Origin of the sequence: Paenibacillus sp. FSL W8-1187 (assembly GCF_037965485.1) — a bacterium.
In the GTDB taxonomy this organism is placed as follows: domain Bacteria; phylum Bacillota; class Bacilli; order Paenibacillales; family Paenibacillaceae; genus Paenibacillus_O; species Paenibacillus_O pasadenensis.
Genome location: NZ_CP150181.1, coordinates 1,588,098 through 1,644,820, shown reverse-complemented (window position 1 = coordinate 1,644,820; position 56,723 = coordinate 1,588,098). Strand labels below are relative to the sequence as shown.

54 protein-coding genes and 1 pseudogene (1 of these 55 only partly in view) are annotated in these 56,723 nt (G+C 62.9%); 7 read left to right on the top strand and 48 right to left on the bottom strand.

The window, feature by feature from the left end:
- Positions 1–16: 16 nt before the first annotated feature.
- The 21 genes from perR to NYE40_RS06990 all read right to left on the bottom strand — a co-directional run bounded on the left by perR (position 17) and on the right by NYE40_RS06990 (position 17,862).
- Entirely contained in the window at positions 17–454 is a 438-nt protein-coding gene (gene perR / locus NYE40_RS07090; protein ID WP_028600555.1) for a peroxide-responsive transcriptional repressor PerR, read from the bottom strand.
- A gap of 103 nt (positions 455–557) precedes the next feature.
- Positions 558–2,546 (bottom strand): DUF4097 family beta strand repeat-containing protein, encoded by a 1,989-nt coding sequence (locus NYE40_RS07085; RefSeq protein WP_339279677.1) that lies wholly within the window; start codon positions 2,544–2,546, stop codon positions 558–560.
- Positions 2,543–3,268 carry an MgtC/SapB family protein gene (locus NYE40_RS07080; protein ID WP_339279676.1) on the bottom strand — a complete coding sequence of 242 codons (726 nt, stop codon included), beginning with the start codon at positions 3,266–3,268 and terminating at the stop codon, positions 2,543–2,545. The genes NYE40_RS07085 and NYE40_RS07080 overlap by 4 nt, the downstream gene beginning before the upstream one ends.
- 217 nt (positions 3,269–3,485) lie before the next feature.
- Positions 3,486–4,928: an Asp-tRNA(Asn)/Glu-tRNA(Gln) amidotransferase subunit GatB gene (gatB, locus tag NYE40_RS07075; protein WP_028600558.1), complete on the bottom strand. Its 1,443-nt coding sequence runs from the start codon at positions 4,926–4,928 to the stop codon at positions 3,486–3,488.
- A gap of 41 nt (positions 4,929–4,969) precedes the next feature.
- Positions 4,970–6,418: an Asp-tRNA(Asn)/Glu-tRNA(Gln) amidotransferase subunit GatA gene (gene gatA, locus NYE40_RS07070; RefSeq protein WP_339279675.1), complete on the bottom strand. Its 1,449-nt coding sequence runs from the start codon at positions 6,416–6,418 to the stop codon at positions 4,970–4,972.
- Positions 6,419–6,446: 28 nt separating this feature from the next.
- Entirely contained in the window at positions 6,447–6,734 is a 288-nt protein-coding gene (gene gatC, locus NYE40_RS07065; protein ID WP_028600560.1) for an Asp-tRNA(Asn)/Glu-tRNA(Gln) amidotransferase subunit GatC, read from the bottom strand.
- A gap of 277 nt (positions 6,735–7,011) precedes the next feature.
- Complete coding sequence (locus NYE40_RS07060; protein ID WP_339279673.1) at positions 7,012–7,719, bottom strand: metal-dependent hydrolase; 708 nt, start codon at positions 7,717–7,719, stop codon at positions 7,012–7,014.
- Between the two features lie 64 nt (positions 7,720–7,783).
- Positions 7,784–8,167, bottom strand: coding sequence for an ATPase (locus tag NYE40_RS07055; RefSeq protein ID WP_339279672.1), 384 nt, complete (start codon positions 8,165–8,167; stop codon positions 7,784–7,786).
- A gap of 80 nt (positions 8,168–8,247) precedes the next feature.
- On the bottom strand, positions 8,248–8,733 hold the full coding sequence (locus NYE40_RS07050) for a hypothetical protein (protein ID WP_339279671.1): 486 nt from the start codon (positions 8,731–8,733) through the stop codon (positions 8,248–8,250).
- 30 nt (positions 8,734–8,763) lie between these two features.
- Positions 8,764–9,189, bottom strand: a complete 426-nt coding sequence (locus tag NYE40_RS07045; RefSeq protein WP_101808757.1) for a hypothetical protein — start codon at positions 9,187–9,189, stop codon at positions 8,764–8,766.
- Positions 9,186–9,332, bottom strand: coding sequence for a hypothetical protein (locus NYE40_RS07040; RefSeq protein ID WP_156876722.1), 147 nt, complete (start codon positions 9,330–9,332; stop codon positions 9,186–9,188). The genes NYE40_RS07045 and NYE40_RS07040 overlap by 4 nt, the downstream gene beginning before the upstream one ends.
- A gap of 19 nt (positions 9,333–9,351) precedes the next feature.
- Positions 9,352–9,501, bottom strand: a complete 150-nt coding sequence (locus NYE40_RS07035; RefSeq protein WP_180968469.1) for a hypothetical protein — start codon at positions 9,499–9,501, stop codon at positions 9,352–9,354.
- 22 nt (positions 9,502–9,523) lie between these two features.
- Complete coding sequence (locus tag NYE40_RS07030) at positions 9,524–10,426, bottom strand: hypothetical protein (protein WP_339279670.1); 903 nt, start codon at positions 10,424–10,426, stop codon at positions 9,524–9,526.
- 12 nt (positions 10,427–10,438) lie between these two features.
- Complete coding sequence (locus NYE40_RS07025) at positions 10,439–11,380, bottom strand: hypothetical protein (RefSeq protein ID WP_339279669.1); 942 nt, start codon at positions 11,378–11,380, stop codon at positions 10,439–10,441.
- Positions 11,373–12,779 carry an ATPase, T2SS/T4P/T4SS family gene (locus tag NYE40_RS07020; protein WP_339279667.1) on the bottom strand — a complete coding sequence of 469 codons (1,407 nt, stop codon included), beginning with the start codon at positions 12,777–12,779 and terminating at the stop codon, positions 11,373–11,375. Before NYE40_RS07020 ends, NYE40_RS07025 begins: the two co-directional genes overlap by 8 nt.
- Complete coding sequence (locus NYE40_RS07015) at positions 12,776–13,612, bottom strand: hypothetical protein (protein WP_028600567.1); 837 nt, start codon at positions 13,610–13,612, stop codon at positions 12,776–12,778. Before NYE40_RS07015 ends, NYE40_RS07020 begins: the two co-directional genes overlap by 4 nt.
- Entirely contained in the window at positions 13,609–14,334 is a 726-nt protein-coding gene (locus tag NYE40_RS07010) for an SAF domain-containing protein (protein WP_028600568.1), read from the bottom strand. Before NYE40_RS07010 ends, NYE40_RS07015 begins: the two co-directional genes overlap by 4 nt.
- A gap of 226 nt (positions 14,335–14,560) precedes the next feature.
- On the bottom strand, positions 14,561–14,911 hold the full coding sequence (locus NYE40_RS07005) for a type II toxin-antitoxin system PemK/MazF family toxin (protein ID WP_028600569.1): 351 nt from the start codon (positions 14,909–14,911) through the stop codon (positions 14,561–14,563).
- Between the two features lie 3 nt (positions 14,912–14,914).
- Complete coding sequence (locus NYE40_RS07000; protein WP_028600570.1) at positions 14,915–15,196, bottom strand: ribbon-helix-helix protein, CopG family; 282 nt, start codon at positions 15,194–15,196, stop codon at positions 14,915–14,917.
- A gap of 182 nt (positions 15,197–15,378) precedes the next feature.
- Positions 15,379–16,569: an alanine racemase gene (gene alr, locus NYE40_RS06995; RefSeq protein ID WP_028600571.1), complete on the bottom strand. Its 1,191-nt coding sequence runs from the start codon at positions 16,567–16,569 to the stop codon at positions 15,379–15,381.
- A 162-nt stretch (positions 16,570–16,731) separates the two neighbouring features.
- Complete coding sequence (locus tag NYE40_RS06990) at positions 16,732–17,862, bottom strand: outer membrane lipoprotein carrier protein LolA (protein ID WP_028600572.1); 1,131 nt, start codon at positions 17,860–17,862, stop codon at positions 16,732–16,734.
- Positions 17,863–18,353: 491 nt separating this feature from the next.
- Here NYE40_RS06990 and NYE40_RS06985 point away from each other — a divergent pair, with 491 nt between their 5' ends.
- The 3 genes from NYE40_RS06985 to NYE40_RS06975 all read left to right on the top strand — a co-directional run bounded on the left by NYE40_RS06985 (position 18,354) and on the right by NYE40_RS06975 (position 21,585).
- Complete coding sequence (locus NYE40_RS06985; protein ID WP_028600573.1) at positions 18,354–19,712, top strand: extracellular solute-binding protein; 1,359 nt, start codon at positions 18,354–18,356, stop codon at positions 19,710–19,712.
- Positions 19,713–19,827: 115 nt separating this feature from the next.
- Positions 19,828–20,685, top strand: coding sequence for a sugar ABC transporter permease (locus NYE40_RS06980; protein WP_028600574.1), 858 nt, complete (start codon positions 19,828–19,830; stop codon positions 20,683–20,685).
- A 21-nt stretch (positions 20,686–20,706) separates the two neighbouring features.
- The gene (locus tag NYE40_RS06975) at positions 20,707–21,585 is read left to right on the top strand and encodes a carbohydrate ABC transporter permease (protein WP_052333620.1); all 879 of its coding nucleotides are present in this window, start codon (positions 20,707–20,709) and stop codon (positions 21,583–21,585) included.
- 182 nt (positions 21,586–21,767) lie between these two features.
- Here the strand turns inward: NYE40_RS06975 and NYE40_RS06970 are convergent, their stop codons facing one another.
- From NYE40_RS06970 to NYE40_RS06915, 12 genes are all read right to left on the bottom strand, one after another.
- Complete coding sequence (locus NYE40_RS06970; RefSeq protein ID WP_101808753.1) at positions 21,768–21,977, bottom strand: Arc family DNA-binding protein; 210 nt, start codon at positions 21,975–21,977, stop codon at positions 21,768–21,770.
- A gap of 11 nt (positions 21,978–21,988) precedes the next feature.
- Positions 21,989–22,858, bottom strand: a complete 870-nt coding sequence (locus NYE40_RS06965) for an SPFH domain-containing protein (RefSeq protein WP_153783123.1) — start codon at positions 22,856–22,858, stop codon at positions 21,989–21,991.
- Between the two features lie 240 nt (positions 22,859–23,098).
- Positions 23,099–23,629 carry a hypothetical protein gene (locus NYE40_RS06960; protein ID WP_028600578.1) on the bottom strand — a complete coding sequence of 177 codons (531 nt, stop codon included), beginning with the start codon at positions 23,627–23,629 and terminating at the stop codon, positions 23,099–23,101.
- A gap of 126 nt (positions 23,630–23,755) precedes the next feature.
- On the bottom strand, positions 23,756–24,100 hold the full coding sequence (locus tag NYE40_RS06955) for a hypothetical protein (protein ID WP_127464457.1): 345 nt from the start codon (positions 24,098–24,100) through the stop codon (positions 23,756–23,758).
- Positions 24,101–24,209: 109 nt separating this feature from the next.
- The gene (locus tag NYE40_RS06950; protein WP_339279665.1) at positions 24,210–25,151 is read right to left on the bottom strand and encodes a magnesium transporter CorA family protein; all 942 of its coding nucleotides are present in this window, start codon (positions 25,149–25,151) and stop codon (positions 24,210–24,212) included.
- 118 nt (positions 25,152–25,269) lie between these two features.
- A complete protein-coding gene (locus NYE40_RS06945; RefSeq protein WP_028600580.1) occupies positions 25,270–26,598 on the bottom strand; it encodes a TrkH family potassium uptake protein in 1,329 nt (442 codons plus the stop codon).
- Positions 26,599–26,691: 93 nt separating this feature from the next.
- Positions 26,692–28,944: a response regulator gene (locus NYE40_RS06940; RefSeq protein ID WP_153783121.1), complete on the bottom strand. Its 2,253-nt coding sequence runs from the start codon at positions 28,942–28,944 to the stop codon at positions 26,692–26,694.
- Between the two features lie 27 nt (positions 28,945–28,971).
- Positions 28,972–29,820 (bottom strand): protein-glutamate O-methyltransferase CheR, encoded by an 849-nt coding sequence (locus NYE40_RS06935; RefSeq protein ID WP_101808751.1) that lies wholly within the window; start codon positions 29,818–29,820, stop codon positions 28,972–28,974.
- Complete coding sequence (locus tag NYE40_RS06930) at positions 29,813–33,517, bottom strand: response regulator (protein WP_323744192.1); 3,705 nt, start codon at positions 33,515–33,517, stop codon at positions 29,813–29,815. Before NYE40_RS06930 ends, NYE40_RS06935 begins: the two co-directional genes overlap by 8 nt.
- 260 nt (positions 33,518–33,777) lie before the next feature.
- Complete coding sequence (locus NYE40_RS06925) at positions 33,778–34,377, bottom strand: hypothetical protein (protein ID WP_153783120.1); 600 nt, start codon at positions 34,375–34,377, stop codon at positions 33,778–33,780.
- A 116-nt stretch (positions 34,378–34,493) separates the two neighbouring features.
- A complete protein-coding gene (locus tag NYE40_RS06920) occupies positions 34,494–35,513 on the bottom strand; it encodes a GTP-binding protein (protein ID WP_339279663.1) in 1,020 nt (339 codons plus the stop codon).
- Between the two features lie 290 nt (positions 35,514–35,803).
- A complete protein-coding gene (locus NYE40_RS06915) occupies positions 35,804–36,130 on the bottom strand; it encodes a general stress protein (RefSeq protein WP_028600585.1) in 327 nt (108 codons plus the stop codon).
- 268 nt (positions 36,131–36,398) lie between these two features.
- On the opposite strand from NYE40_RS06915, the gene NYE40_RS06910 reads away from it, so the two are divergent.
- Positions 36,399–37,571 carry a glucose-1-phosphate adenylyltransferase gene (locus NYE40_RS06910; RefSeq protein WP_228551334.1) on the top strand — a complete coding sequence of 391 codons (1,173 nt, stop codon included), beginning with the start codon at positions 36,399–36,401 and terminating at the stop codon, positions 37,569–37,571.
- Between the two features lie 412 nt (positions 37,572–37,983).
- Here the strand turns inward: NYE40_RS06910 and cysK are convergent, their stop codons facing one another.
- The 11 genes from cysK to NYE40_RS06855 form a co-directional block, all read right to left on the bottom strand.
- Complete coding sequence (gene cysK, locus NYE40_RS06905) at positions 37,984–38,913, bottom strand: cysteine synthase A (protein ID WP_028600587.1); 930 nt, start codon at positions 38,911–38,913, stop codon at positions 37,984–37,986.
- A 123-nt stretch (positions 38,914–39,036) separates the two neighbouring features.
- Complete coding sequence (locus tag NYE40_RS06900; protein WP_153783119.1) at positions 39,037–41,652, bottom strand: rhamnogalacturonan lyase; 2,616 nt, start codon at positions 41,650–41,652, stop codon at positions 39,037–39,039.
- A gap of 297 nt (positions 41,653–41,949) precedes the next feature.
- Positions 41,950–43,578 (bottom strand): chaperonin GroEL, encoded by a 1,629-nt coding sequence (gene groL / locus NYE40_RS06895; RefSeq protein ID WP_028600588.1) that lies wholly within the window; start codon positions 43,576–43,578, stop codon positions 41,950–41,952.
- 84 nt (positions 43,579–43,662) lie between these two features.
- Complete coding sequence (groES, locus tag NYE40_RS06890) at positions 43,663–43,944, bottom strand: co-chaperone GroES (RefSeq protein ID WP_028600589.1); 282 nt, start codon at positions 43,942–43,944, stop codon at positions 43,663–43,665.
- Between the two features lie 189 nt (positions 43,945–44,133).
- Positions 44,134–44,409: a hypothetical protein gene (locus NYE40_RS06885; RefSeq protein ID WP_043111998.1), complete on the bottom strand. Its 276-nt coding sequence runs from the start codon at positions 44,407–44,409 to the stop codon at positions 44,134–44,136.
- A gap of 272 nt (positions 44,410–44,681) precedes the next feature.
- Positions 44,682–45,500 (bottom strand): twin-arginine translocase subunit TatC, encoded by an 819-nt coding sequence (tatC, locus tag NYE40_RS06880; protein ID WP_228551332.1) that lies wholly within the window; start codon positions 45,498–45,500, stop codon positions 44,682–44,684.
- A gap of 123 nt (positions 45,501–45,623) precedes the next feature.
- Positions 45,624–45,881 (bottom strand): twin-arginine translocase TatA/TatE family subunit, encoded by a 258-nt coding sequence (locus NYE40_RS06875; RefSeq protein ID WP_028600592.1) that lies wholly within the window; start codon positions 45,879–45,881, stop codon positions 45,624–45,626.
- Between the two features lie 63 nt (positions 45,882–45,944).
- Complete coding sequence (locus tag NYE40_RS06870; protein ID WP_028600593.1) at positions 45,945–46,958, bottom strand: molybdopterin-binding protein; 1,014 nt, start codon at positions 46,956–46,958, stop codon at positions 45,945–45,947.
- Entirely contained in the window at positions 46,955–47,449 is a 495-nt protein-coding gene (locus NYE40_RS06865) for a MogA/MoaB family molybdenum cofactor biosynthesis protein (RefSeq protein ID WP_028600594.1), read from the bottom strand. Before NYE40_RS06865 ends, NYE40_RS06870 begins: the two co-directional genes overlap by 4 nt.
- 18 nt (positions 47,450–47,467) lie before the next feature.
- Positions 47,468–47,977 (bottom strand): cyclic pyranopterin monophosphate synthase MoaC, encoded by a 510-nt coding sequence (moaC, locus tag NYE40_RS06860; RefSeq protein ID WP_028600595.1) that lies wholly within the window; start codon positions 47,975–47,977, stop codon positions 47,468–47,470.
- Positions 47,974–48,606, bottom strand: a complete 633-nt coding sequence (locus tag NYE40_RS06855) for a 5-formyltetrahydrofolate cyclo-ligase (protein WP_052333624.1) — start codon at positions 48,604–48,606, stop codon at positions 47,974–47,976. Before NYE40_RS06855 ends, moaC begins: the two co-directional genes overlap by 4 nt.
- A 141-nt stretch (positions 48,607–48,747) precedes the next feature.
- On the opposite strand from NYE40_RS06855, the gene abc-f reads away from it, so the two are divergent.
- From abc-f to NYE40_RS06840, 3 genes are all read left to right on the top strand, one after another.
- Entirely contained in the window at positions 48,748–50,688 is a 1,941-nt protein-coding gene (gene abc-f / locus NYE40_RS06850) for an ABC-F type ribosomal protection protein (RefSeq protein WP_028600596.1), read from the top strand.
- 1,184 nt (positions 50,689–51,872) lie between these two features.
- Positions 51,873–52,304: a hypothetical protein gene (locus NYE40_RS06845; RefSeq protein ID WP_339279656.1), complete on the top strand. Its 432-nt coding sequence runs from the start codon at positions 51,873–51,875 to the stop codon at positions 52,302–52,304.
- Entirely contained in the window at positions 52,301–53,377 is a 1,077-nt protein-coding gene (locus NYE40_RS06840) for a phosphodiester glycosidase family protein (protein ID WP_028600598.1), read from the top strand. Before NYE40_RS06845 ends, NYE40_RS06840 begins: the two co-directional genes overlap by 4 nt.
- A 381-nt stretch (positions 53,378–53,758) precedes the next feature.
- Here NYE40_RS06840 and tsaD read toward each other — a convergent pair whose 3' ends face one another.
- The 4 genes and pseudogenes from tsaD to tsaE form a co-directional block, all read right to left on the bottom strand.
- On the bottom strand, positions 53,759–54,808 hold the full coding sequence (tsaD, locus tag NYE40_RS06835) for a tRNA (adenosine(37)-N6)-threonylcarbamoyltransferase complex transferase subunit TsaD (protein ID WP_043112000.1): 1,050 nt from the start codon (positions 54,806–54,808) through the stop codon (positions 53,759–53,761).
- Complete coding sequence (gene rimI, locus NYE40_RS06830; RefSeq protein WP_052333625.1) at positions 54,805–55,332, bottom strand: ribosomal protein S18-alanine N-acetyltransferase; 528 nt, start codon at positions 55,330–55,332, stop codon at positions 54,805–54,807. The genes tsaD and rimI overlap by 4 nt, the downstream gene beginning before the upstream one ends.
- Complete coding sequence (tsaB, locus tag NYE40_RS06825) at positions 55,319–56,323, bottom strand: tRNA (adenosine(37)-N6)-threonylcarbamoyltransferase complex dimerization subunit type 1 TsaB (protein ID WP_255309817.1); 1,005 nt, start codon at positions 56,321–56,323, stop codon at positions 55,319–55,321. Before tsaB ends, rimI begins: the two co-directional genes overlap by 14 nt.
- Positions 56,324–56,723 (bottom strand): annotated as a pseudogene (gene tsaE / locus NYE40_RS06820) (tRNA (adenosine(37)-N6)-threonylcarbamoyltransferase complex ATPase subunit type 1 TsaE) (its annotated part continues 53 nt past the right edge of the window); the annotation flags it as partial. It abuts the gene before it with no gap.

Here is a 56,723-nt window from a genome sequence, read left to right as displayed (position 1 = left end):
GCTTCTCCAGGCTCGATTACGAGTGCGGCACGGCAGCCCGACAGGACGTGCATACGCCGTAGATCTCCATGCGATGACCTTCGACGCGGAATCCGGTCTCCCGCGAAGCGGCGCGCTCGACTTCCATCAGCGGCGGATAGTCGAAGTCGACGATCTCGCCGCAGACCTTGCAGATGGCATGATAATGATCCGACAGATTCGCATCGAAACGGCTTGAGTCGTCTCCGTAAGTCAGCTCCCGCACGAGGCCCGCCTCCACGAACAGCCGGAGGTTGTTGTAGATCGTCGCGACGCTCATGCTCGGGAAATCGGGTGACAAAGCTTTATAGATCTCATCCGCGGTAGGATGAGTCATCGAGTTCATCAGAAACCCAAGTATCGCGTGACGCTGCGGGGTCATGCGGACGCCGCTGGATTTAAGCTGCTCTAGGGCTTGTTCTACGCTGGCTCCCATTCCCGATCACGCCTTCCTTATAGTCTTAATTACTTTGTAGTAGTTCTATTGTACGCGCGGATTTCCCGTTTTGTCAACGAAACCGGCGCTCACGCAGCTGGAACTATTCGGGCATGGACGGGTAGGCGTAGATGGAGATGTCGCTGTTCGCATCCACGCGAATCCGATGGAGGCCGAGTCCGATGATGCCTTCGACCCGCTTCTTCGTCACCTGGAGCGGCAGCTCCGAGCGGATCTCGCCGAACGTGACCGCGCCGTCCATGACAAAGGAGGATGACGTCGGCAGCGACAGCATGACCTCGCCGATCGAGCTGTCGATGTCCCAGCCCCCGCCGACGGACGAGCTGCGGATGCGGATCTCGCCGTTCAGCGTGTCGGCCTGAAGGCTGCCCGCCACCTCCTCGACCCGGATAAATCCGTTTTTCGTCTCGAGGATGGTCGACTCCCCCACGATGTCGCCCACTTCAAGATTGCCGTTGCTCGTGTAGGCATTGATCGAGCCGCTGATGCGCGAAGCCTGGATGCTGCCGTCGCGGGCGGATAGGGCGGCATCGCCGAAGATCCGTTCCGCTGCGATATTGCCGCTGGTCGTGTCGGCCTCGACCTTGCCTCGAAGATCGCGCAGCTCGATGGAGCCGTTCCGGTTTTTGATCGTCCATCCTCCCTCGGCGGTCAGGCCGGACATCGACACGTTGCCGTTGCCGGCATGGAGCAGCACCTTGACCGCCTGAGGTCCGGGAGTCGGCGAAGCCGACGGGCTTGGCGGCAAGGACGCTTCGGGCGTCGCCGCGGCGGACGGAGGCTCGCTCGGCCCGGCTGCCGTCATGCCGGAAACCGGCTCCAGGGACGCGCTGCCGCCGGCCGAAGGCAATGGAGCAGCAGCGGCGATGGACGGGCCAGGGGATGAAAGCCCTGCCGGCAAGGACGGCAGCGGCAGCAGAGGGAGCGGTTCCGGCTCGTCGATCCGGAACGAAGCCTCAAGATCGGCCGGCAACGTCACGATCAGATTGTAGCGGGGCAGCCGGGAGCCGTTCGCTCCGTAAGGCATGCCTTGGGCGGCGATTTCCAGCTTGTCTTCCGAGCTGACTTTCAGCTTCGACTTCTGGCGGACGTAATCTGCTTCCTGGGAATCCTCCGTATCCACCCATAGCTCGGCCTCGACGGTCACCAGACGGCTGTCCGGACTCGAGCGGACCGTCACATCGCCGTTCGGATTGTCGAGGATGACGCTCGTCACCTGCTCCTCGAGCGTCAGGACGATCGGCTCCTCCTCGTAGCGGAAGCCTTTTTCCTCCGACAGGTTTTCCAGGCTCGTCCGGCCGGCATACTGGTCGAGCCAGCGGAACGGCAGGCCCCCGTACTGGGTGACGGCATAGGCCGATCCGATGAGCAGCACAGCGGCCGCGGCCGCTCCAGCGCCGACGGACAGCCGGCGGCCGGGACGATGCTTTTCGAGCAGCTGGAACGCCAGCATCTCGATGCCGGCAAGCACGAACAGCATCGGCCACCAGTCGGAGAGCAGGCCGATGTCGTTGCGCTCGCGGACCTGATCCCACAGAAGGATCGCTCCGCAAGCCGCAAGCAGCAGGATGGAGCTGAGCCTTCCGAAGCGGAACTGCTCCGGCCGCCTTCGCAGCGACAGCCAGGCCGCCAGAGCGAGCAGCACCGCTCCGGAGGCCATGTCGCCGATCCAGTCGAGCCGCGGCTGGACCGCCTCGGTCGGGCGAATCAGAAACAACAGCAGCAAGCCGCCCGCCACCAGCACGAGGCTATGCCGCAAGGAAAACGGACCAGCGTCGCTTCTCTTGCCCGCGGGCGCAAGCTTGATTCGGGAATGGATTTCGAGCGAATCGAAGACGCTATAGAAATACAAAGCCGGCAGGGCGTAGCCGAGATAGAGCAGCAGCAGCGCGCGGCTCCCGCTCGTCGAATCCGAAAAGCGGATCAGCGCCGCCAAATCAAGCAGCACGACGAGCAGCAGCAGCAGGCCGCGGCCGTACCAGCCCAAATACAGATGGCCGCCGCCCGGAAGCAAGGCGGCATAGAGGCCGGTCAGCCAACGATTTTTTCGGTTGCGGGCTTCGGCGCTCATTCGGCACTCACGGCATGCACGCCCTCCAGGCATTTGATTTTTTCCAACAGCGGAATCAGCTTATCCTGCTTCGGAAACGTAATATGCAGCAGGAGCATGACCCGCGGCCGCTCCAGCTCCCGGTCTCCGTACTCCTGCAGCGACAGCTTGCGCATGACGATGCCCTGCTCCGCGAGCAAGGCGCTCACGGCCTGCAGCAGCGCTTCCTTTTCGTCGGCCAGCACCTTCAGATGATGCTCGCGCTTGCCGCCGCTGAATTTTTTTTCGAGCTTGTTGAGCACCACGAGCACGAGCAGCACGAGCACGGTCGTCGCGACCGCCGGCAGAAGGAAGCCCGCGCCGACCGACAAGCCGATGGCGGATACGACCCAGAGCGAAGCCGCCGTCGTCAAGCCGGTGATCGACTTGCCCGTAAACAGGATTGTCCCGGCGCCCAGGAACCCGATACCGGTAATGACCTGCGCGGCCAGGCGCGCGGGATCAAGCCGAACGTTCGTCTCGTTGACGAACTGGGCGAAGCCGTATATGGACAACAGCATCAAGAGGCAGGAGCCGAGACAGACGAGGATGTTGGTGCGGAAGCCGGCGGCGTGGTTGGACTGCTCCCGTTCGAACCCGACGAGGCCGCCGAGCAGCACCGCGATGAACAGCCTCAGCAGCAGCTCCCATTCGTTGATATACCACGGACTGTCCGAAGTGATCGAGTGTAGCGCGTTGTTCATGCCATTCCTCCCATGAATGCCGAATGTCCGTGCGCCGCGGGCATAACCGCCGACGCTTCTCATTGTATGCGCGGGCTTTAATTCTTTGCCGGGCATGGGGCATGTTGTATTTTACCCTGAATAGAGCGGATTGCCGCTTCTTTTTTAAATGAACAAAGCCGCCCTCCCGAATCGAGAGGACGGCTGCTGCCGGATATCCGGATGGATGCCGACGAATTCAGGCGTTGAGGACGTCGACGAGCAGCTTGTTGACGAGTCCGGGATTCGCCTTGCCTCGCGACTCCTTCATCACTTGGCCGACGAGGAAGCCGATCGCCTTTTCCTTGCCGGCTCGGTAATCCTCGACCGATTGCGGATTGGCGGCGACGATCTTCTCGACGATCGCCTTGATCGCGCCTTCGTCGCTGATCTGCACGAGTCCTTGCTCCTCGACGATCTGCTGCGGGCGCTTGCCGCTTTCGAGCATTTCCTTGAAGACGGTCTTGGCGATCTTGCCGCTGATCGTGCCCTTTTCCAGCAAGCCGATCATCTCGCCGAGGCCCTGGCCGGTGATGCGGACGGCCTCGATCTCCTTCCCGGTCTGGTTCAGGTAGCCGAGCAGGTCGCCCATGATCCAGTTGGAGACGGCCTTGGCGTCCTTGGTGTAGGACAAGCTCTCCTCGAAGAAGTCGGCCAGCTTTTTGGAAGCGGTGATGACGCCGGCATCGTAGGCGGGCAGGCCGTACTCCGCCGTATAGCGGGCTTGGCGAGCGTCTGGCAGCTCCGGGATGGAGGCGCGCACGCGCTCCTTCCACTCGCTGTCGATGTGCAGCCGCACGAGATCGGGGTCCGGGAAGTAGCGGTAGTCATGCGACTCTTCCTTGCCTCGCATCGAGAAGGTCTTGCCCTGGCTGTCGTCCCAGCGGCGCGTCTCCTGCACGACCGTACCGCCGGCGTCGAGGATATCGGCCTGGCGGAGCTGCTCGTACTCAAGGCCGCGCTGCACGCCGCGGAACGAGTTCATGTTTTTAAGCTCGGCGCGAATGCCGAACTTCTCCTGGCCCCAAGGGCGCAGGCTGATGTTGGCGTCGCAGCGGAGGCTGCCTTCCTCCATCTTGACGTCGGATACGTCGCAGTACTGCATGATGGCGCGGAGCTTCTCCAGGTAAGCCTTGGCTTCCTCCGGCGTGCGCAAATCCGGCTCGGACACGATCTCCACAAGCGGCGTGCCGACGCGGTTAAAGTCGACGAGCGAGGCATAGCCGCCCTCGACATGGGTCAGCTTGCCCGCGTCCTCCTCCAGATGAAGGCGGGTGATGCCGATGCGCTTCGTCTTGCCGTCGACCTCGATGTCGATCCAGCCGTTCTCGCCGATCGGCTGGTCAAACTGGGAAATCTGATACGCCTTGGGCGAATCGGGATAGAAATAGTTCTTGCGGTCGAACTTGCTGACGTCGGCGATCGTGCAGTTCAGCGCCATCGCGGCCTTCATTGCGTAGTCGACCGCCTGGCGGTTGAGCACCGGCAGCACGCCGGGATGCCCCAGGCAGATCGGACAGGTATGGGTATTCGGCGGGGCGCCGAAGGAAGTCGAGCAGCCGCAGAAGATCTTGCTGGCGGTATGAAGCTCGACATGCACTTCAAGCCCGATGACCGTCTCGTACGATTGGTAGTGAGTCATGGCTTAGCTCCTCCTGCTTGCTTGATGCTTGATGCGGCGCCCTACAGCTGCGGGCGCGCCTTGTGGTGGTCCGTATGCTGCTCATAGGCATGGGCGGCGCGCAGCACGGTCGATTCGTCGAACGGCTTGCCGATGAGCTGCAGGCCGACCGGGAGGCCGTCCGCGAAGCCGCATGGCACGCTGATGGCCGGAACGCCGGCGAGGCTGACCGGAATCGTCACGATGTCGTTGAGGTACATCGTCAACGGATCGCCGATCTGCTCGCCGATGCGGAACGCCGTCGTCGGCGCGGTCGGTCCGACGAGCAGGTCGTATTTTTCGAACGCCTGGTCGAAGTCGCGCTTGATGAGCGTGCGGACCTTTTGCGCCTTGAGGTAATAGGCGTCGTAATAGCCGGAGCTCAGCGCGTACGTGCCGAGCATGATGCGGCGCTTGACCTCCTGGCCGAAGCCTTGGCTGCGCGACTTGCGGTACAAGTCGATCAGGTTGTCCGGATCGTCCGCGCGCACGCCGTAGCGCACGCCGTCGAAGCGGGCCAGGTTGGAGGAAGCCTCGGAGGAGGCGAGCAGATAATAGGTCGCGACCGCATATTCAGTATGCGGCAGGGAAACTTCCTCCCAGGTCGCGCCGAGATCCTCAAGCACGCGCAGCGCGGCCAGCACCGCTTCCTTGACCTTCGGATCGATGCCCTCGCCCATGTACTCCTTCGGCACACCGATGCGCATGCCCTTGACATCCCCGCTGAGCGAGCCGACATAGTCGGGGATGGAGACGTCGGCCGACGTGGAGTCCATGCGGTCGTGGCCGGCGATTGCCTGCAGCACATAAGCCGCGTCCTCGACGTTTTTGGTGATCGGCCCGATCGCGTCGAGCGAGGAGGCGAACGCCACCAGGCCGAAGCGGGAGACGAGGCCGTACGTCGGCTTAAGGCCGACGACGCCGCAGTAGGAGGCCGGCTGCCGGATCGAGCCGCCGGTGTCGGAGCCGAGCGCGAAGTAGACCTGGCCCGCCACCACCGCCGCCGCGGAGCCGCCGCTCGAGCCGCCCGGCACATAGTCCGTGTTCCACGGGTTGCGCACGGGACGGAAGCTGGAGTTCTCGTTGGAGCCGCCCATCGCGAACTCGTCCATGTTGAGCTTGCCGATCGTCACCGCTCCGGCATCCTGAAGCTTGCCGGAGACGGTCGCATCGTAGATCGGATCATAATTGGAAAGAAACTGGCTCGCGCATGTCGTGCGCAGCCCCTTGGTGACGATGTTGTCCTTGATGCCCGCAGGCAGCGCATGCAGCAGTCCCTTGGCCGCGCCGGCCTGATCGAGCTCGGCCGCGCGGGCGCGCGCCGCCTCCTCGTTCAGCGTCAGGAACGCGCCGATCCGCTCGTCGGTCTCGGCGATCCGCGCATAGGCCGCCTCGGTAAGCTCGGCCGCGGACAGCTTGCCGGCGGCGAGCTCGTTATGTAGATCCTGTAGTCTTTGATCGAATAAAGCCAACCGATGTTCCTCCCTTCGCCGCTAGCGGCTATTCCAGTACGGCAGGCACCTTGAACTGCCCGTCCTCGTCGTCCGGCGCGTTGCGCAGCGCAGTCTCGTTGGAGACGGACTCGCGCACCACGTCCTCGCGCATCACGTTCGTGACCGGAAGCACATGGCTCGTCGGCTCGATGCCTTCCGTATCCAGCTCGTCCAGTTTTTCTGCGTACTTCAAAATGGCGCTGAGCTGGCTGGCGAACTGTTCCTTCTCTTCCCCGCTCAGCTCCAGCCGCGCCAGATTCGCGACATGCTCGACCGTCTTCGCGTCGATGCTCATCGTTCTTTTCCCCCTTGCCTAGCAAGATGACTGATGCCTGACACCATTCCCCGTATTATACCTTGAGTCCGACAACATTCTCAATGCGCAGCGCTAAACGAATGCGGCAACGCGCACGAAAAAACCGCCGGACCGAAGGTCCGGCGGCCGATGCCGCGTGGAAGGCGCTATCCGCTATTCCGCACGAAGCTTGCCGGTCTGAATTCGACCAGCAGCAAGCCTGCAAAAGTTCATGAACCCGCTCGCTTGCCCGGATTGGGCTCGAAGCGATCTCCGATCACTTCAGCCCAGCCAGGTCGAGCTTGCCGCCTGGCGAGACGACCTGGCCTTTGAGCCCCAGCTCGCCGAGCCGCGCGACGAACGCATCCGCATCCTGGCGGATCGGCGGGAACGTGTCGTAATGGATCGGCACGACAAGCTTGGCTCCGTACCACTCGGCGGCTTGCAGCGCATCCTCCGGTCCCATCGTATAATGGCCTCCGATCGGGATGAACGCGACATCCGGCTGGTAGCGGCGGCCGATGAGCGCCATGTCGGAGAACAGGCAGGTGTCCCCCGCATGCAGGAACGTAAGGCCGCCGGCCTCGACGACGAATCCGGCCGGCATGCCGCCGTATACGATGCGCTGCTCGTCCTCGATCACGATGCCCGAGCTGTGGAACGCCTGCACCATCGTCGCCTTGGCGAAGCCGCCGAGATCAACCGTGCCGCCCATGTTCATTCCTAGCGTTTTGGCTCCCTGCCAGGACATGTACGCGGCGAGCTCCGGAATCGCGACGATCGGCGCGCCGGTCCGCTTGGAGATGGCGGCGGCGTCCTGAATATGGTCCTGATGCGCATGGGTGAGCAGGATGTAATCCGCCTCCACCTCCTCCGCGCTTGTCCGGGCGAGCGGATTTCCGCTCAGAAAAGGATCGATCAGCAGGGACCTGCCGTCCTCCAGCGTGATGCCGATGCAAGATTGTCCATGAAAAACAACGTTCATGCTTCGCTGCACTTCCTTTCGGATTAGGCTCTATTCCTCTATCCCCCGACGGCGGGAGGGTCAATCAGATCCACGCCTTGAGATTGACCTGGCGGATGAAATCCTCCCGGGTCTGCACGTCCTTGGACGCGAGGTCCTCCTCCTCCGGCACCTCCGCGTCGCCGCGGACGATGCGGTTGAACAGCTCCTCGTTGCGGGTGGAGAGCGCATAATCGATCAGCGCCTCGCGCTCCACGCGGTCAGCCTCCAGCTTCAAAAGCACCTTGTCGAGCTCGACATCCGATCCCGGAACGAGGAAGTTCCGGTTGTGAGCCGGAACGCGCACGACATAATCGAATACATTGTCCGCATTGCGGTCGTAAGCAATGATATATCCATACTCCCCGACAGGAAGATTCTGCTCATACTGATCGGAAACGATCACGACTTTTTCGCCGAGCTTGAACATCGGTCCATCGCCCTCCCTAGCACCACTCTTTCAATTCTAGTAAAAGTTTACTAGAAGGGAGGGGGGATGGCAAATCAAGATCAAGGCAAAACGAGCTGCGCCGTGCCCTTCACATGCCAGATGATCGGCTCCATGACGGAAAACAGCCGGGGATGCTCGATGCGGACGATCAGGACGACGCCTGGCCGATCCAGCGTCACTTCGTAGTCGAAGCGGCTGTCGCGGTATACATACGGGAAGGAATGCTCCCGGCCGATGACTTCCCACGCCTCGACGACAACGGCCGCTTTCAGCCTGGACCCTGCAGCCGGCCGCCCTTCGCCGTCCAAGAACAGGTTTTCCTGCAAATAGATGGCGGCGGCAGCCTCGGCCCGAGCTTTGTCGATGTCGAATCGACCTTCAGCCAGCTCCTCCTTATCCAGCTGCTGGGCGGCGGCATGAGCCGCGCGGTTGACAGCATGCTTCGCTTCGAACAGCATCCGCACGGCACGCTCCTCGTCCGCTTGCGCCGCATGCGCGCTCAGCCAGAGCATGCTCATCAGCAGGATCAGCAGCAGCTTGTACATCGTCTTCCCTACCTTTCCGCCACGAAACCGTTACGGCACGAATTCGCTCATCTTCAGTCCGACCGCTCGCATCCGCTCGCCTGCGGAAGGCGCGGGAATGCCGATCAGGCGGTCGATCTCGAACAGCCGCTCGTACGGATAGCTCGCCTCCAGCCGCAGTCCCGTCCCTCTCGGCAACGGCTCGCTCGCGCGGTCGGCCGGCAAGCCGTTCGTGGAGCTGACCCGGAACTCGACCGCCTCGGGCCGCATGCCGACGGCGGCGAGCCGCCCCCGCGCCTGCTCGAGCATCTCCGCATCGATGTAGCCGCGGCTGCCGCTCGCTCCGATCTCGAGCAGGTAATCCACTTCCTTCTGCAGCATCGCTTCCCGCATGACGAGCACATGCTTATAGACCGGCGAGAACATCATCCAGCACAACATCGCCGCGAACAGGACGAATACGAGAATCTGCTTCAAGGATCCGTGCTCCGAATGCTCTGGGACATAGCGCTTCCGAAGCTTTCCAAGCCGGCCTTCGTCCCCTGCGGTCCTTGCGCGACAGCGACATAAAGCAGCAGCACCGCGGCCAGCAGCAGCACCGATGCAAGAATTTCCTTCACGATTCCACCTTCCTTCGCATTAAGGGAGCAGGTTGCCGATCATCGTGTTCGCGCCGTTGCCTTGGGTCTGAATCCGCGCACGGGTGCCGGTCGCGTTGTCTGAAATGATCGTATTGAAGAGCACCAGCATGACGACGATCATCATGACGGTGACGAGAATGTTTCGCATGCTCTCACCTCCTTTTCTCGTATTATTGCAGGGAGTCGAACAGCTTCTGGCTTTCTCGCACCCAAGGGTAGATGAAGACTTGAAACGTGTAGAGGATCGGCAGGCCGGCGAGGATGAACAGCACGTAAGAGCCGGATTCCTTGCGGGATTCCTTGGCGATCTCCAGCTTTTCCTTGTAGTCGCGGATCCGCTCCCGCAGCAGCCCGTAGTAGGCATCGTCCTCGTGCAGCCGCAGGGAATCGACCGTCTCGGCGAAGCTGATCGCTTCCTCGGTGCCGACTCGCGTCTTGAACATGTGGATCGCCTCGCCCGCATCGTGATACCACTCGCCAAGCAGATTCTGGAGCTCGCCGCGGATCGACCTCGTATACGGAACGCAGCGCATGAGCTTGGCATGGATATGGAGCGACGAGCCTTGCAGGTACAGCAGCTGAGTGCTGACGGTATGGATCTCGCGGATGACTTTGGCGGAGCGTGCCTGCCGGATCGACTCCAGCGCGATCTTATCGACGAGCAGCGCGAACGTCAGCAAGATCAGCGCTCCCCAGCCTGCCAGCGGCAGGACAAGCAGCGGCCTGACGCCAAGAGCCGGCAGGCCGGCGCCAAGCAGGGCGGCAAGCGCGCCCGCCGCGAAGACGATTCGGCGAGCAGCCGCATAGGCCGCGCCGTCCCATCGAATTCCGCAGCCGGCCAGAAGCCTCGATCGCTCCTCGACGACGCGGCTGGTCCGCTTCAGACCTACGAGCCTCAGCTGACGATCCGCAAGCAGCCGCCCCTCCGGCCCGCGGCGCTGCAGATGCAGCCATCGCGGTCTTTTGGTCGACAGCCGCCGCAGCAGCGCATAGATCAGAATCGTCAGCAGGACAGCCTGAGCCAGCCAGGCGATCGCGAATCCGGCGCCGTTCCAAGCCTCGATGAGCTTCATGTCGAGCCTCCTTTACATCTTCTTGCGGGATAGCCAAAGCCCCATGACGAAAGAAGCGAAAATGAGGGCCAAAGCGTTGAGCAGAATGTCTCTGCCGCCAGGGTCGAGCACGTAATAGCGGTAGGAGCTTTCGGGATTGTAGCGGAAGTTGATCCCGAGGAACAGGCCGAGGAACAGCACCGGAGTGAAGTTCGCGATCCGGATCTCCAGCAGCTTGTGCCGCTCCTGCTCGTTGGCCCGCCTGGCCCTCCGCATATCGGAAATCAGATCATGAAGATTGTCCGAAATGTCATGGCCTTCGCTGATCGCCACCCGCAGGATCTGGATAAAGTAGTCTCCCCACAAGTGGCCGAGGGAAGCGGAGAACAGGCGCAGGCTCGCCTCGTCGTCTCCTCTGACGCATAGATTCCGGTAGAGCTGCTCGAAGGAGGCTTTCAAATGGCCTTGAAGCCGGTTCTCCTCCACCATCCGGCGGAGAGCTCCGCGGATCTGCCGCTGCCCTGCGACAAGATAGCATTGATAAAACAGCTCGGCTGCCGGCAGGAACTCGAGCCGGGTCTGAAGCTGCCGCTTGAGCAGCATCATCTTCAGAAAGGAATAGGGCGCGAGCGCAAGCATCAGTCCGAGCATCAGCGCGCCTTTGAGGCTGAGGAACAGGATGGCCCCTCCGGCTCCTCCCGACGCCAGCAGCAGCAGCGACAATAGCGCGAGCCCCTCCGGACGGATGCCGGACTGCAGCGCGTCCAGCGTGTCGCTCAGCTCCCGGTAAAGCCATCCGGAGCGCTGGAGCATGCGGCGGATCCGTTCGCGCAGCGACCGGCCGCGGCGATAATCGAGCCGGCTCGAGGCCAAGCGCGAATCGTCGCCGAAACGGAGCGCGGAAGCGATCAGCGGCATGAGCGCCAGGCACAGCGCGATCGCCGCCGCCAGGACGAGCCAAGACGATTCAGACATGGGCGGACTCTCCTTCGAAGCCCGCCTCCTGCAGCGTCAGTCCGCAAGCCGCAAGCCTCCGAGCCGCTTCGATGCCGGGCCGCGGCGCCAGCCTCCATCCCTCTCCGCGCCGATAGAGAGCCCATTCTTCCAGCGACGCCTCCCCGTCCCGCCAGCGGATCTCGCCCATGCGGACGATTCGGCGCTTGCCGTCGGCGATGCCCATCTCGATGCCGATCTGCGTGACATGCCTAGCGATCCGCTTGCACAGCCGCGCCGGATCCATTCCCCGCCCGTCGAGCATGCACATGTCGGTGATCGCCTCCGGCACGTCCTCCAGCCGGCTGGCATGCACCGTCGTCATGCTGCCGGCATGTCCGCGCGTACAGGCGCGGACATAGATGTTGGCGTCCTCGTCGCGGATCTCCGCGTGCACGATCCGCTGCGGCGACTGCCGGAGCGCAAGCTTGAACGCTTGCGCCGGCCCGTGGCGCTCGTCCTCTTCGTCGGTCTCGTATTCGACGACGTTTTTATTCGGGAACTCCTTGCCGAGCATCATCTCCAGCCGGGACTCCAGCGTGACGATCCGTTCCTCGTCGGGCAGCTCGGCGATGAGCGCCTTAAGCAGATGCGTCTTGCCGGAGCCCGTCGGCCCGATCACGACCAGATTGTAGCGGACGGCCAGCACGGCATGCAGCATGCGCGACATCTGCGGGCAGAGAGTGCCGTAAGCCGGAGCGGCCAGCTCCTCCAGCCGGAACGCCTGCGCTTGGTAGAAGCGCATCGTCAGCGTCGGCAGCGAGGTGAAGCCGTACGCGGTCATCGTCACCCGGGTGCCGTCGCGCAGCATGACTTCCGCCCAGCGCTTGCGCGGGTTGATGCGGTCGTTGTTGTACAGCACCAGGTTCTGCTGGATCCGCTCCACCTCGCCGAGCGTCTGGAATTCGAAGGGAGACCGCTCCACCCGCCCTCCACGCATGAGATAGATCCGCGTGCCGACGACCTGGATCTCTTCGAGTCCCTCCCGTTCCTCGAGGATGCGCTCCAGCACGCCGAGTCCGATCACTTCCGCGAACAGCGCCTCCGCCAGCGACTTGTACGGGGAGCCCATGCCGGGAAGCTCATGAAGCCGCAGCTTCAGCAGCCGGTCGGCGACGAGCGCCATGATCTCCCGGCGCTCCTGACGATAGCCGAGGACGGCCCGGTTGAGCCGCTCTCCGTAAATCCGCCTCTCGTCGTCCGTCATGCCCCGCGGCGAGGCCAGAAAAGAGCGCATGTCCTCCGCCGCCTTGGCGAACGTATCGGGTGCGCCCGCATCCGCCGGATGCCCCGGGCCCGAAGCCTCGCTCGAAGCGGGCTGCCGGATGCCGGAACGCAGCTCCGCGGCGAGCGCCGCAGGCGAGAACCGCTCTCCGCTCATATTCTCAGTTCTCCGCGATGCGCCTTGAGCTTGCGGAACCAAGGCTGCTTGTCCTTGACCGGACGGCAGCGGATGCCGTGCCGTTCCGCCAGCTTGTCCGCAGCGAGGTCCATCGCGATCCGTCCTACGGCGTCCTGCTTCAGCCACGCCTGATACCGGCCTCGATCGAGCGACTCGTAAAAAGCTTGATTGGTCTTGAATTCGGCGATTACGGACAGTCGGGTTTCCTTTTCCATCTCTTTCATGCGATAACCTCCAGTGGTCGATGGGGATTGTATGGCGAGCAGATCGAATTGCTCCGGCAGGATGCCGAACAGAGGCGAGACTTGGCGGATCCAGCGGTTGCAGTCCTCCTGAAAATGGGACAGCGCTCCGGTCGTGCACAGGATGCGGGAGCTCGCGGCCCTCATCGCGCCGATCGTCGCGGCATTATCCCAATAGCAGCCCGCATCCGCGACGACGGCCGGAAACGTCTGCCGGGCGATATCCAACAGATGCTCCGTCTCTTCGAAGGAGTAGAACTCCGCCTGGTCGCGCATCTGATTGCCCGCCAGGACATGGACGAGCGGATGCCCGTCCGGCTGGATGCAGGCCCGTCGCAGCTGGGCGGAAGAGAGGGACGCGGAGGTCAGCTCGGGACGGATGCTGTCCAGCGTCGCTGGCGGACGATCCTGTCCGATGAAGCGGTGGATCTTGGCGCTCCGCAGGTTCAGGCAGAGGAAGCCGACCTCCTCCCCGCTCCTCTCCGCCAGTCTGCACGCAGCCGCGAAGGCGGCGGATGTCGTGCCGATATTCGGCGTCGTGCCGATGAAAGCGATCAACGGCGCGCTCATGGCGCCGCCCCCGTTCCAGCATCCGCGATATCGAGCGAGTCGGCGCTGTAGGCGATGACAAGCTTGACCTCCCCGCCTTTGCACAGCTCGTCGATCCGAAGCCACTGCTCCTCGGTCAAATTCAGGTTGACGAATTCGATCAAGCCGTTTGCGTCTCGGCGGGAGGCGTACATCTTTTGCCGGTTGCCCTCGGCAAGCGAGAGCAGATTCGGATTGTCCAGATCGTCGATCTCCTGATTGCCGCTCGTCTTGACCGACGCGACGACGACCGGGTCCGCAAACAGCCTCACGGACGCCGAGGCGGCGCCGGAGGCATACAGCACGACGCGGTCTCCGGCCCGGATGCCGCTCGACACGGAAAGCACGTACTCCCGCGGCAGCTGGAAGGTCGATTCGCTGCGCGCCGGCAGCAGCCGGTACGAGTCCAGCTTCCAGTCCCGCAGCGGCTCGCCCTGACCGAGCGGCACGACGGCCTCCTGTCCGGCGGCCAGCGACGGCTCCGACATCATGTCCTGCGCGAACGCGCCGGACGGTATCGTCTGCAGGCCGAGATCCTGCGCCTCGATGCGCTCGCCCGCCGCGATGAAGCGCTTCGGAACGAGCACCTGCACGGCATGCTGCCGCTCGATCGAGCGCAGCTGCACGAGGTAGAGCCCGTACACGAGGATCGCCGACAGCATCGCCGCGGCGATCCAGATGAATCTGTTCTTTCCTTTGCCCATAACGGCCCCTCCTGAGGAAAAATAAAAAACGCAAGCAGGAACCTCGGGGAGGTTCAACCGCTTGCGTTCTTCGCGAGCTTATGCGATGCCTGGCATCGCATTCCATATTTGACTGAATTCATAATATCAATCGGATAAAGGGCTGTAAAGCTTTTTTTGCGCCGAGGCTTCGTCAAGCCTCCGGGCGGCGGCCTCATGGCACGGAAGCGCCGCGGCCGTGCCCGGACTAGAAGTCGATCAAGCCGACGCTGATCTGCAGCGCGTCGTCGACATGACGCATCATCTCGTCGTCGAGATGGGTGATCTTGTCGGTCAGCCGCTGCTTGTCGATCGTCCGGATCTGCTCCAGCAGGATGACCGAGTCCCGGTCGAAGCCATGCTCCTTGGCGTCGATCTCGACATGAGTCGGCAGCTTGGCCTTTTGAATCTGGGCCGTGATGGCGGCGACGATGACGGTCGGGCTGAAGCGGTTGCCGATGTCGTTCTGAAGCACGAGCACGGGGCGCACGCCGCCTTGCTCGGAGCCGACGACGGGGGAAAGATCAGCGAAAAACACATCTCCGCGTTTTACGATCAATCGCTACACCCCGCTAACGAGACGGCCGAGCGCGCGGTCAGCGTCTTCCTCCGCTTGAAAAGCTTCCGAGGCCATGTTCAGGTTGATCTTAGCCATTTCCAGATAACCTCTCTGCATCAACTCGCGGATTTGACGCTTCTTGCGCTCCACCAGATAGAGCTTCATCGCCTGGCGGATGAACTCGCTGCGGTTGGAATTCTCCTTGGCGACAATGCCGTCCACTTCTTCCAGCAGATGATCCGGAATGCTGATCATGATTCGTTTGGTATTCTGTACATTGGCCACCAACTCGCACCTCCAAAACTTGTCAAAGCCCATTACCATTATGTCTCCGATGCAAATAGGCTATACTCCACCATACCTATGAGATGCCTGTATCCCGTAGAACAGGCGAGGCGGATGCCCCCTATGGGGGCAATTCGCCGCATGGCGACGATATTCCTGCTTGCCTTCCGCAAAAAATGACATCACCCGTGCGAAAGCGGATTTTCGACCTCGACGATCTCTCCGCCTCGCACATACACTCTCGGAATCCTCGAAGCGATCATGCAGGTGACCTCGTAGTTGATGGTGCCGAGCTGCGCGGCCAGCTCCTCGGCGGTAATCTCCGCCTCTCCCTGGCGTCCGATCAGCACGGCTTCCTCGCCGGCCTCGACCGGCGACCCCGTCGCCGCCTCGGCGCCATTCAGCGCGACCATGCACTGATCCATGCAGATCGTGCCGGCCACCGGAACGCGCTGGCCCCGCACGAGCGCCTGGGCCTTGCCCGACAGCAGGCGGCTGAAGCCGTCCGCGTAGCCGATCGGGATCGTGCCGATGCGCTCGCCGCGCTCCGCGAAGTAGCGGGTGCCGTAGCTGATGCCCCAGCGCTCGGTCAGCTCCTTGACATGCACGAGCTCCGATCGGAGCGACAGCACCGGCTGCAGCGCGAGCCGATTGCGGTCCACCTCGTCCGACGGATAAAGCCCGTACATGCCGATGCCGAGCCGCAGCATGCCTCCGCCGAGCTCCGGCGTATCCATGCCTGCGGCCGTATTGGCGCTGTGCAGGATCTCGATCGGCAGGCCGCGCCTGCGGACCTCGTCCGCAACGGCCGCGAACCGCCCGTATTGCAGCTCGGTATAGCTTTTGTCCGCCTCGTCCGACTTGGCGAAGTGCGTGAACAGCCCCTCCACATGCAGCTGAGGCACGCGCAGCGCCTCCTCGAGGAAGCGCATCGCGTCGCCGGAGCCGTCGGCCAGCCGGCCGAGCCGGCCCATGCCGGTATCGAGCTTCACATGGACCTTGAGCCGGGGACCGTCCAGCGGCAGCGAGCGGGCCGCCTCGAGCGCGTCGTCCCGGTACAGCGCGATCGTAATGTCCAGCGAGCGGGCGAGGTCCAGCGCATGCGCCGGCACGTAGCCAAGGACGAGGATCGGCGTCTTGATGCCGGCCGCGCGGATGCGGAGCGCCTCGTCGAGGAAGGCGACGCCAAGATAGTCGGCCCCGCAGGCTTCCGCCTCCCGCGAGACCGGAACGAGTCCGTGTCCGTAAGCGTTGGCCTTGACCGAAGCGAGCAGCTTCATTCCTTCCGGCGCCGAGCTCCGGAATGCCCGGATGTTGCTTCGAAGGGCATCGAGGGAAATTTCGGCGCGGGTCGGACGGTAATAAGTATCCACCTGATTCATCCCTTTTCGCTTGAAAAACCCAATGCCTCTAATGGTACCCTCGATGCCCGGCAGTGTCAATGAACGAAGCCCTCCGCCCGGCTGGCACCTGTTGGCAGCGGCAAGGTCGGCAAAGCGCCGCGGCCATCCGCGGCCTGCGGCGCTTCTCTTGCCTTATTTGGTCATGTCGTCGACGACCGACTGTGCGACTTTGACCAGCTCGTTTTCCGGCAGATTGTCGGAAGTGAGGCGGAAATACGTGCCCTGATACGTCCAGGCCAGCGTCATCGGCTGCCCCTCGCTCAGCTGGCCGACCGTATAGCCGAGATCGACGATGCGGCCGGTGCCCGCCGCCGACGCGTAATCGTCCGGCTGCGTCTCGATCAGCGTGTAGCTGTACGTGCCGTCATAACGAAGCAGGACGCCCGGATTGCCGCCGAATTCGATATCGCTGCTGTCCTTGAACGCGATGCCCTCCGGACCGAGGTAGGACGGCTCCATCGGGATGAAGCTCGAGCTCGACGGATCGGCGGCGACTCCGCCTTCGGCGGCATTGCCGTCCGTGCCGGCTCCATCCGTGCCGGCTCCTGCCGCTCCGTCCGTCTCCGTGCCCTTGGATGCGCCCGGCTCGCCTTCCGGCACCGCGGTCGTCGGCTGCGAGCCGGCTGCCGGGGAGCTTTGCAGGTTCGCCTTCGTATCGAACACGCTCTTCTCCAGCTTCTCGTTGAACTTGAACGAATCGAACTTCACGTCTACGAGCACGGCGCTGTTGGAGTCGCTCACCTCGACTTGCTTCGGCGCGTAGTCGTCCTTGCTCAGCCAGATTTTCTGACGGGCCAGCGAGGCGTTCTGATAATTGGCCATGACATCGAACACATAGCTGTCCTTGTCGCTGGCGAACTGGCGGGAATTGTCCTTCAGGATGCTCTCCACCAGCGTCTGGTACAAGTACACCTGGCCCTGCTCCTCCGGCCAGTTGCTCTGGAAGCGGAACACTTTATTGAGGCTCGGCGTCAGGACGAACACGCCTTCGTCGTTGCGCAGGACGATCTGCGTCAGATCCTTCTTCTCGTTCGTCAGCGCGATCCGGTAGTAATTCGGCTTCTGGAACTTCACGTCGACCTTGTACTGAAGCGGCTGGGTCGCCGTATGGAGCGTCATCGTTCCCGTTCCCTGATATGTTTCCGTCTTCTCCTGCAGCTTGCCGAGCTCCTTCACCACGGAGCCCGCATCCTTTTTGCCGCATCCGGCCAGCACCAGAATGAAGCAGGCCATCAGAGCCGCGATCAAGCTTATGCGACGCATCTTCTCATCCCCTCTGCTCGTTGAGTTTTCCTAAGCTGATACATGTCTATGAGGGGACTTGGCCTTTTATGCGGACGAGATTGACGAGCCGGCGGCAGGAGAGGCTTTTCTTCCCTATAAGATGAAGCGCGATTCGAGCTCGAAAAGGGGCCTGGCAACAACGCCCCGTCCCTCGGCAGGCCGCTAGGCCGAAAGTCCCGCTCGGCGAAGCGAAGCCTTTCTGCGGCGATCCGCTGAAGGGCGTCTTCGCGCCAGGCGCCGGCAAGCCGCGCCGCTGCGCCTTCCGCATCGCTTCCGCCGATTTCAAGCGACGGAGAAAAAGAGGATTTTCCCCTATTCCATCCAAAAATACTCCCCCTCCCGAGAGGAATGTCCCCCATCCAGCGAACCAATCTTGCCTTGGCTGGAAGCTTCCTGGAGCCTACACTTTAAGTAAGCGAGATGGCGAATCTTGCAGCATGCACACAACGAATTCAAGGGGGATTTTCGCAATGTTGAAGAAGAAATCCACAACAGCTCTGGCCGCTCTGTCCATGGCAGCCGTGCTGGCCCTCACCGCTTGCGGAAGCAACGGCAACAACGGAAACAGCGGCGCGAGCAACGGCGGCGCAAGCGCAAGCCCGGCTCCGACGACAAGCACGGCGCCGACCGAAGCGCCTGCAAAAGACGTTTCCCTCCGCGTATTCTCCACGTTCGGCGGAACGGACGCGGCGCGCGAAGCGTTCCAGAAGCTTCTCGACGACTTCTCCGCGAAGTATCCGAACGTGAAGATCGACAACGACGTCATGTCCGCCAACGACGACGGCTTCCGCACGAAAGTCAACTCCGACATGAACAGCGGCAACGAGCCGGATCTTCTGTTCTACTTCGTCGGCGCCGATGCCAAAGGCTTCGTCGATGCCGGCAAGGTCGTACCGCTCAACAGCCTGCTCGACGAGGACGCCGAATGGAAAAACGGCTTCATCCCGTCCGCGCTGGAATCGGTCAAGCAACCCGACGGCAACATCTATGCCGCTCCGCTGACCGGCTTCTACGAAGGCCTGTTCGTGAACAAGGCGATCTTCGAGAAATACAACCTGGAGCTGCCGACCGACTGGGATAAGCTGACGAAGGCCGTCAAGACGCTGTCCGAAAACAAGATCATCCCGCTCGCGGCTCCGTTCGACCAGTCCCACTATGTCATCGAGCACTCCGTCCTCGCGGCATCCGGCTCCGAAGGCCAAAAAGCCGGCCTGCTGAACGGCATCAGCCCGGAATGGGAGCTCGGCATCGGCAAGCTGAAGGAGCTGGGCGACCTGGGCGCGTTCCCGAAAGACGCGGCGACGATCGACCTGACGATGGCGGCAAACTACTACTCGCAAGGTCTGGCCGCGATGGTGCTGGAAGGCTCGTGGGCGATCGGCGGCATGGCCGACGCAGTCAAATCGACGTCGACCGTGCTTCCTTTCCCGGCGATTCCGGGCGGCAAAGGCACCGGCAAGGACGTTGTCGGCGGCTTCGGCAGCGGCTTCTACCTCTCCAAAGCGACGTACGACAACGCCGACAAGAAAGACGCGGCCGTGCAGCTGCTTAAATTCCTGACGAGCAAGGATGCGATCAAAGCGGTCGCAACGGCGAACGGCGGCACTCCAGCCGCAGATGTGCAGATCGACGGCCTGCCGCAAGTCGCGCTTGACGGCTTCAAGATGGTCGCGGACTCCACGTCGGTCAACTCCCCGATCGACAGCTACCTGTCGCCGGAGACGTTCACGACGATCCGTCAAAACATCCAAGGCGTCGTCAAAGGCGAGAAGACGGCGAAACAGGCGCTTGAAGCAGCCGAGAAGATCGAAAAGGCGAACAAGCAATAATCGGCTTCCTATCGCAGCCCCTCTATAACCAACCCTCGCCGCCCTTCGCACCGCATGGGCGGCGAGCTTTTTTCCGGCCTCGGCTCCATCCACTACGAGTTAAAAAGGTGATTGTATGAAGGGTGACAAGAAGTATATCGTCGCGTTCCTCGCGCCGGCTCTGCTCCTCATTTCCACGTTCGTCTACTATCCGTTCCTGAAAAGCCTTTACCTCAGCTTCTACCGGACGTCCGGCTTCTTCGACAAGAAATTCGTCGGACTGGACAACTACAAGCGCATGTTCACCGACGACCTGCTCGGAGCGGCGACGCTCCATACGCTCGAGATCATGCTGTACACGATCGTCTTCCAGGTCGGCATCGCGCTCGTGCTGGCCGTCATGGTCGACAACATTTCCAAGGGCAAGCAGTTTTTCCGCACCGTCTTCTTCTTCCCGATCGTCATTTCCGGCGCGGCGATCTCCCTGCTGTTCGTCCTCATCTACAACTATCAGTTCGGCATGCTGAACAACGCCATCGCGGGCCTAGGGCTCGAGAAGGTGCTTTGGCTCAGCGAGACCGGCTCGCTGAAGGCGGTGGCCGTTCCGACCGTCTGGCACTATGTCGGCTTCTACTTCATCCTGTTCCTGACGGCGATGTCCAAAATACCTGCCGACTTCTACGAAGCGGCCAAGCTTGAAGGCATCTCCGGCATCAAAAAGACGACGATGCTGACGATCCCGCTCATCCTGAGCGACATCAAGGTCGTGCTCATCCTCGCGATCACAGGCACGCTCAAAGTATTCGACTTCGTCTGGATCCTCTCCCGCGGCCAGAACGGAACCGAGGTGCTCGGCACGTACATGTACAAAAAAGCGCTCGTGGACCAGAACTTCGGCTACGGCTCGACGATCGCCATCTACATCGTCGTGTTCGGCCTGATCCTCTCGATCATCACGAACCGACTGCTTAAAAGAGAAGAGATCACCTATTAACCTTTTATGGGGTGGAAGCAGATGCAGCAAGTCAATGGAGTGAATACCGTACCTGTAGAAAGACATCGATCCGGCAAGCGCATCCCTTTGGGCACGCTGTTCATGTACGTGTGCCTGACGCTGTGGGCGCTCACGACGATCTATCCGATGTTCTGGATCATCAACAACTCATTCAAGCTGTCGACCGACGTCATGAACGACTCGTTCTCCATCGCCCTCTCGCCGGTGCTGACCAACTATGAGACGGCGTTCGACCGGATCAACATCGGCAAGGCCTACGCTAACAGCCTCATCATGTCCGGCGCGACTGTCCTGCTCGTGCTCGTATGCGGCGGCCTGGCGGCCTACGTGCTGTCCCGCTTCAAGTTCCGCGGCCGCAACGCGCTGAGCTCGCTGCTCGTCGCGACGCTGCTCATTCCGGCGTTCGCCACCGTCGTTCCCGTGTACGAGCTGCTCATTGAGTGGGGCCTCGTCAACAAATACTGGGGCCTGATCCTTCCGCATACCGCAGGCAACCTGACCTTCGCGATCCTGGTCATGACCGCTTATATGGCGACCATTCCAAAAGAGCTGGAGGAAGCGGCCTTCATCGACGGCTGCAACCGGTTCAACATGTTCACCCGCATTTTCATGCCGATTGCCCGGCCCGTCTTCGCATCGGCCAGCATCTTCGTCTTCCTCTGGTCGTACAACGATCTGTTCTCGGCCCTGATCTTCGTCAACAAGGAAAACGTTCGGCCCATCGTGGCGCTGCTCAACGAAATCAGCTCCCAGTACGGAACCGACTTCGGCCTCATGGCCAGCGCTGTCTCCCTGACCGTCGTGCCTGTCCTCATCGTCTATCTGTTCATTCAGAAGTACATCGAGAAGGGCATGACCGAAGGTGCTGTAAAGGGCTGATAACCACGATAGCATCATCCTCGCCGTCCGCTCCGCTGAGCGCGGGTGCGGATGCAGCAGCAAAAAGGCTCCAGATTGCCCGATCGGGCATCTGGAGCCTTTTTTGCGCTGCGCCGGAACGCGGACGCCGTGGCCGTCCGTCTGGAGCGCCGTCTCAGGACGCGGCCGCGAGAGCAGACGGCTCAGTCCGCCTGCCCGTCCTGCGGCGGCTCCGGCTCCGGCTCCGGCTGCGGGCTGCGGCGCTGCAAGCGGCCGGACTTGCGCAGCGACTCGCGGAGCAGGAACTCGATCTGCGCATTGACGCTTCGGAATTCGTCGGCGGCCCACGCCTCGACCGCCTGGTAGATGTCGGGGTCCATCCGGAGCGGAAAGGACTTTCTTTCCTTAGGCATCGCGGATGCTCCTAATTGTACAGCGTTCCTGCATTGATGACCGGCGTCGTGCCGCGCTCGGACACGATCGCCACCATCAGATTGTTGATCATCGCCGCCCGCCGCTCCTCATCGAGCACGACCCCGCGTGCTTCCAGCTGCTTGAGCGCCGACTCTACCATGCCGACCGCTCCGTCTACGATCTTCTGCCGGGCGGAGACGATCGCCTCCGCCTGCTGGCGCTGCAGCATCGCGCCGGCGATCTCCGGCGCGTAGGCCAGATGGGACAGCCTCGTCTCCAGCACCTCGACTCCGGCTACCGTCAGCCGCTCCTGCAGCTCCGCCAGCAGCCGCGAGCTCACCTCGTCCGCATTGCCGCGCAGCGATACGGCGTTCGCGTCCTCATACGTGTCGTAAGGATACTGCGCCGCCAGATGCCGGATCGCCGTCTCGCTCTGAATTTCCACGAACGTCTCGTAGTCGTCGACCTCGAAGCTGGCCCGGGCCGTATCCGTCACGCGGAAGACGACGACCGCGGCAATCTCGACCGGGTTGCCGGAGGCGTCGTTCACCTTGAGCTTCTGGCTGTTGAAGTTGCGCACCTTCAGCGAGACCTGGGACTTGGCGCTGAACGGCATGACGAGCCAAAGGCCGCTGTCGGTCACCGTTCCTTTGTAGCGTCCGAAAAAGGTGATGACCTTCGCCTGGTTCGGCTGCACGATCGTCAATGCGCTGAACAGGATCAGCGAGGCGAGGAGAAGCAGCGAGCCGAGGACGTAGCCCGCCGCTCCCAGCGCGAATTCATCGCTGGAGATGAAGAGCAGCACCGCCCCCACAAACGCGGCTGTCCCGAGGAGGAGAGCCCCAAAACCATTCATATGCCATGCCTTGCGTTCTTGCATCGTCATTCCCCCTGAATCACTATGATGTAATAATGATATCACTTTTTCCTTTTCTATGGAAGCTGAAACGAAAAAAAGGCTGTCTCCGGGTCAATCGCCTTGACCTTCGGAGGCAGCCCCGCGTCGAAGACGCTGCAGCCCGTATTGAATGGAAGCTTTCATCCTCGTGGCCGGCTGTCATTCAACCCGGCTTGGCGTCAGGAACGGCGCGTGGCGCGTCCAGCCCCGCCTGCCGACCACTCAAGCGCTCGGAGCAGGCGCTGGCGCCGGCGCCGGAGCGGTCGGCGCGGCGGGCCGCTCCGGAAGCTTCAGCTTGCCTTCGCGATGGAGCTGCCGCAGCTTCTCTTTGAGCTGCTGCTCGTCCATCCCTTTCGTATCGATGCCTTGGGCGGCGGCGAACGCCTTCAGCCGCTCCAGCTTTTTCGCGTGAAGCTGCTGCTTGAACAGCGCCCATTTTTCCGGCTGCTTCGTTTTCTGCTCCCGGATTTCCTGAAGCAGCTGCTCGTCGGTTTTGCCTTGCGTCTTCAGGCCGAAAAAGGCGACCGCCTCGCGGATCATCATCTTCTGATGGGCTTTGCGATAGCGCTGATGGCCGGGCTGCCCTTTTGGATGGCGCAGCTCCCCGTGCGGAGACTCGATGCGGTCTGGCGCCGCCGCCGGCGCCTTGGACGGCTCCGGCTGGATCGCTGCGGCTGCGGAAGCTGCCGGCGCGGACGCCGTGATGGCTGCGGCGAGCAGAAGGGCCGCCGTCTTGCTGAGGAAATGGTTCATTCATCCGTTCCTTCTTTCGGGATGGATTCTGGTTCTTTTTTACCGTGTCCTGCCGTCAGCTCTTTTATTCCAAAAAGATGCAAAAAAAGACCTTTCTCCGTAGAGAAAGGTCGTTGGACTTCAACGTCAGCCTTCAACCGAATGACGGTTCAACAAGCTTTGGAACTGCTCGTCGTTGAGGTCGCGCTCCAGCACGTCCGCGATCTCGATGTCCTCGCAGTCCGGCTTCGTGAACGACTTGCCTTTCATGTAATACCCGTTCGACTTGGCGGCGGCGTAGTAGCCGCACAGCTTCTCAGCCGTCTTGACCGCCTGCTCCTCCGAATCGAAGCTCGCCAGGTTGTTGCCGAAGCTGAGCGGATTTTTGGAGCTTTGAATATTGACCCGATAGGGAGCGACCGCGTCCGACTCTTCGTGTTTGACCAGAATCTCGATGTCAGAGCATGTATTCCGATATTTGATGGACATCATCAACACCGCCTGTTGGTACCTCAGCATGTGAGGCAGATTCGGCCAGTGCCGTTAGCGCTGCCGTACTAGCTATTAAACCGCTTGCTTCAGCTGTTAAACAACAGACGCCCTACATTTTCTCGCGCCGGTTGTCGCTGCGCAGCAAATCGCCCATCCAGCCCTTGGCGCGCATCCAGACATAAACGGCGAGCGTAGAGCCTCCGATGACGCCCAAAGCGATCCAATAGCCGGCCTTCCACTCGAGCTCGGGCATATTCTTGAAGTTCATGCCCCAGATCGCGCCGATCGCCATCATCGGCGTGCACAGGATCGTGAAGACGGTGAGCGTCTTCATGATCTCGTTGCCGCGATAGTTGGACAGGTTCTCCTCCAGCAGCAGCAGCGATTCCAGCTCCCGGCTGTATTCGTCCTGGAGCATGATCATGCGCTCGAGCCGGGACTGCAGCGCCTTGTGGATACGGCTCTCCTCCATCTGCTCGGGAAAAGCCTCCTCCAGCGCGTAGCGGATCTCGCGGATCGGCCGGGTCAGTCCGGACCAGTGCAGCAGCCGGGCGCGGAGCTCGACGATCCGGTGGAACATGTAGCCGCCGTTGCGCTCCTGCAGGCTGTCCTCCAGCTCGCGCAGCTTCGCCTCGAACCGGTCCATGCCCTCGAAAAACGGCTCCATGATGCCGGCAAGCAGGTGGATGAAGCCGTCCAGCGGCGTGTCGGCGTCCTCCGCATGCTCGAAGAACGAGGCGGCTTTTTCGCAGCCTGCGACGATCGCCTCCTCGTCGAAGCCGATCGTATAGATCTCCTTGTCCCGAAGCAGAAAATGGAAAAACGAGCTGCTGCTTCCCTCCTCGTCCGCCCGGCCGCTGACAAGCGTGCCGAAGACGGCATTGCGCTCGCCCTGCAGCGAGATCGCCGACAAGTAGTTGACCTCCCGGCTCGAGCTGTTTCTCGCCCATCGAGCGAGCACCGGCTGCTCGCCAAGCGCTTCGGACGCCTGCTCGCAGCTGTCGAACTTCATCCAGCGCCAATGTTGCTCCTCCTGATCCGACCCGCTCACGCTGATCCCCCGCTTTCTTCGACTATTCCCTCTTACCCTGTTCGGCTTGCCTCGCAACCCCAAAACGCCTCCGGAGGCGAGCTCCGAGGCGTTTTTGTTTTTGGATGGCCGAACGAGATCAGCCGATGATGATTCTTCCTTCCGGATAACGGAAGCTTTCCTTTTTGGGCTTGGAGCGAAAAGCGAACGCCAGCGTCAGCAGGCCGAGCCGGCCCATGAACATGAGGGCGATGATGACGCCTTTGCCGGCATCCGTCAGCTCCACCGTCGCTCCGAGGCTGAAGCCGACCGTCCCGAACGCCGATACCGCCTCGAACAGCAGGACGAGGAACGGCCCGTTCTCGACCGTCGTCAGGATCATCGTCGCGACGACGATGACGATCACCCCCATGAGCGTGACCGTAATGGCCCGGTACAGCTCCCGCGCCCCGATCCGATGGCGGAAGATGACCGCGTCCTCCCGGCCGCGGATGATCGCGACGATGCCGGCGAGCAGCACGACGAACGTCGTGATCTTGATGCCCCCGCCGGTCGAGCCCGGGGCGGCGCCGATGAACATGAGGATGACCATCATGAGCTGCGTCGCTTGGCGCAGATCGGCGATCGGCACCGTGTTGAGCCCTGCGGAGCGCAGGCTGAACGACTGGAACGCCGACGCCCACAGCTTGCCGTCGAGGCCGAGCGGCCCGAACGTCCGCGGGTTCGTATACTCGAAGATGAAGAACAGTACGGCTCCGCCGACCGTCAGCACGGCCGTCGCCCACAGCACCACCTTCGTATGGAGCGATACCTTGCGCTTCTCCGGCCAGCGGATCAGGTCGGCCATGACGATGAAGCCGATGCTGCCGAAAAAGATCAGCGTCATGGAAATCAGATTGACCGCCGGATCGTCGACGAACTGGCTCCATCCGCCCAGCAGCTCGAAGCCGGCATTGTTGAAGATGGACACGGAATGGAAGATGCCGTTGTAGACCGCCTCGCCGAAGCTCATTCGATCCATCCAGACCCAGGCAAGCATGATCGCGCCGAGCCCCTCGATCGCGGCGGAGAACAGGAAGATGCGGATGACGAGCTGCACGATGCCGCTCATCTCATGCTGGTTGAGCGATTCCTTGAGCACGAGCCTGTCCTTCAGCGAGATCTTGCGGCCGAGAGCGAGCGCGAACCAGGTCGCCGCGGTCATGAAGCCGATGCCGCCGAGCTGGAACAGCACGAGCAGCACGATTTGGCCGAAGCGGGAGTAGACCGCGCCCGTATCGAGGATCGTGAGGCCCGTGACGCAGGTCGCCGAGGTCGCCGTGAACAGCGCGTCCAGCAGCTTGATCCGCTCGCCGTCGGCCGAGGCGGCCGGCAGGCTGAGCAGCGCCGTTCCGATCAGGATAAGCAGCACGAAGCCGGTTGTCAGCACCCGGGGAGGGGACGAGTAGGCTTTTTTGAGAATGCGAATGAACAGCACCGGATGAAGCTCCTCTCTAATGGTTCCGAAAGCGGCGGATGCGCTTGTCCTCCCTACTATAGCCGAAGCGCAAAAGGCAGTCCACTAATGCGTGGACTGCCTTTTGGCGGCGGACTCGCCGAGCAGGTAACGGTTGATCGTCGTCTCCAGAAGATCCGGACGGATCGGCTTGCTGATGTAGTCCGTCATGCCGGCCTCCAGGCATTTCTGCCTGTCGCCGGGCAGCACGTTGGCCGTCATCGCGATGATCGTCGGGTGGGCCGAGCCGGACTGCCCGACGATCCGCCGCGTCGCCTCGAGTCCGTCCATGACCGGCATCTTCATGTCCATGAAGATGAGGTCATAGGAGCGGGCGAGCGCCATGTCGACGGCGAGCTCGCCGTTCTCCGCCACATCCGCCTCGACGCCGAAGCGGTCGAGCAGCTTGAGGATGAGCTTCTGGTTCACCTCGTTGTCCTCGGCGACCAGCACGCGAGGCGCTTCCTGCCTGCGGATGCGCGCCAGCCGCTCGGGCGGTGTCGGCGCGAAGGGCAGCACTCCGCCGCTGAGCGAGCGGTCCGGCAGCAGCGTCTCCATCTCCGGCAGGGCGGCGGCGCCGATCTCCGCGAAGGTGTCGCTCAGCATCGCCGAAAACGAGAACGGCTGGGAGGCTTCCCAGCGGGGAAAAGGCTCGGCTCCAGGCTCGAGCCTCGCCGGCGAGGGCAGCTCCGTCAGCCCGGAGCCCGGATTCTCCTCGAGCCGCTCCAGACGGACGGTGAAGGTGAATACCGCGCCGCAGGGCTCGTTGGGAGCGCAGGCGATCGAGCCGTCCATCAGCTCCACCAGGTTTTTGCAGATGGCGAGGCCGAGGCCCGTGCCGCCGTACTTGCGGGTCATCGACGAATCGAGCTGGGAGAACGGCTGGAACAGCTCCGCCAGCTTTTCCGCCGGAATGCCCACTCCCGTATCCCGCACCTGGAACTCGACCGTCAAGTCCCGGATCGACCCTGCGAACGGCTCGGAGCCCGGCCGCGCGGCGACCTCGATCCGACCCTCCGGCGTGAACTTGACCGCGTTGCTGACCAGATTCATGAGAATCTGGCGCAGCTTGGTCACGTCCCCGTAGACGTATTCAGGCAAGCTCTCGTCGACGGTGCAGAGCAGCTCGAGGCTGTTCTCCCGCGCCTTGCCGATGAACAGGTCCAGCGATTCGTCGAGGCAGCTCTTGAGGCTGAACGGAATCCGCTCCAGCTCCAGCTTGCCGGCCTCGATCTTCGCATAGTCGAGGATGTCGTTGATGACGCCGAGCAGGGAGTCTCCGCTCTTGAGGATGATTTCGGTAAAGTCGCGCTGCTCTTCGTCGAGGTCGGTTTCCGTCAGCAGATTGGTCATGCCGAGAATGCCGTTCATCGGCGTGCGGATCTCATGGCTGACCATCGCCAGGAATTCGGTCTTGGCGCGGTCGGCGATCTCCGCCGCCTCCTTGGCGGCGAGCAGCTCGCGCTCGGTCTTCTTGCGCTCGGTGATGTCGCTGACCGTGCAGGCATAGATGAGCTCGTCGTCGACATGCGTGCTGCCGAGCTTGATCTCGGCATGGAAGCGGCTGCCGTCCTTGCGCTGCGGCATCACCTCGATCAGCCGCCCGGAGATGAGGCCCTCGGCCGTCTGCTCCGTCATGCCCTCGAGCTGCTTGAGGCACAGCTCGGGCACTAGCTCATGGATATGCCTGCCGATGACCTCTCGCTCCGAATAGCTGAACATCGGCAGGATCGACGGGTTGACGGTCAGGATGATGCCGCCTCCGTCGAAGGTGATCATCGTGTCCATCGACGTGCTGCTGATGACGCTTTTGATCGCTTCCGCCTTGGTCAGCTGATACGCCGTGCGCATCAGCTCCTTGTTCATCCGCTCCAGCTCCTGCGTCTGCTGCTGGAGCAGGATCTTCTGCTGCTGGAGCTTCTTGTTGCTGACGTACATGCCGACGAAGCCCTCGATCTTCGAGCGGAAGATCTGCGGCACGAACGGCTTGAGCATGTAGTCGATGGCGCCGACGGCGTAGCCGGTGAACAAGTGCTGCGACTCCTTGCTCGTCGCGGAGACGAAGATGATCGGAATCTCCTTCGTCTTCTCCCTCGACTTGATCATGCGCGCCGTCTCGAAGCCGTCCATGCCGGGCATCTGGACGTCCATCACGATGACCGCGAAGTCGTCCTTGAGCAGCGCGCGCAGCGCCTCCTCTCCTGACAGGCACTTCACGAGATTGTAGTCGAGGTCGGCCAACACCGCTTCGATCGCAAGCAGGTTCTCCGGATAGTCGTCGACAAGCAGAATATTGATCGGTCCGTCGTAAGAGATCATGGTTCCCCCCCCTCTCTGAACGTGCGGCTACTTGATCTTGCGATAGATGCGGTTCACGAGGTCCAGATCGTCGAACTTGTCGGCATGCCGCGTGAAGTTGATCGACTCCTTCGTGCCGAGCAGCAGCACGCCGAACATGCTGAGGCTGTCGTACAGCAGCCCGTGCACGTGATTTTGCAGCTCCTTGTTGAAGTAGATCATCACGTTGCGGCAGAGGATGACGTGGAACTCGTTGAACGAACCGTCCGTTACCAGATTATGCTGGGCGAAGACGATATTTTTCTTCAGGAAGCTTTGGAAAATGACGGACTCGTACCGGGCCATGTAATAGTCCGAGAACGATTCCTTGCCGCCGCCGTCCTGATAATTGCGCGTATATTGCTGCATCCGCTCGATCGGGAAGACGCCCTGGCGGGCGACGTCGAGCACGGTGGCGCTCATGTCCGTCGCATAGATGCGGGTTTTCTCGAGCAGCCCTTCCTCGTGGAGCAGGATCGCCATCGAATAGACTTCTTCGCCTGTCGAGCAGCCGGCATGCCAGATGCGGATGAACGGATAGGTTCTGAGCAGCGGCACGACATTTTCGCGGAACGATCGGAACGCTTCCGGATCCCGGAACATCTCCGTGACGTGGATCGTCAGATCGGACAGCAGCCTTTCCATGCAGCTGCGGTCATGGACCATCTTGTCGGTCAGGGAGGTCACCGTCGCCAGCCTCTCGGCGTGGACGCGATGCCAGACCCTGCGCCGGATCGAGGCATAGGCGTAATTGCGGAAATCGTACCCGTACAGCCGGTACATCGCCTCCAGCAGCAGCTCGATCTCGACTTGTTCCCTCTCGTCCGCCTCGCTTGGACGAAGCTTGCTGTTATTTATACAACCACACCCTCATTAATGAAAGCAGCTGGTCGACATTCACCGGCTTGGCGATGTAGTCGCTGGCCCCTGCCTCAATGCATTTGTCCCGATCGCCCTTCATCGCCTTGGCGGTGACGGCGATGATCGGCAGCTTGTCGAAGCGGCTGTCCGCCCGCAGCAGCCTCATCGCCTCGTAGCCGTCCATTTCCGGCATCATGATGTCCATCAGCACCAGATCGAGATCCGGGTTCTTCTCGATCTGCTCGATCGCCTCGCGGCCGTTCTCCGCATAGATGATGTTCATCTTGTAGCCTTCGAGCACGTTGGAGAGGGCGAACACGTTGCGGATGTCGTCGTCGACGATCAGCACGTTGCGGTCTTCGAAAATCGTCTCGACGCTGTGCAGCTTGCGCAGCACGCTTCGCTTGTCTTCCGGCAGGTCGGCCTCGACGCGGTGCAGGAACAGCGTCGTCTCGTCGAGCAGGCGCTCCGGAGACTTCACGTCCTTGACGATGATCGTCTCGGCGTATTTCTTGAGCATCATCTCTTCGCGCTTGTCGAGCTCCCGGCCCGTGTAGATGATGATCGGCAGATCGTGGAGCTCCTCGTTGCGCCGGATCTGGTCCAGCAGCTCGAAGCCGCTGATGTCCGGCAGCCCGAGGTCGAGCACCATGCAGTCGTAGCGATGCTCGGTCAGCTCGCGGAGCGCTTCCTTGCCCGAGGAGACGCCGGTGATGACGAGGTCGTCGTGGCCGATCAGCTCCTCGATCGCGAGCCGCTGCGCCTGATCGTCCTCGACGATGAGCAGCCGCTTCAGGTTGCGCTCCAGGAACAGTCCGATCTGCGTGAACAGATTGTCGAGATGCTCCTTGGTGACCGGCTTTTTGAGATAGGCGATCGCGCCTAGCGACAGCCCCTGCTGCACCTCGTCGATGACCGAGATGAGATGCACCGGGATATGCCGCGTATCGGCATCGTTCTTGAGATGATGGAGGACGGACCAGCCGTCCATGACCGGCATCTGGATATCGAGCAGGATCGCGTCCGGAACATACGTCCTCGCCAGCGACAAGCCCTTGTCTCCCTGTCCGGCCGTGATCGCCTTGAAGCCGCGCGAGCGGGCGATGTCGACGAGCACCTTGGCGAAAGCCACGTCGTCCTCGATGATGAGCACGACCTTGTCGCCTTCCTCCAGGTTTTTCAGATCGTCTTCGACCTCCTGCAGCACGCGGACCGGCTCTTCGGCCTGACGGCGCGGCGCCGCCGCGATTGCCGGCCGGCCCGGCGACAGGGCGGCGGCCGCTTCGCTCATGCCCCCGAAGCTTGCTCCCGCGTCGAACTCGGCTGGTTCCGTCAGACTTTTAACGATATGGAACTCCGGCAAGGTGAGGACAAAGGAGCTCCCTTCTCCCGGCTTGCTCGTCAGCCTCACGTCGCCGCCGAGCAGCTTGGCGAGATCGCGGCTGATCGCGAGGCCGAGGCCCGTGCCGCCGTACTTGCGGCTCGTCGTGCCGTCGACCTGCTGGAACGCCTCGAAAATGATCGCTTGCTTGTCTTCCGGAATGCCGATGCCGGTATCGCGCACCTCGAAGGAAATCCATTCGCCCTCGGCCTGCTCCGGAAGCTCCGGCCCGGATGCCTTGCGGATATGCAGGGCGACCGAGCCCTGGCTCGTGAACTTGAACGCGTTGGAGAGCAGATTGCGAAGGATCTGCTTGACCCGGTGGCTGTCGGTGAACAGCTCGGTCGGCACGTCCTCGTCGATTTTCGTCTCGAACACGAGATCCTTCTGCGCGCTCAGCGGCTGGAAGCTGCGCAGCGCGTACTGCTCCAGGTCGCGGATCGGCACATGCTCGGTGACGACGTCCATCTTGCCCGCGCCGATCTTGGACAGGTCGAGAATCTCGTCGATCAGCTTCAGCAGATCCGAGCCGGAGCCGTGAATCGTCGTCGCGAATTCAATCTGCTTCTTCGTCAGATTGCCTTCCTTATTGTCGGACAGCATCTGCGACAGGATCAGCAGGCTGTTGAGCGGAGTCCGAAGCTCATGCGACATGTTGGCCAGGAATTCCGACTTGTACTTGGAGGCGAGGCCGAGCTGCACGGCCTGCTTTTCGAGCGCGTCGCGCGTCTGCTCGATCTGCTGGCTGCGCTTCTGCGTCTCCTTCATCTGCAGCTCCAGCATATGCGTCTTCTGGAGTAGCTCCTCGTTCGTCTGCTCGAGCTCCTCCTGCTGCGACTGCAGCTTCTCCTCGGAAGACTTGAGCGCTCTCGTCTGCTCCTCGAGCCGTTCGTTGGAGCTGCGCAGCTCCTCCTGCTGGCTGATGAGCTCCTCCGACTGCGACTGCAGCTCCTCGCTCATCGTCTGCGACTCGCGCAGCAGCTCCTCGATGCGGATGCGGCCGAACAGATTGTGCAGCACCATGCCGACCGACTCGCCGATCTGCTTCAGCAGCTCCAGATGGATCGCGGTGAACGTCTGCAGCGTGCCGAGCTCGATGACGCCGATGACCTTGTTCTGATAATGGAGCGGCAGAATATGCAGCTCGCGCACGGCCGACTCGCCGATGCCGGAGGATACCTTGAGGTAATCGCTCGGCACCTCGGTCAGATGCACGGCCCGGCCGTCGGCGGCCGCCTGGCCCGTCAAGCCCTCGTTCAGACGGACGACGGAACGCATACGGCCGCCCTCCATGCCGGCATAGCTGCCGCGCAGCGTCAGCGTCTGGGCTTCTCCCATATGGTCGCGCACGTAGAACGCCGCATACGTCGCTCCGGTCAGCGGCGCGATCAGCTCCGCCAGCTTGCCCGACAGGCGGTCCAGGTCGGTGATGCCCTGCGCCTCCACGGTGACGTTGGCCAGATTCGTCTTGAGCCAGGTCTGCTCCTGCATATTCTGGTTGTAGATTCTCTCCGCCTCGGTCTTTTCATCCAGATCGTCGGCGAGCGCGATGAAGGCGTCCGTCACTTCCTTGAACTCGCCCTCCTGCTTCTCCGCCAGCCGGCGGGACTCCGCCGTCGAGCCGCCCTGGGCGAAGCCGGCGATCATCGCCGACAGGCCGCGGAAGCCGCGATTGAGCGACTTCGTGTTCCAGGCCATGATGAACGCTCCGGCCAGCACGCCCGCTACCGTCAGGGCGACCATAATGTTCGTCGTCGCCTCGTTGTCCGCGCGCGTCTGCTCCACGAGCTGGGTCAGGGCGTTGCGGTGGTAGCTCGACAGCTTCTCGATATCGGCGACGAGCGATTCCTGGAATTCCAGTCCTTGCGCTTCGCGCAGCGCGACCGCCTCGGCGCCCTTGCCGGAGCTCACGAGTGAGAGCGCCTGGTCCACATAGCCGAAGAAGTCGGCGGCAGAGCCTGTGATATCCTCCATCATGGAGATTTCGGACGCATTGGTCGAAAGCGATTTGAGCCTTTCGATGCCTTCCAGGACGTTCTGGCGCATCGCCTCGATGTTCCCGCGGTTTTTCTCGACCGTCTGGGCCGTCGGAACGGTCAGCACGTTGACCATGAATTTGGCCACATTGTTCGCGTTGCCCCGCATGTCCGTCGCCACGTAGACCTTTGTATAGCGGTCGTCGTAAATCTCGTTGAGCTGGTCGCTCATGCTGAACAGGTTCCGCACGCCCGCGATGCTGAGGATGATGATGATCGCCAGCAGCAGGGAGAAGCCGATCTGAACTTTCGTCCGGATTTTCATGTAGGTGCTCACCGATTCCCCTCTTATATGAATGTCATTCTATGACTATCGTTCTGTAACGATCTTTCTTGATCAAAAACGGTCCTTCCAATCTATTTTACAGGAGCCGCGAAGCGATCGTCACCCCGAATCCGCAACAAAATATGGGTGTTTGCCCAGGTACGCACGAAGCGGCCGCAACCTCCAGAGGCAGCGACCGAATCGATTCAACATCATATGAAATTGAAATACCCGCTTCCGAGCCTATTGAAACAGAGGAATCGACATTTATTTTATTGCTGCGGGGAGGACCAGAAAAAGTCGATCGAGACAAGCTCTCCGCTGAGAGGATCGAGGAACAGCTTGGCGGCGAAGCCGCGCTCGTCGACATAACCGACGCCGTCGTCAGCCGTGAACATCGGCTGGCCGAACGCCTCCGTCCATCCCTCGAGCGAAATCGGCAGGCTGCCGCTCTCGAGCTCGATCCGCCCCTCTCCGGCCGGCACGCTCACATACTCCACGCTGCCGCCGGTGAAGCCGACCTCCATGCCGGGATAGGTCCACGCCGTCTGTTCGGGCAGCAGCTCGTCGCGCTGCGCCGACTGCGGGATGCCGATCTCGGTCACGACCTGCTCCTTGGCGTCGGAAAGGCCCACTCCATTCACTTCGCTGAAATCCAGCGCCGGCTCCTCCGACATGGCGGCCTCGTCCTGCAAAAAGGCCGAATACGCCGGCGAAGCTGCGCGGACCGCAGCCTCATTCGAATCATCCGCCACCGCCGGTCCGACGGCGACCGCCGGAGAAGGCGCATAAGCGGGGCGCATGAGCACGCCGATCGTAACCCCCGTCATCAGCAGGCAAGCAGCGGCAACCAGAGCGACGATCCGTTTCATGCGCCTTCCTCCTCGTAAGTGGAATCTTCCGTTTCTTGCTTGATTCCTTCATTTACCACGAGATTCGGACGGCGAAACAGCTCAAGGCGCAGGAAAAAAGCCGGCGGAACGGCGAATCAGAGCCGCTCCAGCTCCGCCAGCTCCCGCAGCAGCTCCTCGCGGGAAAAATGCTCTCCGATAAAGACGATCGCATCGGGCGCGGCGGAGGCCGTCGGCACGAAATCGGCTTCGCGGAACGCATACTGGAACAGATACCGGCTCGGCGTGTCGGCGAAGGTGACGATGCCTTTGGCCCGGTAGACGGCATCGGGCAGCCGTCTCAGCAGCTGCTCGAACGCGACGCTGTCGAACGGCCGTTCCGGGTAGTAGGAGACGGCCAGCAAATGCTCATGCCGTTGTCCGTGCGCGCAGGCGTGCCCCGCAGCATGCGTCTCTCCGCAGCCGCAGCCTGACGTTCCGTCCGGCGCTTGCCGTCGCTCGCGGATCTCCTCGCCGGCGATCGCCCTGCCGCTGGCGTTCAGGCCGTCGAGCCAGCCGTCCGGGACGGCGGCGCGCACCGTCACGGCCAGCTTCGCGCGGCCGTTCAGCTCGCGGAGCAGCTGCTCCAGCTCGACCCGCTCCTCCGGGTGCAGCTTGTCGGCCTTGTTGAGCACCAGATGCGTCGCGCAGCGGATGCCGTCCGTCAGCAGCCGGTACGTCCGCCGGCTTCCTTTGCGCAGCTGCAGCAGTCCCGGCCCGTCCACGACGGCGATCGCGGCAGCCAGATGGAGCGGGCGATGCAGCGAGGCTTCCATGACGTTTTCGACCAGCTCCAGCGGATTGGCCGCTCCGGTCGCCTCGACGAGGATCACATCCGGCCTGCGGTCGGCCAGCTGCAGCAGCTCCTCGGTCAGATCCGCCTTCATCGAGCAGCAGATGCAGCCGCTCAGCAGCTCGCTTACGGGCCTGCCGCCCGCTGGCAGCTCGTCGAACGCGACGTCTCCGAGCTCGTTCAGGATGACGGCGGCCAGCTTACCCTCCTCGCGGAACCGCTCTGCCAGCCGGGCGAGCAGCGTCGTCTTGCCGCTCCCCAAAAAGCCGCCCAGCAGGACGACCGGTATCGACGGAGCGGCCGCGGACGGAATCATTTCGTTCATGCTTGCATCTTCCTCCCCAAAACCGAAATTCCCATCCTATCAGTATACCTGCGGGTCGGCAGTCCGTACACCGGAAGCCGCGAGGCCATTTTTTTCTGTCAGATAAAGGGAATCGATCTGCGGATGGGGAATATTTACATTGGGATAACCGATCTTCGATATCGGAATATTTAATCCTATTAAACAAGCGAGTGGAAGGGGGGATTTCGGGGATACGGCTGTCGCCGGCATCGGGAAACGCGGAAAAGCCCCGGAAAGCGCTAGGCGCTCCGGGGCGGGCAAGGCGACGGTCAGTGGGTTTTGGCGATGACGAGAATCTTGCCTTGGTCGAGCACTTCCTCGTAGCGCTCCGCCTCCAGGTCCGTCAAGCCGACGGACTCCAGCTTCGAGCGCAGCTCGTCGCCGCGGGAGCGGAACATATTGGCCATGGAGTCGAATACGCCCTCCTCGGACATGCCGATCTTGTTCGCATCGGAATTTTCGACCAGCCGATCCGTCTGATCCTTGTCATGCGCCAGTACATAGATCTCATCCCGACCATATCCGCGACGGTTCAGTTCCCGTACGGCCGACATCGCGTCCGTGCCGTTCTCGACAACTTGAATGCTTGGTTTCATTGAAAATCCCTCCAGTTTGGTGTAGTCGGTCTTATCGGGAAGCCGCCAGCGCGGCGGCCTGTCCTCAGCCTAGGCATCTCTACCCTTGCCTTGCGGCTCATGAAACATTCAGGACCTTCTCCGCCGCGGCCAGTCCAGCCGAAACGCCGCTTCGTCGCTCCCCGGGCCGCTTGGCCCGCTTGTTTTCATTCGGTTTCAAAGTGTTCCGTGCCGTTTAGTTATAACCTAGACATGATATTCCGAGCGAAAAAATGGAGGGTACCGCCTAATGATCCAATCGAATGCTTGCCTTGCTATGCTTCTTGCCGGAGGCGAAGGAAAACGCCTCGCCCCTCTGACGAACCGACTCGCCAAGCCTGCGGTGCACTTCGGAGGCCGCTACCGCATCATCGACTTCCCGCTGAGCAACTGCGTCAATTCCGGCATCAACCGGATCGGCGTGCTGAGCCAATATATGAAGCAGTCGATCACGCAGCATATCGCGGACGGACGGGCTTGGGACAACGCCCGCATCGACCTGCTTTCCTCTAAGGATGAAAAGAACGGCTACGTCGGGACGGCCGACGCCATTTATCAACATATCGACTTCATCGAGAAGGAGAATCCGGAGCATGTGCTGATCGTCTCCGGCGACCATATCTATCAGATGGACTATACGGAAATGCTCACGTTCCACCGCCAGCGCGGCGCGGCTGCGACGATCGCGGTGAAGGAGGTGCCGTGGAGCGAGGCATCGCGCTTCGGCATCATGAATACGAACGAGCGGCTGCAGGTGACCGAGTTCGCCGAGAAGCCGGCCGAGCCCAAGAGCAACCTCGCTTCCATGGGCGTCTATATTTTCCGCTGGGCCGACCTGAAGCAAGCTTTGGTGAAGGATGCCGAGTCGAGCCGCTCCTCCCATGACTTCGGCAAGGACATCATTCCGCAGCTGCTCTCCGAGGGCAGCAGCGTCGTCGCGTTTCCTTTCCAAGGCTATTGGAAGGATGTCGGCACGCCGGACAGCCTGTGGGAAGCCCATATGGATCTGCTGAACGGCGTCATCGACCTGAACCGTCCGGAATGGCCGATGTACACGCCGTCCCTCGACCTGAGCCCGGCCGTCTACGTCGAAGGGCGCGGCGAGGTGTCCAACTCGATCGTGCAGCGCGGCTGCCGCATCCAAGGCTCGGTCGAAGGCTCCATCCTGTTCCATAGCGTGCAGATCGGAGAAGGCAGCACGATTACGGACAGCATCATCATGCCCGGAGCCCGGATCGGCCGAGGCGTGCATGTGCACCGCGCGATCGTCGGCGAGGGCGCTTATGTCGCCGACGGCTCGACGATCGAGGGCACGGGCGAGAAGCTTACCGTGCTCGGAGCCGGAGAGTTCCGCTACAGCCGCTCCCCGCTTCGTCGCCTGCGTCCTGCCGCAGCGATGGAGGAGATCCGCACCGGCTCTTGAGGAGCCGGTTCAGGCTTGAGGGTTCAGGCGAAAGCGGGCCTGCGGAGATTGACTCCGAGATTGGGGATGGCCTGTCCGAGCCGGAAGCCGCTCCGGGCACGGACCCTCTTTCCGATTCCGCTGATGCCCAGATTCCTTTGATCTCCCTTCCCGAAAAGGATGGGATCCGGCCATCAAGGGAAACGCTCCCGCTTCTCCAAGAGGGTTCCGTTCCCGCCGCTTTCTGTTCTGCCATTTCCAAGGCAGCTCGAACGATCCAAGCTGTCCATCCGCATAAAAGCAAAAGGGACGAACTGGAGCCAGACTCCGTTTCGTCCCTTTTTGCGTTTTTAGCCTGGCTGCGGCGGCGATCCCGCTCCGCCTTGCCGATGCGGAGGCCGAAGGGCGCTCGCGGCCGAGGCTGCGGCTGCGATCATGGGGCGTCGAACACGCCCATGCTCAAATACCGCTCGCCGCTGTCCGGCGCCATGCAGAGCACCCGCTTGCCCGGACCAAGCCGGGCCGCCTCCCGCAGCGCCGCCCAGACGGCCGCTCCGCCGGACGGGCCGATCAACAGCCCCTCCTCGCGCGCCAGCCGCCGGCATGTCTCCAGCGCCTGCTCGTCCTGCACCTGCACGATCTCGTCGTAGACGGACGTGTTGAGGATGGCAGGCACGAAGCCCGGGCTCGTGCCGACGAGCTTATGCGGTCCTGGCTCGCCGCCCGACAGCACCGGCGAGCCTGCGGGCTCGACGACGACGATGCGGAGACCGGGCAGCCGGCGCCTCAGCTCCTCCCCGGTGCCGGTGATCGTGCCGCCCGTGCCGGCCGTCGCGACAAAGGCGTCCAGCCGGCCGTCCATCTGCTCCCAGATTTCCGCGGCCGTCGTCAAGCGATGCGCGTCGGGGTTGGCAGGGTTTTCGAACTGCTGCGGGATGAAGCTTCCCGGGATGCCGGCGGCCAGCTCCTCCGCCTTGCGGATCGTGCCCGGCATCCGCTCGGCTGCCGGCGTCAGCACGACCTCCGCCCCATAGGCGCGGAGGATGCCGATCCGCTCCTTGGTCGCGTTGTCCGGCATGACGAGAATCGCGCGGTAGCCGCGCGCGGCCGCGTTCATCGCCAGTCCGATGCCGGTGTTGCCGCTTGTCGGCTCGATGATCGTGCCGCCGGGCAGCAGCCGTCCGGATTTTTCGGCTTCAAGGATGAGATTGGCGGCGGCGCGGTCCTTCACGCTCCCGCTCGGATTGAAGCTCTCCAGCTTGACGCAGACTTCGGCCAGCTCCGGGCCGGCCAGGCGGTTCAGCCGCACGGCGGGCGTGTCCCCGATCAGCTCCGTGACGGAGCGGACGATTCTAGGCGGCATGGTCTGCCCCTCCTCTTCCTTTTGCGATATGACCCATCGTAAAGGAAGAGGAGGCCGGAATCAACCGGCCTCCCCGAACCGGCTCTGCGGCTGTCGCTATGCGGCATGCCCGTCCGTCCTGCTTCAGCGCTTTTTCCACTGCTCCAGCTGCTGCTCCGCCAGATCGCCCAAGTTCAGCCCTGCGGCGCGGGAGACTTTGGCTTTGGAGCCTCTCTTCTCCAGCTGGATGCGGAATTTCTCCAGCGCCTTGGCCGCCTGCTCGGCGCGGCCGGCTTCGTCATGCCGCCAAGCCTGCTCCCACGACGCTTCAAGCTGCTTCACGATCGGCCCCGACAGCTCGCCTGCTCCGGCATAGTGCTGCAGCTGCCGGCCGAGCTGCGCCAGCAGGCCCGGCTGCCGGATCGACGCCGACTTGACCGCGGACCAATCCATGTCCGAGCCGAAATAGTAGCTCGGATACGACGGCTGGTTGTAGGTCGTGTTCTGACGCGCGACTTCGGCCCGGTACTGCGGGTCGAGCATCGGCGTCACGAGCTTGCGGCTCGCAAGCTCCGTGCTGAGGTAGATCCGGATGGCGGAGCTGTCCGCCGTGCGGACGAGCAGCTCCTCGCGCCAATCGCCGAAAACATCGGCGACGAGGCCCGGATTGCCCTTCGTGCCGTTGTTCGTCTTCGTCCCTTCGGCCGTCAGCAGCGTGCCGCGGCGCCAGTCCTGGATCGTCGGCGTGACGTCGATCGCGCCGTCGACGATCTGCGTCGTGCCGTCCGCCGCCCAGCGGATGCTCATGTTCGTGCCGGGAGCCTTGCTGCCGATCTGCGTGCCTTTCGCGTTCCACAGCGCCCCCGCCGGAGCGAGCGGCACGCCGGCCCACGCCTCGTACCCCGGCTGGGACGGATCGACGTCGCCGACCATGCCGCGGCCGGTATCCTTGCCGGTGTAGCCGCCCCACAGCACGCTCCCCGTCGCCGCGTCCCGCATCGCATAGCCGTAAGGCGCGTACGTCCCGCCTTCGTGGACCGTGAAGATCTCGAGGCCAGGCCGCTGCGGATCCAGATCGCCGACATGCATCGCGTCGCCATGGCCGAGACGAGCCGTTTCGCCCGGCTGAGCGCTCTCCGCAGGCATGAGCGCCTTGGAGCTGTACAGCAGCGAGCCGTCGTCGTCGATCGTCGCCGAGCCGTAGACGATCTCCTGCCTGCCGTCGCCGTCCACGTCGGCCGCGCTCATCGAGTGGAAGCCCTGCGTCGTCAGCGAGCCGAACTCCGGATCCGTGCCGTCGCGGCCGTGAGGACCGTCGTTGAACGGATTCGTCATCGGCGTCCAGCCGCTGTCCACGTACCAGTATTCCCGCAGCCGCTTGCCGTCCCAGCCGTAGGAGACGAGCGTCGAGCGGGTGTAGTAGCCGCGGGCGAACACGGCGTACGGCTTGCTGCCGTCCAAATAAGCGACGCCGGCCAGGAAGCGGTCGACGCGGTTGCCGGGCTCGATCCGGGCCATCGCGTAATCGCCCCAGCGCAGGCCGTCGTCTTCCCGGCCCGGCTTGTACGGAATCGTCTGCAGCTCCGCCCCCGTCCGCCCGTCGAATACGCTCAAGTATTCCGGACCGTCGACGATGAAGCCCTCGAACGCCCGCAGATTGTTGCGTGCGCTGCGCGCCGGAGCGTACACGTCCATGAAGTAGTCGGCCAGCTCTCTCGCGTCCTCCAAAGAGAGCGGGTAGCTGAACTTCGGCTCGATGCCGAACGCCTCCTCCAGCGTCGCCGGCCAGCTGCCGTCCTTGACCTCCGGCTGCTGATGCCACTCGCGGAACAGCTTCACGACATGATCGTAGTAGCCTTGCTTGCTCAGGCGATAGTCGTCCTGATGGCTGTATCCGGCCGAGACATCCGCCTTCGGCATCGTCACGTAGGCTTCCTTCCGCACGCTGCCGTCCGGCGCATACGTCGTGACCTTCGTGCCCGGAGCGGTCTTGAACATGATCTCCGACTTGCCGTCGCCGTCGAAATCGTAGACGAGGAACTGCGTATAATGCGCTCCGGCCCGGATGTTGACGCCGAGATCATAGCGGTAGAGCAGCGTGCCGTCGAGGCGATAGCAGTCGATGTAGACGTTGCCCGTATAGCCGATCTGCGACACATCCTTGGAGTTCGACGGGTCCCATTTGACGAAAAACTCGTACTGCCCGTCCCCGTCGACATCGCCGACGCTCATGTCGTTCGCGCTGTACGTGTACGCCTCGCCGACCGGAGTGACGCCGTCCGCCGGCTTGCGCAGCTTGAGGTCCAGATAGGCGTTCGTCCATGGCCGGACGGACGCGCTTTCGTTCCTCTCCTTGCCGCCGCGCACGGCGACGACCTTATACGCCGAGCTGCCCGAGCCGCCGCGGTCCACGTAGTTCGTGCTGTCCTTCACCTCCGCCAGCTTGCGCCCATCCCGGTAAACCTGGAACGTCGTGCCGGCATCCTTGCCCGCGCGGGCCGCCCCTTCCTCTCCCGCGAGCAGGCGCCAGCTCAGGAACACCCCCTCCGACGTCGCCGCAGCGACAAGCCCGCGGTCCAGATACTCCATCTGGTAGCTCGCTTTTGCGGGCGAATGCGATTTACCGGCAGTCGCGCTCGCGGACGCCGCAGCCGATGGCTGCGCGGATGCCCCGGCGCCAGAAGCCGCGCCTGTCGCCAGCATCGTCGCCGCCAGGCCGATCGCGGCCGCTCGCCTTCCGGGTTTGAATCGTTTCGTCATATCCAAGCTCCCCTCGCCGTATGAATGGTTGCGCTTTCAATTGACGCGTTGCTCCAGCTTGACCGCTGACCTCCTTCCCGTGTCTAGTCCCTATTGTAAAATCGTTATCCATTCGTTTCCATGCATACGGGAGAGGTTTTTGATCATAAATCAGTGGTTGTGCTAAAAGCGATCCGGCTTGCGCGGATGCGAAACGCGCCAGCAGAGCCAGCAACATAGAGCCGAATTAAAAAAAAGACGGGACCTCGAAAGGTCCCGTCTTCTTCTCTTGCTGGATCAGGCTAGTTGGCCCGGCACTTACATCATGCCGCCCATTCCGCCCATTCCGCCCATGTCTGGCATGGCCGGCTTATCCTTCTCCGGCTTGTCGACGACGACCGCTTCGGTCGTCAGGACGACAGCCGCTACGGAAGCGGCGTTCTGCAGCGCGGAACGCGTCACCTTCGTCGGATCGACGATGCCGGCTTCGAACATGTTGACCCAGTCGCCGGTAGCGGCGTTGTAGCCGATGCCGACCGGTTCCTTTTTGAGGCGCTCGACGATGACGGAGCCCTCTACGCCTGCGTTGGTCGCAATCGTGCGGACCGGCTCTTCCAGAGCGCGCAGGATGATGTTGACGCCGGTCTTCTCTTCGCCGGTCACGTCCAGAGCCGCAACGGCGCTGTATACGTTCACGAGAGCCGTGCCGCCGCCGGATACGATGCCTTCTTCAACGGCAGCGCGCGTGGAGTTCAGAGCGTCTTCGATGCGCAGCTTGCGCTCTTTGAGCTCGGTTTCCGTCGCAGCGCCGACCTTGATGACGGCTACGCCGCCGGACAGCTTCGCCAGACGCTCTTGCAGCTTCTCGCGGTCGAAGTCGGACGTCGTTTCTTCCAGCTGGGCGCGGATCTGCTTCACGCGGACTTCGATGTCCGTCTTGTCGCCGGCGCCGTCCACGATGATCGTGTTCTCTTTGGTCACGCGGATCTGGCGAGCGGAGCCGAGCTGCTCGACCGTCGTGGACTTGAGGTCCAGGCCAAGCTCCTCGGTGATCACTTGGCCGCCCGTCAGAGCGGCGATGTCGCCGAGCATCGCTTTGCGGCGGTCGCCGAAGCCAGGAGCCTTGACGGCAACGCAAGTGAACGTGCCGCGCAGACGGTTGACGATCAGCGTCGCTTGAGCTTCGCCTTCCACGTCTTCCGCAATGATCAGCAGCTGCTTGCCGGATTGGACGACCTTCTCGAGCACCGGCAGGATCTCCTGGATGTTGGAGATCTTCTTGTCGGTGATGAGGATGTAAGGGTTGTCGAGCACCGCTTCCATCTTGTCCGTATCGGTGATCATGTACGGGGAGACGTAGCCGCGGTCGAACTGCATGCCTTCTACGACTTCAAGCTCGGTGTAGAAGCCTTTGGACTCCTCGACCGTGATGACGCCGTCGTTGCCGACCTTCTGCATCGCTTCGGCGATCAGCTGGCCGACTTCCTCGTCGCCGGAAGAGATCGCAGCGACTTGAGCGATCGACTGCTGGCCCTCGATCGGCTTGGAGATGTTTTTCAGCTCCTCGACCGCAGCGCGGACCGCTTTTTCGATGCCTTTGCGCAGGACGATCGGGTTCGCGCCCGCCGTCACGTTTTTCAGGCCTTCGCGGATGATCGCCTGGGCGAGCACCGTCGCGGTCGTCGTGCCGTCGCCGGCGACGTCGTTCGTCTTGGTCGCGACTTCTTTGACGAGCTGAGCGCCCGCGTTTTCGAACGGATCTTCGAGCTCGATCTCTTTTGCGATGGATACGCCGTCATTGGTGATGAGCGGGCTGCCGAATTTCTTCTCGAGCACGACGTTGCGGCCTTTCGGTCCGAGCGTCACCTTTACTGCATTCGCCAGAGCATCCACCCCGCGCAGCATGCCGCGGCGAGCGTCTTCGCTGAACTTGATTTCTTTCGCCATCGTTCGTTACCTCCCGAGTGATGATTGGATTGTGGTCCTAAGTATGAAAGCCGAGCCTCTATAGCGCCGGCAAGCCGATGCAGCTTAGCCGAAGATCGCGTGGATGTCGCTTTCTTTCATAATCAAATACTCTTTGCCTTCGTACTTGATCTCCGTGCCTGCATACTTGGAGAAAAGAACGCGGTCGCCGACCTTCACTTCCAGCTCGACGCGAACGCCGTCCTTCAGAGCTCCGCTGCCTACAGCTACGACTTTGCCTTCTTGCGGCTTCTCTTTTGCCGTGTCAGGCAGCACGATGCCGCTCGCAGTCGTCTCTTCCTTGGCGATCGGTTCAACCAATACGCGTTCACCCAAAGGTCTGATCATGAAAAAATAGCCTCCTTGATCGAAATTTGTCATTTTATTAGCACTCGTTGGAGTCTAGTGCTAATAACAGTTTTTATCATACTCAAACTGCCGAACAATTTCAAGGGGGCACCCCCATCTTTGTCTTCAAAAAAGAGGTCTTGAGTTCAAAAAAAAAAGAAGCCGCGCTGGCGCGGCTTCTTGCAGGGGTCAGAAACGGTCTTCCGGTCGATCCTCCAGCTGCTCGAGCTTGTGGGAGACGAGGTGAAGGGCTGCTCCGGACGTATAGATGAACACGCTGCCGATGAGGAATCCGATGCCGACCATCAGCGTCATGTTCGTATCGCTAAAGTGGGTGATGTTCCAAAGGGAGGTCACGACTCCGATCAGCAAGCAGGTCCACGCCATCATATTCATGAATTGGAAGAGACGATCGACCGCATTCTTCGTTTGCTGTACCGGTTTCACGGACATCATTTTAGCCATGCTTGTCACATCCCGTTCAAGATTGTAAGTGTTTTCTTGCATCCACTATACCATAGTCGAGCATCGATGTTCAAACTTTTTTCACATTTCCATCATATCTATGTCACGAATTCCGGATTATGCGCCTTCTTTTCCCTTACCCTGGTCTTGACTCCACCAATCTCAAGCCTTATTCTGCCCGCTTTATGTCTTTTTCATGAAAAAAGCCCCGTCCTCCGGAAAACCGGAAAACGGGGCTGCAAAGCTCAGGGCTGCGCCAGGCTCGATCGGAGCTATTCGCTCAGCGCCGCCGAATCGTAGCGGCTGTCGAACTCGGCATCCTTGCGCAGCTGCTTGCGATGGATGCGGTCGCACATGTAGATGCTCACCTCGTACAGCAGGATGAGCGGGATCGCGACGAGCAAGTCGGACACGACATCCGGCGGCGTCACGACGACGCCGATGACGACCATCCCGAAGTAGGCGACGCGGCGCATCTTGCGCAGGCCGGCCGGCGTCAGGATGCGGATCGCCGTCAGGAACATGAACAGCACCGGCATCTCGAACAGCAGCGAGATCGGCACGACGATGTTCACGAGAAACGTCAGGTACTGCACGATGCCGTACGTCTCCTCAAGGCCGAGGCTGCGGGAGATCTCCGACGTGAAATGGAACGCCATCGGAAAGACGACGAAATAGGAGAAGCTGATCCCGATCAGCAGCATGAGCAGCGCGAACGGCACGTAGCGCAGCGCGGCGGTCTGCTCATGCTTGCGCAGCGCCGGCTTGACGAACGCCCACAGCTGGTAGAACGCGAGCGGGACGACGGGGACGAGCGCGATGATGAAGGCGAACTTCATGTAGATGCCGATGCCGTCCCACAGCGAGAACGTATGGAATCCTCCGATCTCGCGGGCCTGCTCGGTCGTCGTGAGATACCCGTACATCGGCTTGGCGAGAAAAAGGCCGAGCACGAGTCCCGCGATCAGCACGAGCACCACGACGAACAGGCGCTTGCGCAGCTCGCCGAGATGCTCCATCAGGGACATGAGCCCCTCCTCGCTCATCCGCTTGCGCAGCGGCGAGGATCCGTCCGGGGGACGGCTGGCCATACGAGGTCCTCCTTATGCAGCCATGCCGGCAAGCCCGCGCCGCGAGCGTCCCGACCTGGCAGGGATTCAATGAAAAAGCGGAAGCCTCGGGCTTCCGCGCGGTCATGCGCCGATGCGAGCCGGCTACTCCGGCAGCCGGCGGGCTTCGGCACGGCTCGCTTCGGGCTGCGCGCCCTCGCTGCCGGATACTTCGATCCGGGAGGACGAAGCCGGGCGCTTCGCCTGGTCGTCGTCCTCGGCCATCAGCTCGCGCGTGCCGGCCTTGAATTCCTTGAGCGTGCGGCCGAAGGCGCGGCCGAGCTCCGGCAGCTTGTTCGGTCCGAACAGCAGCAGCGCGATGACCGCCAGCAGCAGAAATCCAGTAGCTCCAATACCACCCATTGTCGGTTCCTCCTTGAGAACGGGCCCGGGCAGGCCGTTCCGCTGTTGAATGCGCGGAGGGCGTCAGCAGCCGTACAGGCCGCCGTATCCCATCGCGGTGATGTCTTCCCTGCGAATCTCCTCTCCCGCCAGCAGGCGCGGAAGGAGCACGTCGAACGAAGTATGGGGATCATGCATGACGCAGCCGGGCAAGCCTAGCACCGGCGTCCCGCCGAGATAGCCCATGAGCAGCATCGAGCCGGGCAGCATCGGCGTCCCGTAGCGGACGATGTCGGTGCCGGCGGCGCGGATCGCGCCTGGAGTCCGGTCGTCGGGATCGACGGACATGCCGCCTGTAAGCAGTATCATATCATATTCCTTGTCTTTGTACTCAACGATCTTGTCGACGATCCGCTGCCGGTCGTCCGGGACGAGCGCCTGCTCGGCCACGGACGAGCCGAGCCGCTCCAGCTTGGCGCGCACGGCGGGACCGAACCGGTCCTCGATGCGGCCGCTGTACACCTCGCCTCCGGTCGTGATGAGGCCGACGCGCATCGGCCGCAGCGGCTTGACCTCGATCGGCGCGCGGCCGTGCCGCTCGCGGAACCGCGCCGCCAGCTCCTCGACGCGGGATACGAGAGCTTCCTCCACGACGAGCGGAATGACGCGGGTCGCGGCCACCTGGCCGCCCGCCTCCACGAGGCGGTCGCCGACGACGGTCGCCAGGGCGATGTCGCCGAGGGCGTTGATCTCGTTCACATACTCCGGATCGATCTTGACCAGCCCCTGGATCGAAGACTTGAGCGCCACCTTGCCCTCATGAGGACGGCCCGGCTCGATCCGTTCCCCGCGATGGGCTTCCGCCATGCGAAGCGCGGCCTCGTCCTCATGGAGCTCGCCCTCGGCCAGCTCCATGACATAGAGATGAGCCTTGCCGATGTCGAGCAGCGCCGGGATGTCGGCCTCGGTCACGACATGGCCTTTGACGAACGCCCGCCCCTTGAACGAGCCGGGCACGATGCGCGTCAGGTCATGCGCGAGCCGCAGGCCGAGCGCCTGCTCGACAGGAACCTCGCGCAGCCTCGTGCGGATGCTCATGCGCCGTGCTCCCCTTCCCGCCCGGAGACGATGGCGAGCGCATGAGGCAGCTGGTCGATGACCGCCATCAGGCACTCATGCACGCCCTTGGGGTTGCCGGGAAGATTGATGATAAGGGTGCGGCCGCGGATGCCGCTCACGCCGCGCGAGAGCATGGCGCGCCGGGTGCGCGACATCGTGCTGCTGCGCATCGTCTCGGAGATGCCCGGCACCTCGCGCTCGATCACCTTGAGCGTCGCCTCCGGCGTGATGTCGCGCGGACCGAGGCCGGTGCCGCCCGTCGTCAGCACGAGGTCGGCCTCGTAATAGCCGGTCATCTCGATCAGCGCGGCCATGATCTCGTCCTGCTCGTCCGGCACGATGCGGTAATCGACGATGTTCCCGCCCAGCTCCTCCTCGACGAGCTCGCGGATGACCTGCGCGCTCGTATCCTCCCGCTCGCCCCGCGAGCCCTTGTCGCTCGCCGTAAGAATCGCTACCTTCCATCGCATCTTCCGTTCCTCCCGTCGCTATGCCCGATCTGTCCGGCTGTAATCGCCGTTTTTGCCGCCCGTCTTGGAGACGAGCTCGGTCGGTCCGATGACCATGTCTTTTTGCATCGCCTTGCACATGTCGTAAACGGTGAGCGCCGCGGCCGATACGGCCGTCAGCGCCTCCATCTCGACGCCGGTCGGCCCCTTGGTGCGGACGGCCGCCTCGATCGTGAGCACGTCCCGTCCGTTGTCGCCGAACGAGATGTCGACGCCGCTCAGCGGCAGCGGATGGCACATCGGAATCCACGCCGACGTATTCTTGGCGGCCATGATGCCGGCCACCTGGGCGACCGCGAGCACGTCTCCCTTGGCGATGCCGCCCGCCTTGATGCGCGCTAGCGTCTCCTCGGCCATCGCGATCGACGTGCGGGCGACGGCTGTGCGGGCCGTCGTCTCCTTGTCCGAGACGTCGACCATCCGCGCGCGCCCCTGCCCGTTGAAATGGCTGAGCGGCTCCTGCGGCGATGCGGTTGAACGGTCTGTCATGATCGGCCTCCCTCCGGCGGATGCGTGTTCGTCCAGACGAGCCCCTGCTCCGTGACCAGCCCGTCGAGCGCGGCGTCATGCGGCTCCATCGGCACCTGCGGCACGAGCTGCGCGGCGAAGCCGAGCCCGATCCAGCGCCCGCCCGCCGCATCGCGCGCCTCGGCGCGGAAGCGGTCGTAGTAGCCGCCGCCATAGCCGATCCGGCCGCCGCAGCGGTCGAAGCCTGCGCCCGGCACGAACACCGCCTCCGGCGCCTCGTCCGGCGCCGCGGCAGCTCGGCCGGGATCGGGCTCGAGGATGCCGTAAGCGCCTGGAGCGAGCTCGTCGCGCGAGCGCACCGCATGCAGCGCCAGGCGCTTCGCGCCGACGTCGGCGCGAGGCAGCAGCAGCCGCAGGCCGCGAGACCAGCAGAACTTCAGCAGCTCCGACGTGTCCAGCTCCGAGCGGAACGAGACGAACGCCATGACGCTGCGGATGCCGGAAGACTCGATCCACTCGGCCGCATGGCGGCAGGCGAGGCACGAAGCCTCCGCCCTCTCCGCCGCGGACAAGCCGTCGCGCAGGGCGAGCAGCCGCCGGCGCAGCTCCCTCTTGGTCTCGGCGGACTTCGCCGATCCGGATTCCATCATCGGACCCACCATTCCTGCCATAATTGTCTATAGTGTACCACCGAGCGGTTTGTTTCGCCAATAAGGGTCGATTATAGCGGCGGATTGCGGTATTCTACATTTATATATAGAAGCATTCTGCGGAAAGGAACATGCCCGGCCATGCTGCTGCAAGTCAACGACCTAACGAAAAGCTACGGCATCACCACCATATTGTCCGGCATCACGTTCCAGATCCAGGAGCGCGAGCGCGTCGGGCTTGTCGGCGTCAACGGCGCCGGCAAGTCGACGCTGCTGCAGATCCTCGCGGGCCAGATGTCCAGCGACAGCGGCGTCATCCACCGCGCCAAGGAGACGCGCGTCGGCTATCTCGCCCAGAACAGCGGGCTGCAGTCCGAGCGCAGCATCATCGAGGAGATGAGGGCGGTGTTCGGCCCGCTGCTCGAAGCCGAGCAGGAGCTGCGCCAGCTCGAGCGCGACATCGCCGATCCGGCGCTGCACGAGGACGACAAGCGCTACCAGGACACGCTCGAGCGCTACGCGCGCCGCTCCGACTGGTTCCGCGACCAAGGCGGCTTCGAGATCGAGACCCGCATCAAGAGCGTGCTGCACGGCATGGGCTTCGGCCAGACCGATCCCGCCACGCCGATCCGCTCCCTGAGCGGCGGGCAGAAGACGCGGCTCGCGCTCGCCCGCATCCTGCTGCAGGCGCCGGATCTGCTCATGCTCGACGAGCCGACCAACCATCTGGACATCGCGACGCTGACCTGGCTCGAGGATTATTTGCGCGGCTACTCCGGCGCGATCCTCGTCGTCTCCCATGACCGCTACTTCCTCGACGCGACCGTAGGCACGATCATCGAGATCGAGCGCCATCAGGCCAAGCGCTATACCGGCAACTACAGCCGCTTCGTCGAGCTCAAGGAAGCCGAGTTCGAATCGGCGATGAAGCAGTTCGAGAAGCAGCAGGACGAGATCGCCCGCATGGAGGAGTTCGTGCGCCGCAACCTCGTGCGCGCCTCTACGACCAAGCGCGCGCAGAGCCGGCGCAAGGCGCTCGACCGGATGGAGCGGCTCGACCGTCCCCAAGGCGATCTGAAGCGCGCGCATTTCCGCTTCGAGACGGAGCGGACGACCGGGCGCGACGTGCTCGACGCGCGCGAGCTGTCGGTCGGCTACGAGGACCGCGCCGAGCCGGTGTTCCGGGACGTGTCGCTGCGCATGGAGCGGGGCGAGACGGCCGCGCTCGTCGGGCCGAACGGCATCGGCAAGTCGACGCTGCTCAAGGCGCTCATCGGCAAGCAGCGGCCGCTGTCCGGCACGATCCGCTGGGGCACGCATGTCAAGATCGGCTACTACGATCAGGAGCAGACCGAGCTGAGCGGGACGAACACCGTGCTGGAGGAAGTATGGAGCGCCTACCCGCATGTCGAGGAAGCGCGCATCCGCACCGTGCTCGGCAACTTCCTGTTCAGCGGCGACGACGTCAAGAAGCGCGTCGGCTCGCTGAGCGGCGGCGAAAAGGCGCGGGTCGCGCTCGCCAAGCTGATGCTGCTGCAGGCCAACGTGCTCATCCTCGACGAGCCGACCAACCATCTGGACCTGTACAGCAAGGAAGTGCTGGAGACGGCGCTGCTCGATTACGAGGGCACGCTGCTGTTCATTTCCCATGACCGCTACTTCCTCAACAAGATCGCCGAGCGCATGATCGAGCTGACGCCGACCGGCACGATCGACTACCTGGGCAACTACGACGACATGATCGAGAAGAAAAAAGAGCTGGAGGAGCTGCGGCTGGAAGCCGGAGCAAAGCAAAGCGCGGCCTCGGCGGCCGCGGCCGCAGCCGACAAGCCGGTCGGCGCCGGCTCGTACGAGGCGGACAAGCAGGCGAAGCGCGACGAGCGCGCGCGCCAGCGGCGGCTGGAGCAGCTCGAGGCGGACATCGCCCGCCTGGAGGGGGAGAGCGGCGAGCTCGAGGAGCGGCTGGCCGACCCGGACGTATACCAGGACTATGTGCAGGTCCAGTCGATCCAGGAGGAGCTCGCATCGGTCAAGGCCAAGCTGGAAGCGGCCTACGCCGAATGGGAAGAGCTGCTGGCCTGACGGCATGGGCTGACGGCCGCCGAATGGGAGGAGCTGCCGGGCTGGCGAGCTGGCGATGACAGACGGACGAGAGGCGTTGCCGACGGACGGGACTGCGTGCCGAGTCAAGGAACGGCGCACCAATAGCCGCAAGCGTCCATTTCAGGATGCTTGCGGCTTTCCTCGTTCTGCTGCTGACATTTGCTGAGGCGCAGCCTGTTCAAGATTGCGGCGCTTTGTCTTTATTGAACCCATGCTCTTGACCAGATCCTGGTCTTCGTGGTATGATGTTAGTTATTGATTACCCGCCTATTCCCCTTCTTTCAGGAATCGCATGTTTTTCCCCGATTCCGCCGTTACTTGAATCCCTTGATTAGCCTGCCAGCTGTTGCTAGAAGTTCTGATTCACACTGGCGCGGTCTTCGGAGCCGCAAGGACGGAAGAGAGGTAGGGCTTCCGTTGTATTGGATGGCCTTTCGCCGGAACGTTGCCCGGCGCCTGAAGGCATCGCAACACCGAGCAGGTCGAGTTTCATCTGTAGGTTATGGAAAAGAAGCAGGAATAATCCCGCTCGAGCCCGGCCGGGCAGCGCTTATGGCGCTCCGCCAGCCGCATGTGCTACGTTGCTCGAGCGTGGGTCGTCATAAGGCCGATTCGGCGCCTCAAGCCGCTTGGCCGCTTGTCACTCCGCCCTGCGGGCGAGGCAAGCGCAACATCAGAAGGCTCTCCGCCGCAGCTGCATGCAGCCGGCAGAGGGCCTTCGTCCATTTTCCGCGCGATGACTTCGATGCGGGTCAGCTGCGTCAGCGCCCTTGCGTCGTGGTCTGGGCGTTGTTTTGGAGGATTCCTCCCGACTATCAACAGGCTTGTCCACAGCTCGTGAATAATCGTCGGACAATTCACTCGATGGACGGGGATAAAACGGTACGTATGATGGAGATTTAAGGCGATCGCCTTCCCTCATGGATGGACTCTGGATTTTATCCACAGAATCCACAATACCCACACCCAATTCACAGATTCAGCGCGAAGCGCTCTGACGGCCGATAATAGGACCTCCGTTTGGATGAATCTTCCGAAACGGTATGGTAAAATAGGGGCTCCGCCGATAGGACGGCGCAACTATTCCGCCCTTCTGCTCGTCCCATTTTCAGCAGCGATGAATCCCTGACGGAAGCCGCAACACCGCAAGAGAGGTGAAAGTTATGATGAATACCGATTCCCGCATCGTCTCCTCTGTCCCTGCCGACCCTCCGGTGCCGCGCCGCGCCTCGAAGCGCTCGCCGTGGCCGTTTCTGATCGCCTGGATCGTCATCATCGCCGCCGGCGTCGCCGGCGCCTGGTTCTATACGCAGCGCCTGCAGCAAGAGCTCGCCGTCCAGATCCAGCAGCAGACCGATCGTCAGATCGCCGAGATGCAGTCGGGCTACGACGCCCGCCTCCAGCAGCTTGAGAGCGGCTATGCGAGCCAGCTCGCCGAGCTGCAAGGCAAGGTGGACAGCCTGAACGAGCTGCTCGCGTTCAACCGCGACAACGCCAGCAGCAAGACCGACAACAACAACAAGCTGTACACGCAGCTCAGCCAGGTGCAGAAGCAGCTGGACGAGCTCAAGAAGAATCTGGACGTGCTGAAATGACAAGCGTGCAGCGGCTCAATCGCTGGATGCTGCTGACGACCGCGCCTTTTCTCGGCGCGCTGCTGCTGCTGCTCGCGGTCCAGGTCGAGGTGAAGCTGCCTGACGCTGCCGGTCCGGCGGTTGTCCCGCAGCAGCCGGCAGCGGATCCGGCGCCGGCCGCCCGCATCGGCGGCTCGCTCGACGAAGCGGCCGTCGTCGCCGCCCAAACCGCGGACGCCATCAAGCGCGGCTCGGAGCTCTACACGCAGACCGCGCGCCGCATGAGCGCGATCGCCAGTACGGCCGCCGTGCAGAGCAGCCGTCCGCTCCTGATCTACGACCGCCGCATCACGCTGCCGCTCGGCAGCCCGTCGCGGACGATCCAGTCGGATCGGCTGACGGCGCAGCTGTTCCCGATCAAGGCTCAGAATTTCACCGCCTATGCCTTGAAGATCCGGCTCAAGGACAAGGATGCGATGAAGCTCGTCATCGGCGGGGACAAGCCCGGCAAGGCCGAGACGACGCTCGCGGCCGCGAAGCGCTACGGCGCCGCCGTCGGCATCAATGCCGGAGGCTTCGCCGACGACGGCAACGGGCGGCGCTATCCGCTCAGCACGACCGTGCTGGGCGGGAAGTACGTGAACGGCTTCGAGCCGTCGTACAAGGATCTGTTTTTCGTCGGCTTGAACGAACAAGGCAAGCTGATCGGCGGGAAGTACGCGACGCGCGAGCAGCTCGACCGGGAACAGCCGCGCTTCGGCGTCTCGTTCGTGCCGATCCTGATGAAGGACGGCATCGCCCAGCCGATTCCGGCCAAGTGGCAGCTCAGTCCGGGCCGCGCTCCGCGCACCGTCGTCGCGAGCTACAAGGATGACCAGCTGCTGTTCCTCGTCGCCGACGGCTACAACGAGTCGGGAAGCTCCGGCGCCACGCTGCGCGAGATGCAGATCCTGCTGTCCCGGTTCAAGGCCGTGGACGGATACAACCTCGACGGCGGCGGCTCGTCGACGCTCGTCTTCGACGGCCGCGTCGTCAACCGGCCGTCGGACAAGACGCTGCGTCCGGTCGCGACGAACTTCCTGTTCTTCTCGTAGCGGAGCGGAGCGAGCATTCGAAACCGGCACCCGCTTGGCGCAGCTCAGCGGAACGAGCATTCGAATCCGACATCCGCTTCGCGGAGCGGGAACTCGTTCCGATCTCCCTGGAGCCCAGATTCCTTTGAATGTATTCTTCCGAAACGGAAGGAATCCGGCCTCCAAGGGAACCGCTGCCGCTTCTCCACGAGCCCCCGTCCGCTTTCGCTTCCCGGTTTCATTTCGATGCCGCTTCGCCTGCCATCCTCAACCCGATTCCGCAGCCATAGACGATGCCCATGCAAAAACCGCCTCAAGGCAAGCAGGAAGCCGTTGCTTCCTGCCCGCCCGAGGCGGTTTTTTGGATCGAGCGAACTTCGACTATGCGCGCCGGAGCTCTGCCTAGCCCCCCGCGCCGGCAGCCGGCTTGACCGACCAGGCCTCCAGCGACAGGCCGGGATCGGCCTTCAGGTCGAGCTCGTCGAACTGGCCGCGCTTCCACTTGAGATGAGCGGCGGCGCCGATCATCGCCGCGTTGTCCGTGCAGAGCGAATGCGGCGGAATGAGCAGCGGCAGCCCCTCGGCCTCGCACAGCTCCGTCAGCCGCGCGCGCAAGCCGCGGTTGGCCGCCACGCCGCCGCACAGCAGCAGCTGGCGCACGCCATGCTCGCGCGCGGCGCGCATCGCTTTGCCGGTGACGACGTCGATGACCGACTCCTGGAAGCCGCGGGCCAGTCCCGGCACGTCGAGCTCCAGCCCTTTCATGTTCGCCTGGTTGATGGCGGCGAGCACGGCCGACTTGAGGCCGCTGAAGCTGAAGTCGTACGAGTCCGGCTCCAGCCAGGAGCGCGGCAGCTCGATGACCGTCTGCGCCTCCGCCGCCGTGCGGTCGACATGCGGTCCGCCCGGATACGGATAATGGAGCGCCCGCGCGACCTTGTCGTACGCCTCGCCGACGGCGTCGTCGCGCGTGCGTCCGATGATTCGGAACACGCCTTCCTCCTCGAGCAGCACGAGCTCCGTGTGGCCGCCGGACACGACGAGCGCGAGGCACGGATACTCCAGCTCCTGCACGAGCGCGTTGGCGTAGATATGCCCCGCGATATGATGCGTGCCGATGAGCGGGATGTCGAGCGCCATCGCCAGGCTCATGCCGGACACGATGCCGACGAGCAGCGCGCCGACGAGCCCCGGCCCCTGGGTGACGGCGACGGCCGACAGCTCGTCCGGCCGCACGCCCGCTTCCTGCAGCGCCTCTTCGATGATGAGCGTGATCACCTCCACATGCTTGCGGGAGGCGATCTCCGGCACGACGCCGCCGAACAGCCGATGCGTCTCGATCTGGCTCGAGACGATGTTGCTCAAAATCTCCTTGCCCCCGCGGATGACCGCGGCGGACGTCTCGTCGCAGCTCGTCTCGATCGCGAGGATCAAGCCTGCTTCTGTCTTCATTGCGATTGCGCCCTTCCTTCCGCTCCGCCGCGGCCGAGCTCGGCCCACATGATCAGAGCATCCTCATTGTTGTCGGAATAGTAGCCGGGGCGGATGCCGGAAGGCTCGAAGCCGAACTTGCGGTACAGCGACTGGGCGATCTCGTTGCTTACCCGCACCTCCAGCGTCATCCTCGTGGCGCCGAAAAACGTCGCGAGCTTCTGCAGCTCCGACAGCAGCCGCGCGCCGAGCTTGCGCCCGCGGAACGCGCCGCTCACCGCGATGTTCGTCACATGCGCCTCGTCCATGATGATCCACATGCCGCCGTAGCCGATGATCTCGCCATGCAGCTGCATGACCATGTAGCGGGCGAAGTGGTTGTGCGTCAGCTCGTTCGCGAACGCATCCGAGGTCCACGGGGAGGTGAACGCTTCGTGCTCGATGGCGATGATCGAAGGAATGTCCTCCATCCTCATGGAGCGGAAGACGAGTCCGTCTCCTCCGTCGTCCTCCGCCTGCTCGCGCAAGCGGTCATAGTCGGCCATCGTTCTTCTCCTCCCGGGATTTTTCCAGTAGTTTAGCTTCCGCTTCAGCCAGCTGCGTGTAGTTAGGAACAAGTCCGTGCGCATCGACCGCTTCACCTCCGGCAAGACTCCGTGCCCCGAGCCAGGCGACGGTTCGCCCGTCTATCGTATGCGGCTGCCTGCAGACAGCCGGTCCATCTCCGTCAGCCTCGGCCAGCTCTTCGAACCGGCGGATGCTTTCTTCATGCTTGTCCAGATCGCCGGTAAAAAGCACATAAGCCGGCCGTCTGTCCGCCGCGGCCAGCAGCTCCGCCAGCCGCGCGGCCCAGCCGTCCATCAGGCGCAGCGCGTCCGGCTCCAGCCGCCGCCACGGCGCATCCGCGGGCAGCCACTGGCCCTCGGCATAGCCGGGAGCGGCGCCGGCCGCGAACAGCGCCGTATACGCCTGACCGCGCCGCGCGTCGAGCAGCGGCACGATCCAGCCGCCGGCCTCGTCGGCCAGCAAGCTTGACGAAGCCAAGCCGAGCGTACCTCCGTCGCGAGCGCCGGCAGCCGGCTCCCCGCTTCCGTCATCAGCGCCGCCGACAGCCGCAGCCGCCAACCCGGCCGCCTCGCGCCAGGCGCCGGCGGCCAGCGCCTCCGGCGTGGAGACGCCGACGAGCGGCACGCCCCACGTCCAGGCGAGCGTCTTGGCGATCGAGGCCGCGATCCGCACGCCCGTATACGAGCCCGGACCTACGCCGGCGGCGATGCCCGCAAGCTCCGTCCCGCGCACGCCCGCCTCGCGCAGCAGCCGCTGCACCGCCGGCACCGCATGCGCGGAATGGTTGCGCGCGGCTGGCGCCTGCACGCTCCCGAGCGCCTCGCTGCCGCGCATGAGCGCGGCGGCGAGCGTCGGCGTCGCCGTGTCGAGCGCCAGCACGAGCGGCTCCCCGGCTTCGGCCTTCGCTTGCCCGGCCAGGAGGCCCGCCTGCGTTCCCCCGGCTTCCGCGGCGGCAAGCCATTCCCGCACCCATGCCGCATACGGCAGCCCTTCGCCCCGCAGCGCGAACCCTCTCCGCTCGCCGTCCTCGCGGACGATGCGGATGCTCAGCTTGCGCTCCGGCAGCAGCTCGGGGATCAGGCTCGCCCATTCGACGAGCGACACGCCGCGGCCGTACCAGTACTCGTCCAGGCCGAGCTCGTCCGCCTCCTCCGGAGACAGCCGGTACACATCCATATGGTAGAGCGGCAGCCGGCCGCTTTCATATTCCTTTATAATCGTAAACGTCGGGCTGCTGACCACGCCCTCCACCGCGAGCGCCGCCGCGAACGCCTGCGAGAAGCGCGTCTTGCCCGCCCCGAGGTCGCCGTCGAGCGCGATTACAGTCCCGGGCTCGGCGCGCTCCGCCAGCCACCCCGCGAGCCGTACC

Coding starts and splice junctions, on each gene's coding strand:
- NYE40_RS07050 (WP_339279671.1), bottom strand. CDS start 8,733: ATGTACAAGCTGCTGCTGATCCTGCTGATGAGCATGCTCTGGCTGAGC.
- NYE40_RS07035 (WP_180968469.1), bottom strand. CDS start 9,501: ATGCGAAACATTCTCGTCACCGTCATGATGATCGTCGTCATGCTGGTG.
- NYE40_RS06855 (WP_052333624.1), bottom strand. CDS start 48,606: ATGATGGAATCCGGATCGGCGAAGTCCGCCGAGACCAAGAGGGAGCTG.
- NYE40_RS07080 (WP_339279676.1), bottom strand. CDS start 3,268: ATGAACAACGCGCTACACTCGATCACTTCGGACAGTCCGTGGTATATC.
- cysK (WP_028600587.1), bottom strand. CDS start 38,913: ATGCCGCCTAGAATCGTCCGCTCCGTCACGGAGCTGATCGGGGACACG.
- moaC (WP_028600595.1), bottom strand. CDS start 47,977: ATGACAGACCGTTCAACCGCATCGCCGCAGGAGCCGCTCAGCCATTTC.
- rimI (WP_052333625.1), bottom strand. CDS start 55,332: ATGGCCGACTATGACCGCTTGCGCGAGCAGGCGGAGGACGACGGAGGA.
- NYE40_RS06845 (WP_339279656.1), top strand. CDS start 51,873: ATGATGAATACCGATTCCCGCATCGTCTCCTCTGTCCCTGCCGACCCT.
- NYE40_RS06840 (WP_028600598.1), top strand. CDS start 52,301: ATGACAAGCGTGCAGCGGCTCAATCGCTGGATGCTGCTGACGACCGCG.
- NYE40_RS07025 (WP_339279669.1), bottom strand. CDS start 11,380: ATGTCTGAATCGTCTTGGCTCGTCCTGGCGGCGGCGATCGCGCTGTGC.
- groL (WP_028600588.1), bottom strand. CDS start 43,578: ATGGCGAAAGAAATCAAGTTCAGCGAAGACGCTCGCCGCGGCATGCTG.
- NYE40_RS06990 (WP_028600572.1), bottom strand. CDS start 17,862: ATGCGTCGCATAAGCTTGATCGCGGCTCTGATGGCCTGCTTCATTCTG.
- NYE40_RS07055 (WP_339279672.1), bottom strand. CDS start 8,167: ATGTTCAAGCTCGGCGAAAAAGTCGTGATCGTTTCCGATCAGTATGAG.
- NYE40_RS06970 (WP_101808753.1), bottom strand. CDS start 21,977: ATGCCTAAGGAAAGAAAGTCCTTTCCGCTCCGGATGGACCCCGACATC.
- NYE40_RS06985 (WP_028600573.1), top strand. CDS start 18,354: ATGTTGAAGAAGAAATCCACAACAGCTCTGGCCGCTCTGTCCATGGCA.
- NYE40_RS06875 (WP_028600592.1), bottom strand. CDS start 45,881: ATGGGTGGTATTGGAGCTACTGGATTTCTGCTGCTGGCGGTCATCGCG.
- tatC (WP_228551332.1), bottom strand. CDS start 45,500: ATGGCCAGCCGTCCCCCGGACGGATCCTCGCCGCTGCGCAAGCGGATG.
- NYE40_RS06975 (WP_052333620.1), top strand. CDS start 20,707: ATGCAGCAAGTCAATGGAGTGAATACCGTACCTGTAGAAAGACATCGA.
- NYE40_RS07060 (WP_339279673.1), bottom strand. CDS start 7,719: ATGAACGTTGTTTTTCATGGACAATCTTGCATCGGCATCACGCTGGAG.
- perR (WP_028600555.1), bottom strand. CDS start 454: ATGGGAGCCAGCGTAGAACAAGCCCTAGAGCAGCTTAAATCCAGCGGC.
- NYE40_RS07015 (WP_028600567.1), bottom strand. CDS start 13,612: ATGAGCGCGCCGTTGATCGCTTTCATCGGCACGACGCCGAATATCGGC.
- NYE40_RS06965 (WP_153783123.1), bottom strand. CDS start 22,858: ATGCAAGAACGCAAGGCATGGCATATGAATGGTTTTGGGGCTCTCCTC.
- tsaD (WP_043112000.1), bottom strand. CDS start 54,808: ATGAAGACAGAAGCAGGCTTGATCCTCGCGATCGAGACGAGCTGCGAC.
- NYE40_RS06940 (WP_153783121.1), bottom strand. CDS start 28,944: ATGATCTCTTACGACGGACCGATCAATATTCTGCTTGTCGACGACTAT.
- NYE40_RS06920 (WP_339279663.1), bottom strand. CDS start 35,513: ATGAACGAAATGATTCCGTCCGCGGCCGCTCCGTCGATACCGGTCGTC.
- groES (WP_028600589.1), bottom strand. CDS start 43,944: ATGATCAGACCTTTGGGTGAACGCGTATTGGTTGAACCGATCGCCAAG.
- NYE40_RS06865 (WP_028600594.1), bottom strand. CDS start 47,449: ATGCGATGGAAGGTAGCGATTCTTACGGCGAGCGACAAGGGCTCGCGG.
- NYE40_RS06910 (WP_228551334.1), top strand. CDS start 36,399: ATGATCCAATCGAATGCTTGCCTTGCTATGCTTCTTGCCGGAGGCGAA.
- NYE40_RS06870 (WP_028600593.1), bottom strand. CDS start 46,958: ATGAGCATCCGCACGAGGCTGCGCGAGGTTCCTGTCGAGCAGGCGCTC.
- NYE40_RS07010 (WP_028600568.1), bottom strand. CDS start 14,334: ATGGGCAAAGGAAAGAACAGATTCATCTGGATCGCCGCGGCGATGCTG.
- NYE40_RS06900 (WP_153783119.1), bottom strand. CDS start 41,652: ATGACGAAACGATTCAAACCCGGAAGGCGAGCGGCCGCGATCGGCCTG.
- NYE40_RS06925 (WP_153783120.1), bottom strand. CDS start 34,377: ATGAAACGGATCGTCGCTCTGGTTGCCGCTGCTTGCCTGCTGATGACG.
- gatC (WP_028600560.1), bottom strand. CDS start 6,734: ATGAGCATCGACGCGAAGACGGTCGAGCATGTCGCGAATCTGGCGCGG.
- NYE40_RS06980 (WP_028600574.1), top strand. CDS start 19,828: ATGAAGGGTGACAAGAAGTATATCGTCGCGTTCCTCGCGCCGGCTCTG.
- NYE40_RS07030 (WP_339279670.1), bottom strand. CDS start 10,426: ATGAAGCTCATCGAGGCTTGGAACGGCGCCGGATTCGCGATCGCCTGG.
- NYE40_RS07020 (WP_339279667.1), bottom strand. CDS start 12,779: ATGAGCGGAGAGCGGTTCTCGCCTGCGGCGCTCGCCGCGGAGCTGCGT.
- NYE40_RS06960 (WP_028600578.1), bottom strand. CDS start 23,629: ATGAACCATTTCCTCAGCAAGACGGCGGCCCTTCTGCTCGCCGCAGCC.
- NYE40_RS06885 (WP_043111998.1), bottom strand. CDS start 44,409: ATGGCTAAAATGATGTCCGTGAAACCGGTACAGCAAACGAAGAATGCG.
- NYE40_RS06955 (WP_127464457.1), bottom strand. CDS start 24,100: ATGATGTCCATCAAATATCGGAATACATGCTCTGACATCGAGATTCTG.
- gatB (WP_028600558.1), bottom strand. CDS start 4,928: ATGACTCACTACCAATCGTACGAGACGGTCATCGGGCTTGAAGTGCAT.
- NYE40_RS06915 (WP_028600585.1), bottom strand. CDS start 36,130: ATGAAACCAAGCATTCAAGTTGTCGAGAACGGCACGGACGCGATGTCG.
- NYE40_RS07085 (WP_339279677.1), bottom strand. CDS start 2,546: ATGAGCGCCGAAGCCCGCAACCGAAAAAATCGTTGGCTGACCGGCCTC.
- abc-f (WP_028600596.1), top strand. CDS start 48,748: ATGCTGCTGCAAGTCAACGACCTAACGAAAAGCTACGGCATCACCACC.